The following is a 57,671-nucleotide window of genomic DNA, read 5'->3' on the forward strand; positions in this document are numbered from 1 at the left end:
GGCGTTCAAGGACCTCAAGGCGTTCAAGGACCTCAGGGCGACCAAGGACCTCAAGGTACTCAAGGACCTCAAGGTACTCAAGGACCTCAAGGTACTCAAGGACCTCAAGGTACCCAAGGACCTCAAGGCGACCAAGGGCCTCAAGGCGTTCAAGGACCTCAGGGCGACCAAGGGCCTCAGGGCGTTCAAGGACCTCAAGGCGTTCAAGGACCTCAGGGCGACCAAGGACCTCAAGGTACTCAAGGACCTCAAGGTACTCAAGGACCTCAAGGTACCCAAGGTCCTCAAGGTGACCAAGGACCTCAGGGTGACCAAGGGCCTCAGGGCGTTCAAGGACCTCAAGGCGTTCAAGGACCTCAGGGCGACCAAGGACCTCAAGGTACCCAAGGTCCTCAAGGTGACCAAGGACCTCAAGGCGACCAAGGGCCTCAAGGCGTTCAAGGACCTCAGGGCGACCAAGGGCCTCAGGGCGACCAAGGACCTCAAGGTACTCAAGGACCTCAAGGTGACCAAGGACCTCAAGGTACTCAAGGGCCTCAAGGCGATCAAGGGCCTCAAGGCGATCAAGGGCCTCAGGGTGACCAAGGACCTCAAGGTGACCAAGGACCTCAGGGCGACCAAGGACCTCAAGGTACTCAAGGACCTCAAGGTACCCAAGGACCTCAAGGTACCCAAGGACCTCAAGGTACCCAAGGACCTCAAGGTACCCAAGGACCTCAAGGCGTTCAAGGACCTCAGGGCGACCAAGGACCTCAAGGTACTCAAGGGCCTCAAGGCGATCAAGGGCCTCAGGGTGACCAAGGGCCTCAGGGTGACCAAGGACCTCAAGGCGTTCAAGGACCTCAGGGCGACCAAGGGCCTCAAGGCGTTCAAGGACCTCAGGGCGACCAAGGGCCTCAAGGTGACCAAGGACCTCAAGGCGACCAAGGGCCTCAAGGTACTCAAGGTCCTCAAGGTACTCAAGGACCTCAAGGTACTCAAGGACCTCAAGGTGACCAAGGACCTCAGGGTGACCAAGGACCTCAGGGCGACCAAGGACCTCAAGGTACCCAAGGACCTCAGGGTGACCAAGGACCTGCGGGGCCTTAAATCCAAGTCAGTGGTTTAAAGTGTTCACTGAATTGAATTATTTTGACACCTGCAATCATCCAAAAAGGGTACATGACCGTGGCGCTTCTTGCAAGCATGCCAGGCTATGTGCCCTTTTCTCTAGTTCTTGATAGGTTCAGGGCATAACAACAACCTTTTCCCTGCATGAAGCGATAATTTTGGCATATTGGATGCAGATGTCCAACGAATCCTGTTGTTCCATCGGCCACCAGCGAATGGCTCCCGATGGAGCCATGGAAGCGTACTTTTCCAGTTCCTCGGGTATTTGGCCGACAACAACAACTTCCATATCCTTGAACCCGCTGTCAAGCCCCCTCTGTATTGTGCTGTATAACTGGGTGTAGTCTGGCTCTTTCCATGAATAGGGGTGCGGGAAAATAACGGAGACCCTTGCAGCATCCTCCAAAAGGATATTTCCCGATTTTCTGGCGGGATCCTGGGGAGAGGTCTGCCAGATTCGGTTGTAAGGAAGCAGTTCCGGGAGATCCAGCTCCGTTAATCTCAATCCGATCCTTTGCCGGTAACTTCGGTTCAATTCCCTGACCAGTACCTGAATCTGCTTGTTTCGGGTGAACGTTGTATTGTTCCCGTTCTCATTACGGTATTGTATGTACAGTAAATCCGGGATGTAGAGGTACCGGGTGCACAGAAATGTACGCACAAGCAGATCATAGTCATCCGATACGAGAAGTTCGCTCCGATGGCCTCCCACCAGATGATAACAATCCCGTGTCCACGCACGTGGGTGATTGGGCAGACCGACCAAATGACGAATGGTATTGCCGTTAATGGTCGTGTGCTTTTGCACGTTTTGCCATCTGCCCATATCATGCAGCCATACCCGATTATAAATGCTGTACCCGTACCCGCAATCCCAACCATACCAATGGGCCTTATTGCTTCCTGCATACACCTCGGAACAATCACCGTAGGCGAAGCCGCATTCCGGGTGTTGTTGAAAAGCTCTTACAATTTTCTCAAGACAATCCGGCATCAATTCATCATCGTGATCCACCTCTACCAAAATTTCGCCTGTACACAATCCTGCAGCATATCTCTTGACCGAGCCGATATATCCGTTACTTGCATCCTGCCGATATCTCCGGACACGTTCATCCTCCAGTGGCAGCAGATAGCGGCTGTAATTGTCCTCCTGATCATTTGAATCATCTACAATGACCCATTCCCAATTGCTATAGGTCTGCTTCAACAATGATTGGTAAGGCCGCTGAATTTTATCACCGGATCGGTAGCTTGCCGTGAATACGGAAATCACCGGAGTATTGGAAGAAAATTGGGATGGAGGAACGATTTTATTCTCGGGAAGCGGATCGGTCGCTTTAAGCCAGCAAAATATCAACCGAATGGAGCTGACTTCATTAACCGAGCTGTAATGAAGCCAGCGTCTCTTCTCATGAGGTGGCAACGAGCAGAGACCCGGGAATTTTTCCCAACTCTCGCCAAGGGATACGTACACCCTGGGTTTCTGGAACAGCATCCCGGCGGGAGGCTGGTCTGCCTGATAGAGCTTCACTTTGATGTGGGCGGCTTCAAGTTCTGCCGTCAAGTTGCTGATTTCTTCTTTTGGTATCTTATCCGATACAAACAGATGCGCCATCAGCATCGGTATTTCATTTACCAACATGTTCATCCTCCTTTACAAATTCATTGCAAAAATGACAAAAACGCGCGCAATATGTACCAGACCTGCATCATTTATCTTCCACGTAATATACATGTATGTGTAGTGCCGGTGAATCATTCGCTGCTTGAGAAACCGTCACAACAGCCAAGGAAACCTGCCTTCCCATTCAGGACCTAACCAACCGCCAGAAAGGTGGAATCAATATGAATTCCCCGTTCGTAAGCATTCTCATCCCGGCTTACAATCGTCCAGACACCCTGCGGATTGCACTTGAAAGCGTACTGGAACAAACCTACTCCAACCTGGAGATCATCATATGCGATGACAGCACGAACCTTGAAGTCCAGAAGATGCTGATGTCTTATCTGCATGAAGATGTACGGATTAAATACTTCAAAAACGATAAAAACCTCTATTTGGGTAACTGGCACAAGTGTTTTAATCTGGCATCAGGCGAATATATTAACTATCTGATGGATGATGATGTGTTCCACAAGGAAAAAATCGAGAGAATGCTTTATTATTATCAAAATTTCGAGAATATTTCTCTTGTCACTTCCTACAGGAACATCATCAACGAACAGGGAGAGATTCTTCCACCCATTTATGCATCCTGCAAATTATATGAAGAGACCCGAATCCTGGATGGTTACGATCTGGCTAACCATATGCTGAGCCGCTGCCTGAACGTGATTGGTGAACCCACCACCGTCCTGTTCCGCAAAAAGGACCTGATTCACCCATTCGGAACATTTAATGGAAGGCAGTACAGCCTGCTGAACGACGTCGCCTCTTGGCTTAACCTGCTCTCCAAAGGCAAAGCAGTGTATATTGCCGATGGTCTAAGCAGTCTTCGCAAACATCAAAGTCAAAATAACCAGGAGCTGACTCGGACATCCATGACGGAATGGCTTGATATCGTGATCGCATCCCGTGATCAGGGATATCTGCATTCGGACGACTTATTCCGAAGCGCTCTTCATGCGTATCGACTGAGCATTCAGGGGCGTCCGCAAATCCATACGGATTTGGAACGAATCCAGGCCCTCCTGTCATCGTTAAATGGATAAGATTGTATTCCTGAAGCCCAGGAAAGGAGACGAAACATGTATGATATCCCTTTTTTAAGACCCAAGCTCGTAAAAAAAGAAGCTTTCCTTCCCTATGTTGACTCCATAGAAGCAACCCGTCTATATTCCAATTACGGTCCCCTGAACCAGCAGTTCGAGCAACGGGTCATCCAAGAGAGCTTTAACGGCAAAGGATCCGCGGTAACGGTGCATAACGCTACCGTTGGCCTGATACTGGCGATCGCTCAGAGCAAGCGCCCCGGAGGGAAGTATGCGCTGATGCCAAGTTTTACTTTTGCAGCTACGCCGCTGGCTGCGCAGTGGTGCGGACTGGAGCCCTACTTCCTTGATATTGAACCCGATACATGGGAGTTAAATCGTGATCAGCTGGAGCATGCCGTCAGGCATCTCGGAGACCAGATTGCCGTATGTGTACCCTATGCCACCTTTGGCAACGCCATAGACTTGTCTCCGTATCATGATTTAGTTCAGCATGGCATTCCGGTTGTTATCGATGCGGCTGCCAGCTTCGGCACGACGGAGACACAGACAGGAGAGCAGTTCGGCACCGGATTCCCGGGAGCCATCGTTTTCAGTTTTCATGCGACTAAATCCTTTGCTGTGGGTGAAGGTGGGCTCGTGTACAGTGCCGATCATGATCTGATCCAGCGGATTCGCCAGGCCGGCAATTTCGGTTTCTCCCGAAGCCGGGAATCTGTCTTTACGGGATTAAACAGCAAAATATCCGAATACACCGCTGCAATTGCCCTGGCCACACTGGATCACTTTGGGACAGTTCAGCACAACCGCAAGTCCATCCATGAGCTTTATCTTCACGAGTTTCATCGAGCAGGCTTGCTGGAACATGGATGGTCCCTACAAACGCTTCGGGGATCGGTTGTCCAACAGTTCATATCTGTTCTCAGTCCCGCCTCTCTGGAAAACCGGAAGGTGGTACATGGCCTTGATCAAAAATCCATTGAAGCCAGAACGTACTTTTCGCCAGCATGTCACCAGCAAAAGCAGTTCAAATCGTACCCCCATGCCAGTCTCCAAATGACCGAGTATATGGAAAAGCATATTGTCAGCCTGCCTTTATGGGAGGAAATGGACAGAGATCATATACGCAAAGTTGTTGGTGCCCTCACAACCTTAGAAAGGGTTCAAAGCTGATGCGGAAGCTAATTGTTTGGGGGGCAGGAGGACATGCACGGGAAATTGTTTGGTTATGTGAAGAATTAAACATTAAAGTCGTCGGGCTTCTGGACGAGCGTCCACATATGAAAGGACTAACCGTGGAGGGTCTCCCCATTCTCGGGACATTAGCTGATATCGAACTGCTGAGGGATGAAGTGGGGATTGTATGCGCAGGGGTTGGAGATCCGGCGTTGAAGCGGCGCTTTGCCCTTACAACCACAAGTTCAGGATTTCGATTTGCCCCTCCATTGATACACCCTAATGTCCGTTGGTCGCGAAGAAATGTGATTGGAGCAGGCAGCATGATCTTTGAAGGGGCCGTTATATCGGAACAGATCCGTATCGGACAGCATGTGATCTTGAATCGAAGCGTGAGTGTCAGCCATGATTCAGTTATCGGCGACTATGTTACGTTGGGTCCCGGGGTTTGCCTTGCAGGAAACGTGGTTATCGAAGCCGGAGCATATATTGGTATCGGAGCATCAGTGAGGGAAAAAATAAAGGTTGGAAGCTGGTCCGTCGTAGGTGGCGGTGCCTTTGTGAAGGACGATATTCCTGAATACTGCATGGCCGCAGGAGTTCCTGCTGTTGTGAAAAAAAATCTATGATCTGAAATCGGTAAACTTCAGCAGCGGACCACATCCGCCTTGAGATGCAACAACTGGAATTTGCTTCTCTCCGCAAAAAAACGCAAAGAAAGAAACAATAGGGTCAGATGTACCAAAAATGAGTATTTTCTTATCCAATAAGCGACTTCCAAACAGCATTATGTAGACCGAATGGTTCTATTCGTCTACATAATGTGCACGTGAGGGTTAATATCGAATGATGCAAAATGCTGAAATAAATAAACAAGCGTTGTACAGCAGAAAAAAATTCTGCAGTGCAACGCTTGTTTAGTGTAATCCTGGATTCAGATGATCGGCATCCTATTGCCTCACGTTCGAGTAGTCGACGAATGCTGCAGCCTTTCCCCTTTCACCCACACACCTTCGATCTCCAGCTCCCCATTCAGCAAAACGACGTCCGCCTGTTTTCCTTTAGCAAAGGAACCCGTTCGGTGATCAATGCCGAGCAGACGTGCCGGCGTCAGGCTGGCTGCCCGTGAAGCTGCATTCAGACTCAAACCCACTTCCTGTACCAGATAGCGGAAACCACGAATCATCGTAAGCGTGCTTCCTGCCAGTGCGCCTCCGTCCTTCAGACGTGCCACACCTTCCTTAACAATTACAGGCAGGTCGCCAATTTTGTATTCACCATCATCCAGCCCGGCAGCAGACATCGCGTCCGTGATCAGTACGATTTGATCGGTAGCTTGCTTCAATTGTGCGATGAGGGAGATCGCCGCTGGATGCACATGAATACCGTCTGCAATAACTTCTGCACTGATGCGTGGATCACTGAGCACCGCTCCGGCAGCTCCGGGATTCCGGTGATGCAGCGGTGTCATCGCATTGAACGTATGCACTGCATGGTGCAGCCCGGCTTCGACCGCAAGCTGTACTTCTTCATAGGTCGCATCCGTATGCCCTAATGCCGCTGTAATGCGCTGTTCACGAAGCCACGAAATGACTTCCAGCGCTCCCTCACGTTCCGGGGCCAGGGTGACTTGACGGATCAGCCCCGGATATTGTTTTTCCCAAGCGTCGAGCCAGGATACATTAGGCAATACAATATGTTCCGGATTCTGTGCGCCAGGCCATTTGGGACTGAAAAACGGGCCTTCCAGATGTACACCTTCCAACTGTGCAAATGGCATGTGTTCGGAACGGTAGCTGTCCACTTCAGACAATACCCGATCCAGACTCTCTTTGGGAGCTGTCATGGACGTTGCCAGCATTGCAGTAGTCCCCTGTGTGCTGTGGAATGAAGTGATTTTATCCAACACTTCCTTACTCGCGTCCATAAAATCTTCTCCATTACCACCATGTACGTGGATATCTATAAACCCAGGGACAATAACGCCATGCTTGGAAACAGGCACAGATAAGGCTTCACGACGAATATGTTCGGATAGTCCCTCGGGTGCGCCAGCATAAAGGATTTTCCCCTCCGTCCAGACAAGTACACCATCCTCCATTACACCATCGGGCAATACAATTCTGCCTCGAAGCAGAGAAACGTTTTTTTCACTCTCTTGCTCCTGGTTTTCCATAGGTTCTACGTTCATTTCACCAACCTCCCGGCAGCACGATCCAGCAATACCACCACATTGGGATGACATTGCAGTAACGAAGCTGGACATTGTGTTGTAATCGGCCCCATAAAGGCTTCACGAATAATTTCGGCTTTCTCCTCACCACGAGCGATCAGCAAGATTTGTTTGGCTTTTAGAATCGTACCTACCCCCATCGTGATGGCCTGAGTCGGAACTTCATCAATACTATAAAAAAAGCGGGCGTTTGCTTTTCTTGTCTCTTCTTTGAGATCCACCACATGTGTTCGTCCTGTGAGCTCGGTTCCTGGTTCATTGAAGCCAATGTGACCATTATGTCCAATACCCAACAGCTGCAAATCTACAGGCCCACGATCATCAATCCGTTGTTCATAGGAAACACATTCCTCACCCAAGTCCGAAGCTTGCCCATCCGGCACTTGAGTTCTGGCGAGATCGATATCAATATGGGAAAACAATTGTTCATTCATAAAGCTGCGGTAGCTTTCGCGATGTTCCACAGGAAGACCGACATATTCATCGAGATTGAAGGAAGATGCCTGCGCAAAGCTGACCAGACCTTTCTGATACAAAGCAATAAGCTGTTTATAGATACCCACAGGAGAACTTCCAGTCGCGAGTCCCAGTACAGCCCGGGGTTTTGTCTGTAGCAAACTGGCAATCACACCTGCACCCGTTGCGTTCAAATCTTCTTCATTTTCAAAAATACGTATATTCATCTTCTTAGGCACCTCCGTTATGTTGAACTCGATAAGACTGTACATTGTGATACGATTGTTCCAATTTGGGGATAAAACGGTCAAAGTCGGCACTAACCATGCCCGTGAACAGAATATCGACGACATGCAGCAGTGCTATCCGTGAAGCCATATCCCCCCGCCTCATGCCTTCTTCCAGTGAAGACGTAAAGAGCGGAATATCCGACACCGTCGCGAGTTTGTTATTGCCATAGGATGTCAGTGAAATGGTAGAAGCTCCCGCCTGTTTGGCACAATGCAAGGCATCGATCGTCTCTGGTGTTTCACCCGAATAAGATACCGCCATCGCCACATCTCCCTCACCCAGTGAAGAAGCCGACGTAATTTGCATATGTGAATCCGAGAAGGCAGTACAGCTTTTGCCGATCCGTACAAGTTTCTGGTAGAAATCCTGCGTAACAATGGAAGAGGTTGCGACACCGTAGAGATCAATTCGACGGGCATGACATAATAGCTGAACTGCATGCTCTAGCCTACCTAGATCCAGCAAACGGGTGGTATCCGCAATGGATGCGAGATGATTGGCTTCGATGGCTTCCACAATTTTGGATAAAGGATTGCCCGCCACGATATCCTGATATGCTGTTTCATTGGTGGAATGAGACAATTCTGCGGCCAGCTTCATTTTGAAATCGGGAAAACCTTTGAAATGGAATGATTTGCAAAAGCGGGTTACCGTAGCCGCACTTGTTCCGCTTTGCTGAGCAAGATGGTTAATGGTCCAACCAGGAATATCGGATGGGGACTGTAAAATCACCTCGGCAATTCGTCGTTCCTGAGACGGAAGTTCATTCAGCTCTTGCTGCAACGCATGTAGTATGGCTGCCATGAGTTCTCCTTTTATGAAAATTATTTTTATTAATTCATTATAAATAAAGAAAATTATTTTTATATTTTTATTTTAATCAATACGTTGTTGCAAATCAAGAGGATTTTAACCATGTATTCACGGTATGTATGATGAAATTTTTAAAAAGGTATCTTCTTGATTAAGGAATGGGATTCCGCTTATATTGGAGATAAACCTTGAAGTGAATGTGGACATTTCCATTTCTAAGGAAGGAGTACACTCGATGAATCGACGACAACGTCAAAAAATGATTCCTTCCACCTGGATTATTGCCATAAAACAGACCGAAGCTCGTAAATATTATGCATTGTATGCCATCGACTGGAAGCGCGGAGGACGACTAAGCTGGGAAGACTGGAATAGCCACACAGACTTGTTGCAATTTCACATTCCCATCAAACAAAAAGCTGGTGGCACGAAATCCTCCTCCCAACCTGCTGCCAAAATTGCGAAAAAAGCACTTTATCTGAACCTAAATGAAACACAGTACGGGGAACTAGAGCAGCTCTTCTATCAGCCTTTTTCGAAGAAACAATGGAGAGCTTTTATTAAGGAGCATCCCAATAACAATATGTAGGTGAACCCATATGCTATATACGATTACGATTCCCATCACGCTCTGCCCGTAGCAATCTGTACCCTTGGAATTTCTGCGGGCTGAGCCTTTTCCCAAGGGAGCGTGATGATCCATGAAATCTCAGCAAAGAAATCAAGCCTATTACAGGCATCACAGAAGGCGTGTTATTCAACGTAAAAAACAGGTTGCTATTCGGTACGGTTGGTCCTACAAATTCGAAGGGATTTTTGCCAAAGGAAAGATACATTGTTCCTGCTGGTGGTGCTGTGAAAAGACAAAGCGGCTAGGCTATCCAAAATCTGAGCGAACTAGAATAGCGGACTGCAATCAGCAGCTTCTGAATCCAGACTTCTGAGAATATCTATTCAAACCAAGCGATTCCTTCACTTTAGGGATTCGCTGTTTTCGCTTTCCAACATAAAACAAAAAAGTCTTTCCCCATTCTTCATCATGAAGAATAGAAAAAGACTTTCATGCTGCTTCAATCAACTGTGCAGTATCGCGTCAGATCTTCAGTTCTCCGAGCTTAATCAGCTCTACAACTGCTTGCGAACGACCCTTAACATTGAGTTTTTGCATCACATTCGAAATATGGTTACGCACCGTTTTCTCGCTGATGAATAACTGCCCTGCGATGTCACGCGTCGTTTTGTCCTGAACCAGTAATTCGAATACTTCGCGTTCACGGTGGGTCAACAGAAATTTGCTTTTATGATCGATACCCTTCAATGTTCACCCCTCCTTGCTCGGGTTGTGTTGGTGTAACAAGGTTAAGGGGATACAGTCAACTCATCTTATGTAAGGTCAAGGGCGTTGGTTCAGTTTTATCAAAAAAATGGGCAGTCGAATGTAAGTTATTATTTAAAAAACAAAAAACAAGCTGGTACACATGCCCCAGCTCGCTTCACATTATATCAAGTTTATTTTTGGATAATAAATTTGCATATTTTTGAAGTCAAACTCTTAATTGTTGCTTAGGTAATGACTCCGTAATCCCTTCCCATTTCATTGGATTCACCTCACTGCCATTATATCATAATCGATTTTTGTATTTATCGATTCACTCCAATAAATAAGTATGTAAACTATAAAAAAACAAGCGTGCCTTTGCTGCTGATGTAAACATCTGCGCAAAGGCAACTTGTTCTTTTGACTATGAGTTACCGATGATTCAAGCGATTAGTCATGCCATCGTTGTTGTTACGATTCATGATGCCATCATCAAGTACGCCGTCACGGTGATGAGTGTTCAACGCATTCGTTGGGAAAATACGTTCAACCATCGATTGGAACGTGTTAATCATACCGCTAACCGGCTTGCCGTTACGGATATCTGTGGCATAGCTCTCCACATGTTGAACAAAGTCCGGGTTAGCTGATACGTATACGTTCTCCACGTGAGGTGCAAATTGTTTGATTTTGGCCGAGATTTTGGATTTAATCTCTTCGGATGTGTTGTCATCCGTGCTGTCAATACGCGATGTTTTACTCTTCATCCCGTAGTGACCATCAGTCATTGTACGTGCATTGCCACTGTTATTCAGACCACGCATCATGCCATAAGATCCGGTACCCATAGTTCCATAGATGCTGCGGTCATTGCCCATGTGGCTGCGATCCGTAGCTGCATCCGTGTTCAATCCCGGAGCTATGCCACTGGTGCTGTATGGAGACATGGTTCCATTACCGCCATGTACACGCAACCCGCCCATATCCTGGTTATAGCTTTCTGTGCGCATAGTGCCGTTCGCCCGGTTACGCAAAGTGCTGTTTGCTTTGCTTTTGCTTTCCAATTTGCCAGTGTGACCATCTGTCAAACGGACTGCAACATATGCGTTACGATCGGTCAGCATGACACTTGCGGACTTCACTTCCTTCATTTCTGAAATGCGTTTAGCCAGCTCCTCATTTGATTTCAGGTTAGTGACGTTATGCGTCCGATAGCTTTTCGCACGAATACCATCCGTTCCATTGGACTCAACACCATAACGGTTAATGCCTTTCACTTCATGACGAACACTTTTGGTGTGCAGATTGTTATCTTTGGTACTGGTTCCACAACCCGTCAATCCGGCCATTACGAAGATTGCAGTAGACAAAGATAAGCTGATTGCTGTCGCCTTTTTGGCTGCTGGCATGTCTCATCCTCCAATTATGTTGGTTTTGGTCACAAGGATAGGATGCTCTTCTGTACGGACCGATATGCTGAAAGGATATGGAACATCAGCCTCTTTTATCTGGGACCAAACCAATTCTCTTCCACATATACAAATAAAAAAGGCGCTGCTTGCACAAAGTGCAGCACCGCCTTATATAACCGTGTATTTCCTGTTCAAGGTTGAGGCTTTCATTATTATGTTAAAGGAGCCAATCCACTTACTTGGATGAGGAAGGAAGCCGCATTAGCGTCATTCTCCATTCGAAGATGTTGCATCTGATTTTTTGATCGAATTCGGAATTTGCTCTGCTTCCTTCAGACTAGCTGCATCCATGGGATACGCCCACTGACCGTCCGGTGTGACTACCCAGATCCGATCCGGTTCCGATGGAATAGTAAGCCCACGATACACATCCGTAACAGCTTCTCCATTAACCGTCTGTTCAACGGATAGAGTAAAGCGTGGCACGGTGCCTTTCAGTTCAGAAGCTTTGCGCACATCGTCAGCTGTGGACAGGTTTTTAATTTTGCCAATCAGCGAAACGGCATCTGTAGCTTCAATCGCTTCACCATTAAGCTTCCACGTCTGCTCTGACGCACCTTCCTCGGAGGAAGATTTGAGCATCCAGGTGGCTGCTTCACCTTCCCATTCCAGCGTAGTGACGTTGGTTTCATCCAGATTAAACGGAGTCGTATCCAGCAGATCCTGCCGTGATCGTTCTATATTGCTGATGGATTCCGTCTGTACGGCTACGACAGGCCCGGAGTCTACCCGCACATAACGAGCCTCATCTGCTGGCAGCTGGCCACCAATGCTTAATTTGATCTCACGGTTATCCTTCAGTTGGATATCCAGCAACGTTGCATCTGCACCCAATCCATACTTATCGAGATCCTTCGGCTCTTCCTCTACAACCAGTTCCTGATCCGCACCACTTAAGGCTTCAAGCCAGCTGCTAACCGCATAACCATTCAGAGGATAAGCCTTGGGTTCCACCATACTCCATACGCCATTCTTTAGTTCCAATTGTGAAGACGAGGGTTTTGACGCACTTGATGTGTCTGTATTGTTATTATGAATCGTGATGGAGTGTATATCGGCAGAATTAATACCGAGCAACTTGACCTTCTCCGCTTCCTCTTCACGAAAATAATTTTGACTGGCCGCATAGACCCACCCGATAATCAAGACCAATAAGACTAGAATCGTTGGGACCCATTTTTTCATACGCGTCTGCGCCTCCACCATAAGAGTACACCTATCATAACAAAGATGAGCGGGAATGCGACAATCGCCACGAAGAAAATGGTTCTGGCTTGCTCCCCGTCCAGGTACGCCGTTTGATAACCGGATTGCACCCGTGGCCGGATGGTTACTCCATCTTCTTTTTCACTTAAATAATTGACGGTATTTAGTATAAAATCTCGGTTCCCACCGTTCACTATTTCCGAGTCCTGCATGAAAATGGATGAACCCAGAATCACTGCCTTCGGTTTGCCATCCGTTGTATCAGCCGCATATCCAAGCTCAACAGGACCTTGTACATCCTGATCCGGATCGTTGGTGGTTTCGTTTTGCAATAAACCTGCAATGTTCGTCTCGCCATAACTGTCATCCGATGAATGAATGAGCGGCGACAACGTGTATTTATCCTGCTCTTTGCTCGTCAAAGCAATGGACAGGGATAACATCGGGTACAGTTTGCTTTCTGATAGTTTATCCGTGATGGCATGTGAGCCATACTCCGGCACAACCCACAGTGGGCCCATTGTGCTAGCTTGCTGATTATCCACCATGACTGCATGCTCATCAACCACGCCATAATCCGTCATGAGTGCATCGATATTTTTCCAAGTCAATTTCATGTCTTCGTGAAAACCGAGGGATAACAGCAATTTTCCTCCGTTACTCAGATAAGTCCGAATAGCCTTCAGTTCAGTATCACTTATATCCCGCTGTGGTCCAATAATCGCGAGCACATCCGCTTCTTCTGGAACCTGACCTGCCTGATTCAGCTGAAGTTCTTCTGTCGAGATATTATTCTGTTCCAGAGATGAGCGCAGCGTAGTCAGTTGATCCAAGCCAAGCTCCTCATGTCCTGTCAGGAAGACCATCTTGTGCATCTCAGTGGAAGACAGGTTCATTAGGGCTTGTGTCAACTTTTCCTCACCAGTGAACTGGTACGATCCATCGCTTCCATCCCCGACAGCCGTGAACAGACTGGCGATATCAATGACTTTATGCTGATCGCCCTGTTCCAATACAATGGAGCTGCCTGTGATGCCATATTTGGAGGCCAGTGTAGGCTCCTGCGTCAGATTGTATTGCTTCATTGTCAGTTTACTGTTGCGTTTCGTATATTCCTGAACCATATCCGATACTTCGCGGTTCAAGACCGTATTGTTCGCATTTTCGACGGTTAACACCAGAATGTTGACGTCTTCTTTTACATTTTTAATCGCGGTAAGAGACTGGTCTGACAAGGTATATTGTTTATTCGAGGTCAGATCCAGTTGGAAGCCGCCAAGCGAATTCAGAAACAGGGTCAGCAAAATAAAGATGCCAATCACCGCTACCGACAGCACGGTACTGTTGGTATGACTCAACCATTTTTTCATCTTCTCACCTCCACCGCTTCCGTTCCACAATTTGAATGCTTAATAGCAGAAACACACCTGAGAGCGTCACGTAATACAATATATCTGGGCCATTAAGTACACCCTTCGTGAAGCTGTCAAACCGGTTCGTCAGCGCAAATGGGTCCAGCCATTGCTGTAACGCAGATCCGGAATTACCTGCAAATGAATCAAGCATCCACAATACGAGCAAAATAATAAAACCGGCTACCGCAGACACCATCTGGTGCTGAGATAGCGTGGAAGCAAACAGTCCAATCGCCATCATGCTTCCGCCCAGGAAAAAGAGACCCAGTGCAGACAACCATACGGATGTCAGATCCAGTTCACCAAAGAAGGACATAATAAACGGATAAACGAGACTGCACAGAATAAGTACAACAAGAATGGCGAGTGACGCCAAATATTTACCGAAAATGATCTCGGTTACCCGTGCAGGTGAAGTCAACAACAGTTCGTCTGTTCCCTGCCGGAATTCCTCTGCCACCAGTCGCATCGTCAGCAACGGCACCACAAACAGCAGCATGGATAACGTGTCTCCCAACACCAGGCGATAATCCACAATACTTGGCTGGTAATACACAAAGCTGGAATAGAACAGCAAACTTGTCATCAGTACATATACGGCAAAAGCGAAATACGACGTCGGTGACAGGAAATATGCCTGCAGTTCTTTATTGCAAACCGCCATCATTCGTCTCATTTGGAACCCTCCCCAGTGTGGGAATCAGATGAAACGCCCTCGGACCTAGTCGATTGCTTCAGATCTGAAGTGGTGTCCGATTTGACCTCTGTATCTGTCGCCTGATTGGCGAGTAAAGCTTTATCAGCTTCTGGCTCTTGCGTTGCCAGTTCCGTTTCGGATTCCGTTTCCGTTGTGGTAAGCTTCAGGAAAATCTGTTCCAGACTGAGATTTTCTTTCTTCATCTCCAGGATCGGCAGGCCTGCACCAGACAAAAGGTAGAACAGTTCTTCCCGGAAATCATCGGAAGATTCACCGGTAAGCAGCATTCTGACCGTATCAGCAGAACCAGTGGATGCCTGCCCATCTGCTGCTTGAATGAATTCGCTCCGTACCTTCTCCCATGGTGTCAGCACATTATGTAATTGCTGCTCTGTTGCCTTCACTTCAATGGACACCTTGAACTGATCCCCCATCGCTGAGCCAAAATGCTGCGGCGAACCGTCCAATACGAGCTGGCCCTGGTTAATAATCAACATGCGATTACAAAGCGCGCTCACTTCCGGCAAAATATGTGTACTGAGCAGCACTGTATGGTTTTCACCCAGTTCACGGATCAGATCCCGTATCTCAATAATCTGATTCGGATCGAGACCTGAAGTCGGCTCATCCAGCACGAGCAGATCCGGTTTGTGAATAATGGCTCCAGCCAGACCCAGACGCTGCTTGTACCCTTTGGACAGTCCGCGAACCAGTTGCTTTTCGCGACCTTGAAGACCCAGCCTGCTCACCATCTCACTGATCCGCAGTTTCACTTCACGTGTCGCGACATCCCTCAGATTAGCGACGAATTTCAGATACGACTGTACCGTCATATCCGGATAAAGCGGCGGTGTCTCTGGCAGATAACCTATCTTGGAACGGACGCTCCTGCCCTGATCGTGCACCGATATGCCATCGACTGCAATGGATCCTGCTGTTGGATGCAAATAGCCCGTAATCATTCGCATCGTTGTGGTTTTTCCAGCACCATTCGGTCCCAAAAATCCAACAATCTCACCGCGCTCCATTGTGAAATCCAGTTGATGCACGCCGCGCCGTCCATCAAATACTTTGCTTACCTGTTTCACTTCGAGCACATCATTCATCCTTTCCCGTTAAAATACCCGTGTGCCATCATCACTTTCTTCAGATGGTCAACACGGGAAGTTCCTTGTATCTTACGTGCTGTATCCTAAATGCAGCTTAAAGTCACTTAAAAGAGAGCTTAAAAATATGTGTCTAAAATGTGAACAACACTTCATTCACCCACACCCTGCACTCTGGGGCAACGTACCTTACAGTACAGGAGCATGAGCACCTGCACAAAAGTCAGAGGGTGAACCGTGTGAAAGTACTATTCACATTTTTTGTTCCAAGCGGCGGTGTAGATACTTTAAACCGATTGCGTACAGCCGTTCTGCAACGCCATGGCATCGAAGCGCATGTATTGTATCTGTACTCTGGCTCGGGAATGCAGAACAATACCAGCACACCGGTCTTCACCGCTTCCAGTGATGAGGAAATTTACAGTTTGATTCATCATCATCGTTATGATGCCATTATTGTTACCTCCGATATTGCCATGCCGGGCAGATTAAGAGCCCTCGGGTATAAAGGACGCATTATCTATGAAGCACAGGGACTTGGGACGCGTGAACAGGCTTTGGAAACCATTCAAATGGGAGTACCTTATCTGCAAGCCCACTGTAATGCTGCGGTCATTCCGCCAACGGATCATTTACTGGAGCTGTTCATCCATATGTGCCCTTGGCTTCACCGGTTTGTCATTCCCAATATGCTGGATACCAATACCTTTGCCCCAATTTCGGTGGATACCCCTCCCTATCCGGTCCTTGCATGGGTGGGTAGGCTCGAACACAACAAAAACTGGCGGGAATACTTGAAGATATCCAGTAAAATTATTAAAAAAATTCCGAAAGCAAGACTATGGTTGTTCCACGACCCGACCTTGGCCAATCCGGAGGACGAGGTCATGTTCCGACACATGCTTGCGGAGTACGGGCTTGAAGATCGGATAGGCATCTTCATCAACGTTCCCCACTCCCAAATGCCTACATTCTATTCCATGATTGCAGCTTCCGGGGGAATTATGCTGTCCACATCCCTGCTTGAAGGCTTTGGATACGCCGTTGCTGAAGCCATAAGCTGCGGCTGCCCGGTACTCAGTACCGATTCGGATGGTGTACGGTCCTTTATTACACATAACCAAACGGGAAAATTCTATCCGATTGGCAACGTCAATAAAGCTGTATCTGAAGCCGTAGACCTGATGCGCAACAAAAAGCTGCGGGAATATATCCGCATTCAGGGCAGACAGCATATGGCCGTCTCTTTCTCACCTGACCGATACGCCACTTCATTTCGGGAAATGATGACTGCCTTGAGCATTTTCTTTTAAACAAAACAAAAAGGCAGTTCAGAAAGATGCTCTGAACTGCCTTACATTAAATTCATGGGATCTGGCTTATAAAAATTAGTGTCCCATCATCATTGCAGGATCAGGCTGATCCCCTGTTTGAAGGGATTCTTCCTCCATCCGTTTTGGTTTGCGCAGGATTAGACTGAGCAGGCATCCAAACAAGGCAATGCACGCTGCCAGGAAGAAGGTGTCGTTAAAACCAGCCACTAATCCATTCACCACACCTGTAGCATCAGTCGCTCCAGCTGTATTGCTTGCAATATGGGAGGTCAGGAAGCCGGTCAGGCCAGCAACTGCAAAGGACACAACCACTTGTTGTGCAGCAGCAGTAAGCGGGGTAACCCGACCTACCAGCTTACGTGGAGCAGCATTCAGTACATGCGTATTGAGTGGCATCATGGAGAAACCCATACCCAATCCCATCATGACAAGACTAAGAATGATCAGACCAAGACCCGTTTCCGCCGTAATCGAAGACAGAATAAACAGTGCACCCGAGATGATACCCAGACCCACGAAAGCCAGTGGTCTTGCACCGATTTTATCAAATAATCGTCCACCAAGTGGCATACCCACACCCGAAGCCAGCGCCTGCGGGAGCAGAATAAGTCCTGTTTCCAGTGCAGTGTAGCCTTTGATTTGTTGCAGATAAAGCGGGATCAAAATCATCGCCCCGAACAAAGCGACTTGTGATACCCATGCCAGAATAATACCCCGTGTGAAATCAGATGATTTGAACACCCGAAGTTCCAACAACGGATTTTTGTGACGAAGCTCCACGATAACGAACAGGATCAGCGCCACGCCTCCGACAATCACACCTGTCAGTGTTGTTGCAGACGTCCAACTTGTTCCGCCTTCACTTACACCGTATGCGAGCATCGAGAATGCGATTGGTGCCAGAATCATACCGAGCAGATCAAGCGCAGGTGTGCGTCCACGATCCGTATCCGGCAGGAATTTGATACATAGAATAAAAGCGGCAATACCAATCGGCAGATTGATCAGGAAGATCCAGTGCCAGCTGAATGATTCAATGAACCAGCCCGATAATACCGGACCCAGCGCAGGGGCCAACAACATCGGAATCCCGAGCATACCCATGATAGAGCCTCTTCTTTCAGGAGGAGCCAGACGGAATACCATCGCCATACCAATCGGCGCAACCATGCCTCCGCCAAGTCCCTGGATGATACGGTAAATAATCAATTGTTCAGGAGATTGCGCAATTGAACATAATACTGAACCCAGAGTAAACATCGCAATCGTGAACAGAAATACTCTTTTGGCACCGAATCGGTCGGTCAACCATCCCGCCAGCGGAATGACGGCTGACAAAGCCAACGTATATCCTGTAACCGTCCATTGAATGGTCTTCAGATCGGTCTCAAAATATTGAACCAGATTCGGAATCGCCACGTTAACCACCGTGCTGTCCAAGATGACCATAATCATCCCGACGATAATAGCCAGTAGTGGCAGAATAATCGTTTTAATCGAGAACTCCGCCGGGTCCTGAGGCACTGCTGTTTGTTGTTTCACTCTCTCCACTCTCTTTTCCGGCCTGGAGGCATTATCTTTGATTCCGCCTCTCCATCGGCCTTATATTCACGACGTTTCAAACTTTTGTTTTAAACCGTCGTTTTAAACTCTTGTTTAAGCATAGGTTAATTCTAATGAAAATACCTTTGCTGTCAAGCTATTTTTTTTCATTGGATAACGGATCAGGTATGTATGCCAAAAAATGGACCAGGCTTTCTCCTGCTCCACCTATTTGGTTCCTCGAGCCTTATAGAGGTGAACTTTGCTAATCTGCCAACTTGATCATCTGATGCTCCGAAAGTATACCCAGGGTCTGCCCCTGGTCACTTCTGCAGTACATACGAATAACCAGATGACTTGGTGTAGAACTGTTGCTAATGATACGCAATTCGCATGGATCGGATGAGAGCGACAGATTGTGAATAATGTGATTTCCCGTATCCGCCCCAATCGAGCAAAGGTAGCGATACAGCTCCCCTCGGGTGTAACTGATTCCGCCTACAAATATATCCACATCACCATTCCCCACATATGACAATTCAATGTCCATATACCTCACAGGAATAGCGGTTTGCAGCAGGTTTTCGTGAATCTTCAACACATATACGGCCACGGTATATCCCTCCTGTAGAGCAGAGTTAAACCTTATTCTAGATATGTTATGCCTTCTCTCATCCATTGCTATTTGCAATCACCCATTTTAACCAATTCCACGGAAATGCCCACCCTTTCGTCTGGCTTTTTTCATAGACTAACAGGATAGAAGATCGGCCGGTGCAGGCCGTGACAAGGGGGTACCTATGAGAGTTCTGCTCGTGACCTATTGGGAGCTTACACAGATGGGTGGAATATGGACATATGTGAAACAGCTGGCTGACAGGCTGATGGCTCTTGGCGTAGAGGTGGATATTATGGGCACCAACGGAGCCAAAAATGAAGTATACATTCGCAATCTCAATCGTTCCTTCGCCAAGGATAAGGTATGGCCCATGCTTCAAGCCAAACTTAATCCAACAGATTTGCCTCAATTCACTGCCGATTCTCTCGTGGCTTATTATGAATTGAACAGGTATGCCTTTGAAATGGGAGCCGCCTATCTTGGCGTTGATCATTACGATGTCATCCATGCGCAGGACCCGGTAGCAGCGGTCGCGATGAGACGCATATTGAACCGCAACACCCCCATGGTAACAAGTTATCACGGAGCGCTTGCGCGCGAAGCCTTTTACGATGCTCAAAACTCTAACGCGAAGCTCACGCTTCCCGAATATTTGCAATCCAAACGTGGACGTTACTTCCTGTCATTGGAAGAGCGAAGCGCTGAACAATCCGAGCTTATTCTGGTCTCCAGCTATTGGATTAAGAGCACACTTACGGACCTCCGTGTTCCCGAGTCCAAATTTCGAATTATTCCTTATGCTGTAGATATTTCAGCCTACCGTGCCCAAGCAGCAGTCAAGTTCCGTCAACGCAAGCCAGCGGGCAAAAAAGTGATCGCCTTTACAGGCAGACTGGAGCACATCAAAGGGGTGCATATTCTGGTCAAAGCACTCTCCAGCCTAAAGAAGATCCGCTCGGATTGGGTCTGCTGGATTGCTGGAGAAGGCAATCTGATGGAGGATTTGCGCTCCCTAGCCAATGATCTTGGCGTGGTTGCGGACATCGTTTTCTGGGGTAAACTGGACAACATCCCTTCTTTCCTACGTCATGCTGACATTTATGTGCAGCCCAGCTTGCAAGATACGCAACCTTTCTCGGTTACAGAGGCTCAGCTCGCTGGATTACCTGTCATTGTAAGCGGTACGGCAGGCATGCCTGAGATGGTGCAGCCTGAACATACTGGTTGGGTCGTGCCACCACAGGATGCCGAAGCCCTCAGCGCACTGTTAAATGCCCTTCTGCAGGATGATGCCACCCGTGCAAAGGTAGGCGCAGCAGCCAAAGCTTGGGCTGAACAACATCGATCACTGGAAGAGATGGGATTGCGCACGCTGCATGTCTACCAGGAAGCCATTCAGTTAGGAGGTCAGAGAATATGACATTACTCGTCCCCAGTGATTTGTATAATCGTTGGTTCTCCACCCCTGTGTCGACAACGCATATCGAGGTGGATTACGCTGTAATGAACGAATTAATGAGGAAGCTTCCCAAAGGATACATTTTCCCTGATCCGGCAACCATGCACCTTCTCACTTCTGAGAAAAATTAGAGTCAAGTACCCTTACAAACAGGAACAAACAAGAGGATATTCGTTCTGCCGCACTCACTTAACGGCACCGAATACCCTCTTTTTCTTACGGTTCATTATCTAGCATTCGTGCTTCCACGTCTTTTAGCATCTACTTCCAATAACCGCCAACCTGCAGCAGATTGAGTAGAACGGGCCGATGCTTTGCTTGAACAAGTTCCATCTCGGCTTTCAATGCCTCAAAGTGTTTCATGGTTCCCATCGATTCATGAACTCGATAACACATCAGAGGCTCATTGTAATAGAACAGCTCATAGAGCGGAAACAGTCTCAGCCACATCTCATAGTCATGCGTGTAGCGAAAGTCGGTGTCAAACATGCCAAACTTTCGAAATGCATTCATCTCAAGCATCACGGTGCAACCGTTGATTGGACAACCTTCGGTCAGCACCTGAAGCATCTCCAGACGACTCCCTACTTCTGGTCTGACGGTGTCCATCCATTCGCTGTTCGCATCTACATAATGATAGGCCCCGTGACAGAAGGATGCCTTGACGTCAAGCATGAACTTCAATTGCTTCTCTACCCGGTCCAGCAACATCACATCATCGGAGCTGAGCCAGACAAAGTAATCACCTGTCGCCTGTTTGATTCCCTTGTTTAACGCGGTTGCCGTGCCACCATTCTTTTTTCGAATATAGCGAATGCGATCCATGAATGGTTGAAGCCGCTCCACATGCCTCGTAGAGCCGTCATCCACCACAATGACCTCAATATGCGGATACGTCTGGTGAATGGCGCTGTGAACAGCCTGCTCGATGTACGCGCAATTATAAAAAGGAATGACAATTGATACTTTCGGCTCCATTTGGTCCTCCCCTTTCGCCACGTGAATAATACCATTCTCCCTATTATATGATGATAGATCCGTTAGGTATCAGGCATCTGTTGCATAGCGACGCATAAATTACGCACATGAGCATTTTGCGTAAATCCAAAGAGTGGCTCTCAATCAGTAAGATATAGCTCGAAATGCTTCTATTAGTCTATATCTTGTCCCGGGAGCGAGTTAAATCGAAGGATGAAAAATGCTTATAACAAAGAGGGGGTTACTCGGCCAGCTTGCGGCCTCCATAACCCCCACCAAAGTTCATTATCCCTTCATGGCAGCAATCCGCTGTAACAAAGGCTCCCGATATCTGGACCATACCATGGAGGCCTCCCGGCCGATGGTATCTGCATGGCGTACCGTCCCCATTCCGCCATGCCGTCGATATGCCGTAAGTGATTCGTTCAGATATGGAAAACGATGTCCGTTCAGCAGAATACGCATCCATAGATCCAGATCATGCGTATAAGGCAATAGTTCATCGAACAGGCCCACCGCACTAAACAGATCCCTGCGGATCATCACGGTACAGCCGTTCACCGGATTGCCGTTTACGAAGAGACGCAGCCAATCCTGTTCGGCCATCGGTTCTGCTCCCCCGTTCAGCTTGGTGACCGCAGAGTGCTCATTAATGTAATTAAAGTTGGTATGTGAGATGAGCGCATTCTCCCGTTGCATAAATTCAACCTGATGACGAATCTTATCCGGATATAAGAGGTCATCTGAACTTAGCCAGGCGATATAGTCCCCGGACACATGACGGATGCCGTGATTCAGAGCCGAAGCGGTACCGCCGTTGCTTTTGCCAAGAACATAAATGTAAGGAAGATAAGGCTGAAGCAGCTCTTTATGCCGGGTTGACCCATCGTTGACGATAATGATCTCCACATCGGTATATGTCTGGTTCAGTGCACTCTGAATCGCTTGAGGTACATAGGGACAGTTGTAAAACGGAATGACAATGGACACTCTCGGATTCATGTAGTCGACCTCCCCTGCTGGGTACGAACATCGCTCAGAATGTCCTGAAGAGATTGGGTAAATGGAATCAGCGGCCGCCAGCCCAACTTGCGCAGTGCCGAGAACTCCTCCTGATCTCCAGCCCCGTCCGGACCGGAAGAAGCTCCGTCCCAGCGTACAGGCACCTCCGCTTCGGTCATAGTTAGCATCGTATCCGCAATCTCTCCGAGGCTGCGCTCCGTGCCTGATACAACCGGATAAACGTTACCCGTTGTGCCTTGAATAAGCAGGGTTGCATAAGCCCGGACCGCGTCCCGCACATCTAGAAAATCACGGGTATTATCCCGGCCGGATAGACGAAAGGCCTCCGTCTTACCTTCCTGTTCACAGGCAACAATATGACGTGCCAGCAGCGAACATATGCCCGTTGAAGGGCCTGCCCCGATCAGATTTCCCGGCTCGGCCAGCATAATCTGCTGTCCAAAGAGAAACGTCCACGATAGAGATACCATTTCCTCTAATGCTTTGCTGAGACTGTACGGGTGAGGAGGCTGCGGTGGCCGACCGGGTTCAGGAGTATACTTTAATCGGGAGCCCACAATAACGGTCCGTGCCGCCGGACAGCTTCTTAGCGCATCCAGCAAATACAGAACAGCCATCACATTGGTCTCTAACACCAGCAGCGGATTGGACCACGAATCGGGCACGGAATTTTTCCCTGCAAGATGCAGCACATAATCCGGTTTAACTTCTTCAATCAGATGACGGACTTGCTGCTTATCGTTAAGATCACAGACATGTACAGCCACGTCATCGCCAAACGAATGTATGCCTGCCCGCCTGACCACCGCTGCAACAGCCGCACCGACTGCTTTGAAATAAACAACCGCATGCCGTCCTGTGAAGCCAGAAGCACCCGTGATCAGTACCTTTTTGCCTGTTAGCTCTGCTCCATCCATAATGCCAGCTCCTTCAGCATCGTAGAATAATCCGGAAGGTCTGTCTTCACATCCTCACGTGTGGAAACTAACGTGCGGTCCTGCACAACGCTATCATCGGGTAAGATAACAACATCCTGTTTATCCCATGTCTGTTTGAACAGCACAAGCAGATCATGCTTGCTGACAGGCACCGGATGAGCCAGATGGATTAGACCACTGACCGGCGATGCCAGATAATGATCTACCCATTTGGCCAGTTCAAGGGTAGTCACCCCATTCCAGAAGACGCGTGTATATCCGCCAACCTCACCTGTGCAGGACATGAACCAATGCATCAGACCAATGCCGCCTTTGCGAATTTCAGGTCCTATAATGGACGTACGGATCGTCAGATGGCCCGCATCCTGGACTTCACCCAGTGCTTTCGTGATTGCATAGGCAGATGTTCCATCGGTAACATCATCTTCACGGTACGCCCCACGGTCCCCACTAAACACACAATCTGTACTGATGTGAATCAGACGTGCACCGATCGTATCAGCGCTCCGCCGCAAACGATGCGGCAGAAACCCGTTAATATGATAAGCGGTAATTTTATCTTCATCCGCAAAGCTGTTCAAAACACCCACCGCGTTAACGATGACATCCGGATGCACCGCCTCCACCAGACGGTCGACCATAAAGCAGTCATTTACATCCAACAGAAGACCGTTAGGATCTGAGACATCCCGGCTCGTGTAGAACACGCTATGCACGCCTTGACGGCGGAAATAGTCGACCAAGACATGGCCGGCCATTCCGTTCCCCCCAAGTATCAGCAGTTTCATGACAGAAATCCTCCGCGTTGCAAAATTTCACGAATCTCTTCTTTGCTCATCAGTTGATGCTCGGAACTGAAGCTGCTGAAGGATACTGGAGGACAGTTTGTATAGTGCTCTTTCAATCCTGGAATACCCAGTGTAGGCAAAATCACCAGATATTGCTGATCGTATACCACTGTAGTCATGCTCTCGAATTCACTCATCAGAATCTCGTGAATCTTCTCACCGGGCCGAGTACCACGCTCCACAATGGATACATTCTCCACACCTGAATCCTCAATCAGTACTTCTGCCAGATCCACGATTTTGCACGTTGGCATCGTCATGACAAAAATCTCACCACCGACACTTTCCACCGAAGCTTTGAACAGCAATGTGATTGCATCTTTCAGAGTAAGAAAGAATCGGGTCATTTTCATATCCGTGATGGATACTTGACCTTTGGATCGAATCTGATTCTTGAATAAGTGTACGACACTGCCGTTCGTTCCAAGTACATTCCCACCACGTACGGTGACAAACCGAGTATTGCTATGCAGCAGATTGGCATATACGATCAACTTCTCGCCGATTGCCTTCGTCATGCCATAGAAATTGGATGGATTGGCGGCCTTGTCGGTTGAGATATATATGACCTTTTCCACCTGATTTTCAATGGCAGCTTCGATGACATTCTGTGTGCCGATCACATTGGTTTTGAGTGCTTCATAAGGTTGGTCTTCACACACTGGCACATGCTTGAGCGCTGCGAGATGAAATACATAATCCACATGCTGACAGGCGACCGTTAAGGCTTCCTTGTCTCGAATATCACCAATGCGAAAATGAAGACGCGGGTCTTCGAATTCACGACTCATCGCCACTTGGCTGGACTCATTCCGGGAGTAAACGATAATCTCCTTGGGCTGCTGGGGCAGCAGTTGAGCCACAAGTTCATAACCCCATGATCCCGTACCACCAGTCACGAGTATACGCTTATTTTCAAACATGCATTTTCCCTCCAAGCAGAAATTTGACCACTTTACTGGATACATCGGTTGCTTTGTAGCCTTGTGGACAATCCCAGTCGTTTGACATTTCGGTCATTACTTTCACACAGCCCGCAATACGCTCCGCATCCAGACCTGAGACCACGTTGCTGCCGCAATCCACCGTCTCCGGTCGTTCTGTCGTGCGACGCATGGTTACCGTAGGCACACCCATGATGCAGCACTCTTCCTGTACGGTACCACTGTCCGTAAGTGCACAGCGTGCATGTCGTTCCAGCATCACGAAGTCGAAAAAACCGAATGGTTCGTGAAATTCCACCAGCGGATGCATCTCCAGTTGCAGATGCTCGGCGATTCGAATAGCCGTTCGAGGGTGAATGCTGCATATGACTCGCATGGCATGTTCTTCAGCGACCTGGTTCAAGCCTTTCATGATCTCCAGCAAATGAGGGGGGTGATCAACATTCTCCGCCCGATGGGCTGTAACCAAAAAATATTGCCCGGACTTCAGCTTCAATTTCTTCAGTATTTTGCTGGAACTTACCTGTGCGTCGTAGTGACGCATCACTTCATAGATCGGGTTGCCTGTCAGCACAATTCGGCGACTAGGCACCCCTTCACTAATCAGATGTTTTTTACTCTGCTCGGTATACGGCATATTAATAGTGGAAATGGCGTCGATAACCCTGCGATTTTTCTCTTCGGGCACATCCAGGTCAAAGCATCGATTGCCTGCTTCCATATGAATGACGGGTATGCCCATCCGTTCAGCCAGAACAGCACATAATGCACTGTTCGTATCACCGAGCAGCAGTACTTTATCCGGTTTCTCCTGATGTAATAAATCCTCCATTTGCGTAAACATCGAGGATAACTGTCGACCCAACGAGGCCGCTTCATCCTGAAGGACGTAGTCAGGCGCCCGCAAGCCCATTTCCTTGAAAAAAAGACCGCTGAGACTTTCCGTGAAGTTCTGTCCCGTGTGTACCAGAATATGTTTGGACGCGTACTGGTCCAGCTTGGAAATGATCAGGCTGAGCCGTATAATTTCTGGTCGCGTACCCAGCACCGTCATGATCTTCATCGTAATCCCTGCCTTCATCGTCTATTGGATAATCTCCGTCGAACCCTGCTTCGTTTGACTTTGCCAGGTACACGTTTGCGAACAGTCGATTGCACCACGCGCACACGTTGTTTCTTCTTTTTGCTTGCCTTCAGCTTCTTCCCACCTGTTCCTCGTTTCATTCGGTCACGGACCCTGCTGCGTGGGGTTAAATGCGGGTAACGACTTCGTCCCGTTCTGTGGATTGAGCGAGGTTCTGATTCTTCATGAATAGGCTGACCGATGGCAAGTGGAGGCAAGGGCGAGAGTGGCAACGCCTGAATCACAGTCAATGGGAACAATCGTGCCCGAACCGAAGCCGGTTCCAGAATCAGCACGGTTCGCAAACGGCCCTCACCCCATGCGTACACTGGACCATTCGGAGGCTGAATGTACGGAAACCATCCGGGAAAACACATCAACCACTGTGTCACCATCGTATGCAGCTTTGCCCTGTAGGTTTCAATACCGTACAGCTTTTCCGCTTCTGTCCGATTACGCCAACCGGTGTCGGAGGCCAGTTCAGGATCATTTAGCAGGGTTGTTGCCAGGGTGACAAGCGCTTGAGTTTCACCAGGCGGAGCTAGAAAAGCACCACTGCCTACCGATTCCAGCAATTCCTTCAAGCCGCCCTGAGCAAAAGCGATAACCGGTTTGGCGAAATAAAGCCCCTCCAGTGCTGTCATGCCGAATCCTTCTTTGACCATGCTCGGAATGACCAGCATATCCATAGCCGTATAGGCCAGTGATACGTTCTCTTCAAACGGTGTAAAGGTAAATCTGCGATAATAACCGGATTTTTTCACCCGTGATACACATTCGTCATAGTACTTTTTGTCCGCTGATGTACCAATGATCCAGAAACGGCAGCGCGGATGGGTTTCACACAATTGTAGAGCCATATCCACAAAAGGTTTCAGACCTTTGGCATCGTATATGAAGGAAGAGATGTAACCTATACAGATCTGCGATGACTTGAAACCAATCTCTTTGCGTTTGCGTTCTCTTAAGTGAACCCATCGCTCCGGGTCCGGCAAGGCCGGGTCCCAGGTTGGGGAGATCTCAGTCAATTTGGCACTCATGCCGGCTTGTTTGAATGGAGCTACTGCACTTTCGGATATGCCTATGATCCAATCCGAGTAACGCCCAATCATCTGTACGGCTTCGTTTGTATGTTCATTCATCTGAATAATTTCGGTAATCTTCCAGATCACCGGAATCTGCAGAGACTTCGCTGCTACGGCAGGCATCACATTGACACAGGTATTCGTTAACACCAGATCAGGTGCAGTCTCCCGGATAAGGGAGACCACGTCCTGATAGGCTGGTTTATGGCGAAGCTGCTCTGCATCGGTTGCAATCCCCCGGTAAGGTGTGTACACACCGTGAAGCATCGGCAGGAAGCATACTTTGACCTGAATATCGAATCTCCGTGCAAGTCCGGCAAGCTTTCCTTCCTGAGGAACCACGAGTACACAATCGAAGATGGAACCCATCTCTCTCATAAAATGAAGTAACAGCTTCTCCGCCCCCGTAATACTGCGGGTGTTGCACACATGGGAAAACAACATGAGTCTGGGCTTAGTCGCCATGGCTGCACGGACCCTGAATACGAATATGCAGGGTTCTGTGCACACCTCCTTCCGGACAGGATTAAGGGAATATTATGCTTAACAGTTCGTTGATTCTTTTGCCATACGTGTGATCCTTCAATGTCCGTTCCAACCCTCGAAGTGCAATCTCACGGCGCTCTTTTTCATGATTTAGATAGTATTCAACTTTATCAAGCAGCTCCTGAGGGGAAGAGTAGGTCTCGATTTCCACACCCGGTTTATAGAAACGTGCCAGATCATCCCGCGCATCGGTCAATTGAAGGGTCGTGGAAGCCGCAATTTCAAATGTTCTTGGATTTGGGGAGGCCGGTGGAATTTTAACATGGTTGTTATTGACGGAATCGTCTTCGTGGGAGCGGTGAAGGTTGATGACAATTTTGGTACCGTTATAGACATCGTTCGTTTCCTGTGGAGTCATCCAGCGACCCAGTTCGATCTTCTCACCGTAAGCAGCATAGTCAGGCAGGCGATCCCACCAGATGCCATTAAATACGGTATTGTGTGACATCAGCTGTGCCATGATCGGATTGAAGAAATACACCCTGTTCCAGTAGGCCGAGCCGATAAAGCTGACTTCCCGGTGGAGCGGAGAAGGTGTCGTGATCGGGAAGTAATGGTTGGTGAATGCAGCAAAGGGCAGGTAGTGAACAGAAGGACAGCCGTTTTGTCGATACAACTCGACACAGTTCAGTTCCAATGTGAACACATGGTCGAAATGCTGAACTGTCTCAAGCGTCATATCCGTATAGTACGGATCATCCGTGAGCCAAATTGCCGTCTGAATGCCTGCTTGGCGAATCGCATCGAGATGTTCCAGCGGAATATCCATGCCATCCAGCACAAGCACCAGGTCAGGGCGGGTTTGCAATGCAATTTCAGAAACAGGTTGACGCGGATCCGAAAGGGTAACCTGGGCAACCATACCCTGTAATGTTGCCATGATGGCTTCGTCCAGTGGGGAATATGGGAATCCCTTACCCGAAGATACATACAGCACGTGAAGCTGCCGGAAAGGCAATGGCTCCTGTGCACAATTGACGATATAGTTGGCACGTCCGCGCATATATCCTTCTTCCTTGCCCGCATCATATCCGGCATGTTGCCCGTTTTTGCGTGCTTGGTCAGCCAGACTGAGCACTGGTGCATGAGACTTTCTCGTTTTACCGTGTTTGAGAGACATACCGCCACTCCTTTTATTTTTGGGATAGGGTTCTCTAAAAGAGATTTACACGTGCTCCAGCAGCTGAGCAATACGACGGGTGAATGTATGCTGGTTCAGCGTGGTAAGCAGTCCACGCCAAGCTAGGGCTCGCCGTTCCTCTTCATGGTGCAGATAATATTTAATTTTGCGCTGAAGTTCATCCGCCGTTGTAAAGGTCTCTATGTCATATCCAGGTCGGTAGTAGCGTGGCAGATCATTGCGTGCATCCGTTATCTGCATCGTGCCGCAAGCACTGATCTCATACGTCCGCGGATTAATGGAATGACCTTCGAGATGATGCGTATTGCGATTGTCCTCTCCATTTTCGCAAGTTCGGTGAATGTTAATGACGATTTTGGCGCCGTTGTAATAATCCACTGTCGTTCCGGGATCAATCCAGCCTTCATGGATGAAGCGACCAAGAACATCGGAACGTGTCAGTCGGTTCCACTGACTGCCGGCAATAAACACCTTTTTGTCTGCCAGAAAAGGAGCCAGCTCGTCGAACAGCGCAATGCGGTTCCAGAACCCGGTGCCGATAAAACAAATATCGTACTGATGCTGCGGTGCCGTGCGCCTTGGTTGAAACATTCCCGGGTTCACTGCCAGCGGCATATAGATCACCCGACCCGCTCCATGTGCAGTATAGAACGGCACGGCCGCTTCCTCATGCGTGAACACGACATCATAATGCTGACAGATGGTTGTCGTATCTTCGGTAAAATACGGATCATCCACAAACCATACCGCCGTGCGAATACCCAGTGCCCTTATGCCATTCACCTGTTCCAGATGATCGGGAGGAAATACGTGCAGTCCATTCATAACCAATACCAGGTCTGGCCTGTGCTGGCTGGCATCCTGCAGCATGGTTGCCGGCGATCCGACAACACACTCACGTACAGATTGCTGCAATGCCAAAGTGACGCCTTCATCGATGGCATCGAATCCCTGCGGAATGTACAGCACTTTCATATCCCGCACGGTCGGCTCAAACATCTCCACTCGCTCCATCATGGCTTGACAGCCGCCAAATCTGCGGCCTTCTGCATATCCACCGCGGTAAGCCGTCTCCGCTTCTGTAGGCGGTCGGTGTCGTCGTTTTGCCACATCCTTCACCCTGTCTTCCTTCAGGAGATCCGATTCCAGATTCTCCTCGAGATTGGTGTTCCCTCTAAAGGATATGCCCCGGGGTCAGATGCATCATGGACGGGTGTCCTGCAAGGCGCAAAATTGGCGTCTGCCCTCCACATCCGCCTGCACGGGCATGTCCGCTTTTGCGGTAAAGCAAATAACCCGGAGGGATCTGTCCCCCCGGGCAATCGTCACACACTGGACATGCATCTATAACCATCAGAAAAATGCACACCTACTCTGTTATTGCGCTTTGTAAGCCAACTGATGTCCGTCCTCGAATCCCTTGGCGAAACCCGCGTTGAATCCCTCGTTGTACGTCTCGTTGTAGCCCTGGCTGTATGCACTGTCCGGGTTCGGATCGGTAGGGGTAGCCGGGACGAACGGTTGTGCGGGCTTCACACTCCGGTGCCGTCGTACCGCACGTTTCTTTTTTTTAAGCCACGCACTGCGTCCTTTGAGGGTACGTTTGTGGAGTACCCGTTTGCCTTTGACCGCACGCAGTTTACGTACTTTACGTAGACGGGTCCCGCGAGCAAGCAGAGCTCTTTTGGTTCTCAGACGTATTTTTTTCTTCTTTAACATGTCAACATTCCTCCTGTATGTTCCGGACCATGCGTATCGCATATCCAGGGTCTTTGAGCCATGGTAAACCAGGCTCCCCATGCTGGATTCGGGCCAATTGAATCCCCGTAACCATCCGGGACATCTCCTCTTGATAACGGCTCAGCAAACGAATGTTCTCGGCCAGACTGCGGGCGGATACTTCCGAGTGAGCAGACACGCTGGCCACACTGTCCAGAATGCGGGCGAGCGCCTGCTGACTGTGTGCAATGGACTCAATGAGGGACAGTTTCGCTTCCTGCTCACGCCGCAACAAACTCATTTTCCGAGATCCCCCATATCCATACCGCCAAACATGCCGCTGTCCATACCGCCCTCTTCACCATCGTCCTGTACCATAATGGCTTTCAAGTTGTTGCACAGTCCGGTTTCCATCCGGGTCAATCCTTCCAGTATTTCCACCAGCTGATCATGCATTTTGAGTGGCTCCGCTACCTGATCGCTATGCGTCAGAAAAGCTTCACCATTCAGATGATTCAGCGCCCAGTTCCTTACCTTCTCGGCTTCAATCGCCTTAGCCTCCAGAATGAGGGCAATATTCCACTGCATTTTGGCGGCTGCATCCAGCATCAGGATGAGGCTTTGTTCTCTGCTCATGTCCATTCACCCGCCTTCCGGGCTTATTCTTCCTCTTGACCCGCCATCTCCCGCATCACCTGGGTCAGCGTTTCGGCTACGGCTTCTTCCAGATCTGCCAGGCCTCCCAAATAGGAGATGATGCTTTTGTTGATCTGTCCCGAGCTATCCAGCAGACCGTCAACGCCATCCAGCTCCGGTTCGATATCCGGCAAATGATTGATGATTTCAGACATGCGCACAGCGACTTGACGTTTGGCATCCAGTACACGTGCAATTTGCTGGTGAGAATGTGCAATATGTGTGAGTATTTCATCGATTTTGCTCTGCATGGTCCTCCTCCTTACCGTCACGGCCTGCTTCACCCATAGAAAAACCCGGCCTATCAGCATTTGCCTGCTACAGCATATGCCGGGCCGGGATCGTCAGTTACTCCAGCTTGCGCCTATATCGTCAGATGACATAACTCCAATCGGATGAGTATCGGCTGAGGAATTGGCGAGTTCGTTCCTGTTTGGGACGCACAAATACTTCCTCCGGTGTTCCTTCTTCCACTACGGAACCCCCATCCATGAATACAACGCGATTCGCCACCTCGCGGGCAAAACCCATTTCATGGGTGACAACAATCATGGTGATGCCTTCCTGGGCAATCGATCGAATGACGGATAGCACCTCACCTACAAGTTCAGGATCAAGCGCCGAGGTAGGTTCATCGAACAGAATTACCTCTGGATTCAGTGCCAGCGCCCGAGCAATGCCTACCCGCTGCTGTTGTCCACCTGACAGCATGCTGGGATACTCATTAATTTTGGCGGACAGACCCACTTGTTCAAGCACACGCAAGGCTCGTTCACGAGCATCTGCTTTGGACATTTTCTGGGCGATGATTAACCCTTCCGTTACGTTATCCAGCACCGTTTTATGTTTGAACAGGTTATAATGCTGGAACACCATCGCCGTTTTTCGCCGTAACTGCACAATGTCATGTTTGCGGGCATGCTTGCAGTCCACGGTTAATCCGCTGATCTGAACCTTGCCCTCATCGGCACGTTCAAGAAAATTCACACAACGCAGCAATGTCGTTTTGCCGGACCCGCTCGGTCCGAGAATGGCAACAACGTCCCCCTGCTCCACAGTCAGATCAATACCTTTCAACACTTCCTGCTGACCAAAAGATTTGTGTATATTCGTCAGTGATATCATGACACCCCTCCTTTGCTGTACACGGCAACTCTGCGTTCCAGCAAAGCTGTAATCCGTTCGACAATCACCGTCAGACCCCAATAGATCAATGCGGCAGCAATGAAAGCCTCCAGAAATTTCAGACTGACTGAAGCCACCACATCCGCTTTACCGAGAATATCCATCTGAGACACGGTAAACGCGAGTGTTGATCCATGCAGGAAACCAACAAACATGCTGCACAGATTCGGCAGAACCGCACCCACCGCCTGCGGTAAAATAATGCGTCTCATTGCCTGGGAGGTACTCATGCCCACGGCATGTGCAGCTTCCATCTGCCCGGTATCCACTGCAAGAATACCGGAACGGATAATCTCGGACATATAAGATCCGGCAGTCAACGAGAAGGCAATGAGCACGAACACCAGAATCGGGATGGAAGACGACTGAAAGGCCCAGCCGTACCGGGCTGCAAGCTTGTCGATGATCAGCGGAATCCCGTAATAGATTAGAAACAAGTGCATCAGCATCGGTGTCCCCCGAAAAAATGAGACATAGAAATCAGCGATTCGGTAGACCCAGGCAACCTTATAGATGCGAACCAAAGCAGTAACCAGACCAATGCCAAAGCCTGCGATCAACGGTACAATCGTAATGACGAGTGTCAGTGGCAATGCCTTTAGAATCTGAAAAAAAGATGTGTAGATAAAGTTGAAATCAATAGACATTCGCTCACCCCGCTATTCGTTTCAGGCGTTCGGCTCTTACCGCTGGCCCACGGACTTCTTTCTTACGTTCGTGACGCTGGAGTCTGCGTTCTGCGAGAGCAAACCCTTTTTCAAGTACAAGCACGATAACATAGTAGACAATCGACAGACTGATATACACTTCAAGTGCATGCGATGTAGCCGAGATCAGCGTTTGCCCTCTGCCCACCATGTCCATGACCCCAATTGAAAAAGCCAGTGATGTATCCTTTAACGAGCCAATCAACGTATTCGCCATATTTGGAAATGCAACGATGAGTGCCTGCGGAACCACAATACGCCGAAACGACTGAAACGTGGTCAAGCCCGCAGCATAAGCTGCTTCCGTCTGGCCCTTGTCCACACTGCGTACAGCTCCGCGAAAGATTTCGGCAAAGGACGCCGCATCACTCAACGCATAAGTCACAATGACGAATACCAGCGGATCGGTCCTGGACAGATCAACCCCTATAGGCTTGAGCAATTCAGGTAATCCGTAATAAACCAGAAACAGCTTGATGAGAATCGGTGTGCCCCGCATGAAGGAGACGTACAGGGTCGCGAGCTGGCTCAGCACCGGAATCCGGTATAACCTCGGAACCGCCAGAAGCACACCGCCCACCAGACCGAGCACAATGGAACCGCCCAATACAATCAGTGTAATATGCAAATATCGCAGCAGTTCAGGCACGAAATCCAGAACCAATGACAGATCGAATGATTTACCCATAACCGTCGCTCACCTTTCTCAACGAACTATTCCTCAACCGTGTAATCGGCTCCCAGCCACTCTGTGCTCAATTTGCTCAATGTTCCATCTTCCTTGATTGATTTGAGCGCTTCATCAATTTTGGTTTTGAGCTCTTCCTCATCCTTGTTCAGAATGAAATACACTTTGGAGTTGGACAGAGCCTCTCCGACAGTCTTTAACTGTGCATCCACCACTTTGTTCTGATAATCGATCGCAAACTGCGTGCTGATGGTTGCAGCCACCCGGCCTGTTTTGATCTGGGTATTCGTATCTTCTCCTGCTCCGGAATACACAATATCAATGGCTTTACCATTCGCTGCATTCCATTTCTCAGCCAGTACAGCCGCATTACTCGTAGCGCCAACAATCAGTTTTTTACCTTTCAGATCCTCGATGGATTTTACATCCTGGTTTTTCTCGCTTACAACGATTTTATTAGGAAAAATGTTATATGCCTCGTCATTAAAGAGGAACTTGGCCTGTCTCTCTTCATTCACTTCCATCTGGTGAGCGATCAGGTCTATTTTCTTCGTTTCAAGACTGAGCAGCAGGTTTTTGAATTCCATCGTACTGAACTCGAATTCATATTCAGGTAATCGTTTATCAATCTCGCGGATCAGTTCTACATCGTATCCTGTCAGCTTGCCATTCTCATCAATAAAGCAAACATTCGGGAATTGAGTGCCTGTACCCACAATGATCTTCTTCACTTTATCTTGACCGGACGCAGATGCAGTATCCGATTCATTCGCTGCATTGCCTGAGCTGCAACCCGCCAGTACCGCCAACATCGTAATGAACAGCAATGCTGTCCGGAATTTCTGAATCCCCCATTGATTAACCATTCCCGATCTCCTCCACAGGCTGTCATTTCAGCCAATATGATGTGTACTCCCATTCCTCACCTTTGATTTAACTAACCATTCACACTTGTATAGTCGGAATTAGGTTGAACAAAGAATAGCACCGTATGTCATGCCCAGGCAATATATATGTTAATAGGACATCCTGATAACGTTATAGAACTTCTCTATGCTTCACCAGTTATATGATCCAAAAGTAAACCAAAAGAAGCGATCCTCCAACTGAGTGGGGATCGCTTCTTTAATTCCAGATCACTTTTAATTCAAATACGCATCTATCTGCGACTAGCCCATTTAATTTTCCGAGCTACTTCTATACGCTGCAGTTGCAACAGTCCGATTCGTTCTTCAAACTTTTTGCGTTCATCCGTTGAATGGGCCGCATGAATCTGGTGGCGGAGACCTGTCAGTTTACTGTTGATATAATCAAATCTCATCCATAATTCTTCTTCAGGTGTGTGCTGCTCCGCTTCCGGCTGAAATATTTTGAGCTGGTGGATAAGGGACTGCTGCCATTCCTGATCCTCGATTTGGATGGCAAAATGCAAAAGATCCAGATAGTCGTCGATTTGCAACGATATACCGCAATCAGATTTCGTATTCATTAGTCGTCTCTCCTTATTTCAGTTCTTGGCTGGAATCAGTTAGTTCTATTTTACAGGATAGAGCATGCTTTAGGCGAGTCCTGAAACGAGTAAAATTGGAAAAAATTTTGTCATTTTTACATATAGAAGCTTTCGATGGACTTATAGACAGATCTGATTCGAGAATTATATTCCAACCATGAAATTCATGATAAAATAACACCAAAATATTAAACCAACTTAACAGGTTGGAATAGTTAATTTTCTAGTGAAGGGATTGATCGACCATGACCGAACAATACCGATTGGCTACGCTTGAAGATGCCGAACAATTGCAGGCTGTTACCGTGGATGCCTATGAGACGATTCGAGCCCTGAACATTCCTTTTCCAGCCGGACATGCTACACTGGAAGTCATCCAGAATAATATTGTACAGCATGAATGCTATATTCTTGAAAAAGGGGGAGAAATCATTGCCACGGTTACCCTTGACCGAGCAGAAGATGTACAGCGGCAAGCCATCAGCCCCTATCCTTTCATCCGCTGGTTCGCGGTAAGCCCAGCCCATAAAAGCCAGGGTTACGGCTCCAAACTGCTGGATTGGGTAGAGCAACATATCATTCTGCAAAAGCTTGATGCTCCTGCGGTATTTCTAGCAACGGCGACCCGCCATCCGTGGCTTGCTCCCATGTATGAACGGCGGGGATATGAACCTTTTCATCACAAAACGGTACAGACACCTGAACGGCAGGAAGAGATTGTATTTATGGTCAAAACGCTGGACCCTTCCCGGTATAAGACGCCTTCTGTACAAACAGGCTGAACAAATAACGGTTTGGATGAACGCAAACATACATGATATACGATATACGCGGCCTGCGTAAATGAAAACCCGCTCCGAGGAAAGATTCCTTAGGCGGGTTTTTGAATTCTAATCCTTATCGCTTTCACTTTAAACGGCCCAAATCATGCCTTCCCGTCACGCGGCTGTCTGGTTAAGAGCAGCATGATAAAAGAAATGAGGATAACGGAGCCGGTCCACATCCAAGCCATCGTCTGATTGCCCGAATCCACAGCAACATAGATCGCAGTGGGTACGGTTTGCGTTTTGCCCGGAATATTACCTGCGATCATGAGCGTAGCCCCGAATTCCCCCAATGCACGAGCGAAACCCAGAATGAAAGCCGTCATCAACGCTCTCCCCGCAAGTGGAAGCGAGATATAGCGAAATACCTGCCATTCATTCGCTCCTATGGAGCGGCCTGCATCTTCCAGGTCCCGATCAATTCCGCTAAACCCGGATTTCATCGTCTGATATACCAATGGGAACGCAACCACCACAGAGGCAATCACGGCAGCCCACCAGGAGAAAATTACAGGTGCAGAGAAGATGGCTTCAATCCACCGTCCCAGCAGGCTTTTACGACCCAGTAACACGAGCAATATAAATCCGACCACGGTCGGCGGAAGCACGAGCGGAAGCATAAATGCCGTTTCCAGAAAAATTTTTCCGCGGAATGAGGTACGCGACATCTTCCAGGCCACAGCAATGCCACACACGGCTGCGATCACACTGGACAACAGCGCAACCTGAAGGGAAAGACGAACCGGTGGCCAGAATACGGCCCAGTCTATTGCGCTCACATTCATTCCGGAATGGAGAACCCGTACTTGGCAAATACATCAAGCACTTCAGGCGTTTGCAAATACGTGTAGAATTGTTCTGCTTCTGTCCGGTGCTTCGTACCTTCAATAATCCCTACTGGATAATTCGCAGGTGTATAGCTGTTCTTGTCTACTTCAAATGCAATTTTCACCTGATCAGAAGTGAGTGCATCCGTTTTGTACACAAAACCCGCATCCGCATTACCTGTTTCTACATATTGCAGAACCTGTCTGACATCCTTGCCCTGTACAAGCTTGCCTTCCAGCTGATCCCATAGTTTGGCATTGGTCAGTGCTTCCTTGGCATAGGTTCCTGCAGGCACACTTTCGGGTATACCAATCGCTACGGTCTTGATGGACTCGGCCGTCAGATCCTTCTCGCTTGTTACGGTATCTGAACTATCCGCTGGAATAATGGCTACCAATGAATTTTGCAGCAAATTCTTCTGATCATCGGATGCAATCAATTTCTCGTCCACGAGCGCATTCATATTTTTGGTCGCAGCCGATACAAAAACATCTGCTGGCGCGCCTTGTTCAATCTGCTGTTGCAATGCACCGGATGCACCAAAGTTGAAATTAAGCTCCACATTGGGATTAGCGGCTTCAAAATTCGTTTCAATTTCCTTCATGGCATCTGTGAGACTGGCTGCCGCTGAGATCGTTAGCTCCACCTTTTCCTGAGGATCTGTTGCCCCAGACGTTGAACTCTCACCTGATGTCGCTGGTGTTAAACCCGTTTGTTCCATTGCTGTGGATGAATCTGTACTCTCCGTACTTGCACCGCAACCGGCCAATACGAGAGCCAGTCCAAGGGATATACTCCCCAACACATATCCAATACTCTTTTTCATCTACTTCTCCCCCGATGTTATGTTTAGTTATAACTAGATATAATTAATTATATTTCATTATACATAAGATCATTGAAATAGGAAGGTAGTCTTTGATGCATCCGTTGAAGGGCAAGCCATCGATAGCTGAATTACGGTGGACGAGTTTATCCCTTCTGGCTGTTAATGGTATAGTACAAGAGACCCCAGCGTTTATCTGCGACGATGAGCGTTGATGAACGAAACGTTATATGATCTGCACCTTGAAGGAGGATCTTCACTGATGACGGAGGAGCAATCCTATACCACCGAAGAAATATCCAAGCTGCTCAAAATATCTAAACTGACGGTTTACGATTTGATCAAAAAGGGAGACCTCGTCGCTTATCGCGTCGGCAAACAAATGCGAGTTGACGCCACCGATCTGGAGGCTTATAAAAAACGCTCCAAGCAGCTTCAATCGCCAGCCCACCGAGCCGCTGCGGATTCAGTTCCCCCCTCTGAATTATCGAATACCGAGACGGGAACCGATCCGACCAATCATGCCGTTCATCCCGCTGTAAGTGCTTCTCCTCTATCCAGAGGGACATTCGCAGCTTCAACCTCCATGACGGGCAACACTTCGTCAGCCCATTCGGCTCGCCATCTGGTCATTACAGGACAGGATGTCAGCCTCGATATTCTCATGCGATATATGGAGAAGCAAACACGGGATATTCGTCCGCTGCGTTCTTTCATGGGCAGTCTCGATGGCTTGATCTCCATGTACCGCGGGGAGTCCGATCTGGTCAGTACCCATCTGCTTGATGGAGATACAGGAGAATATAATCTGCCCTACATTCGCAAAATCCTGATTGGCTGGTCGTATGTGGTGGTGAATCTGCTGACACGACCTGCCGGGCTGTACGTACAACGCGGTAACCCACGCGGCTTGCAGAACTGGACAGATCTGAAGCAGCCTGAGCTGCGATTGGCTAACCGGGAGAAAGGTTCGGGTGCACGTGTATTGCTGGATGAACAATTGCGTCTGCATGGTATCCCTGCTTCCCATCTGATTGGGTATAACGTAGAAGAAACCAGTCATATGGGGGTAGCTGCCAAGGTCAGTTCCGGTGAAGCCGATGTAGGAATCGGCAGTGAGAAGGCTGCACGACTTGTCGGTCAGGTTGATTTTATTCCGCTTGTTCAGGAACGTTATGATCTGGTGATGCTGAAGAAACAAGCGAACGAAGCGTGGATCGAATCGGTACTGCGCATTCTGCAATCACCGGAATTCAGGCAGGAACTGCAATCATTTGAAGGATATGATGTATCCCGAACGGGTGAAATTTTGTACGAAGTCTAGCGCAATGGCACCTGGATTGCTCATAGGATCGCAAAAAAACAGAAGAAACGCCGCTGAAGCTCTGACGGTAGTCTTCTGTTTTTTCTTCATTTTGTAAACGGATATAAAATGAATCCCTTAGCCATCACGCTATCGTTATCTCGACTTGTCATATACGATACGAGCTACGGCATCATGTTGATGGATGGATTCTTCATTCTTGCAGTCTACCTTAAATTTATTTACCCAGTGCTTCTCATACAGATCTGCCGCCACCAGCCTGACGATGTCTTCCACAAACCGCGGGTTCTCATATGCACGTTCCGTGACCCGTTTCTCATCAGGTCTTTTGAGTATGGGGTAAAGACAGCTGCTTGCATTGGATTCGGCCACATTCAGCAGTTCTTCCTTCCAATAGCCCGGCAACGCTTCTCCCGGGTTGCCTTGCACCTGGATACGCAATAACCCCCGCTGGTTGTGCGCGCTATATTCGCTGATCTCCTTTGAGCATGGACACAACGTCGTGATCTGTATATGTAAACCCGTTCTCAGAACAGGGGATTTTCCAGCTTCCCAGATGACATGAACCGTTGCCAAAGAATGATTTAGTCCAGACAAACCCGTTACGGGGGCGGTTCGTTCGTAGAACCAGGGATAGGTCACTTTCAGCTCTGCCTTCGGTTGATTCATCTGTTCAGCCATCTGTTGCGTCAGCGCAATCAGATCCGGAATCCGGTCACTCAGCCCTTCAACGCGACTATGCTGAAGCTGCTCCATCAAGCGGCTCATGTTAATGCCTTTGGATTCGCGATCCAGCGAAGTCGTCAGCCGAAATGTTCCGATACTGGACAATTTGACGGGATCTTTGGCCGAAATGACATCCAAAGGATACTTCACCTGATCAATACCGACTTGTTGCAGCTCAAACAGGAAATCATTTTTGCTATTCTGCATATCCTGCATCTCTTCTTTTCGCACAGGCTTATCGCCCTGTATCGGATCAACAGAGCCGAATAACCGCAAGCGCTCGGATTTGTCCGGCATGATAAAAGCATCGCTCGCTAATCGGCTAATCCTGTTATTCTGCTGTACCTTTTGCATTACTGACCCTCCCTCCATCGCATATTTCCGTTAAAAACCGCGTGTTCAGCGCCAGAACAGACCCGCATCGTCCCGCTCAACCTGCTCAAGCAGATCTTCAAAATCAGGACAAGGCTCAATAACGTCTACCACATTCCAGCTGCTGTGTTCGTCCTTGGCATATACCTTCCACTGATTCTCTTCCCAGTAAAATCGGGCAATATGCAGTTTGTCCCACTGATATCGTTCTTCAGCGGGCCTTTCCTCGGTCAAAATCAGTTCATTGTCATTCATCTCATACGTTAATTTCACCATGGTGCGCAGTGGTGCCGGGACCTTCTCATGGATATAACCGTTCATCACCGATTGAATTCTCCGAATGGTAAACGAGTCCAGCATGGAGATCACACCCTTTCATCAACATCGTTATGCAATCCAGTTCCACACCCATGCCAATATAAATGCGCTGCCCAGTGACGTTATCAGCTGTCTGCCTGTCAGTTGCACGGCAAAGGCTGCTCCCAACTCCTTGCGTATTGTCCACATCGTCACCAGACATGCCGTTAACGTGGAAGCCAGGTACACCAGAATAAATAGCTGCCCGCCGCTCAAGTCTTCAACAAAAGAACCCTGAGACTGATTCAGCACCAACAACCCGTCTTTTCGCAAAATGGAAAACAAAATGCCGCCCGCCGCATCGCCCGGCAGATGAAAGATTGCAAGTGCCGGCGTCAGCACGCCAGTCAGAACAGACAGCACCCCCGTCTGCTCCAGCAGCGTGGCCACCACACAAATACCGATGAAAATAGGCATCGCCTGCACGAGAAACTGTTTCATGACATACCGAACTCGCCAGCTTACGGAGCGCCATGATGGCTTTTGCAGAAATGTACGGTTGGCATGTAACGGGAGCGTGTCATCCAGCCGATTTCGATTCCACAGACGGGTATGAAGTGCGCCCACAAGTATCAGTACAAGCATATATGGAAAAAACAGCCACGGCTTGCCGCCGGAACTGAATATGGATAGAGAAGCCCCAATCTGGTAGCTGCACGCAGAACCGAAGGAGATCATTGAGACACAGGACTTTCGTGTACAGGAGCTGCAAGTACGGCTCTGGAACACAGCCACGACATTACAGCCAAAACCGCTGAGAACCGGAATCAGATCCTTACCGTTCAAGCCGATTTTACGCATCCACCCATCCAGCGAGTCGGTAATCCGGTCTTTCAGTCCGCTCTCCTCCGTCACCGCCACACTGACCCCAATCAGGAATACAACCGGAAATGCCCAGATAAACGAATACAATCCCAGACTAATCATGCCGTAATCTCCGAGTATTATCGCCTGCAGCGGGCTCCATAATCCCGCAGTAATGCGATGGAGTGGTTCAAGAATCCAGGCATCTGCGAGCGGTTGCATCCAGCCGGAGAATAGATAAGCCACATACACCGGAGCTGCAAATAAAAATACCAGTGCAGCCAAAGCCACAAAACGCCCCCAAACCGTATGCTCAAACATCGTTGTCTGCGGTTCGATCACAGGGGATTCAGGTGGTGATGCGAACTCCGGATGCCTCTTCATGGGTCTGGCGGCGACAATCGCCCGATATATCAGATCTTGGGCGTTTCCGTCGATTTCCCTTGTATTGAGCGGCAGAACGGAAATGCCCAGACCTTTACGGTAATAGTCAACCTGAGCCGATAATCCGGGACCGCATTTGTCGGCAAACGTAAGAATCAGTACAGCATTTTTGCCTGTGACATCCAGCATGCCCAGCAGTAAAGGCAGTTCCTGCACCACATCTGTGCCGCGGATGACCAAGATCACTGTATCACCGGCTGCGAGCTGTTTTAACGTCAGCATGGTCGTGACACTATCATCCTTCATCCGGATTCCAGGTGTATCAAGCAGTTCAAGCTGGTGCTCAAGCAACTCCGCCCTGCGGACGGTCACCGTGGAGCCCCGAACATTGGATTCCTCGCCTGTATCTCTGCCCGTAAGTCCCCGAAACAGAGCCGATTTGCCAGCCGATTCGAAGCCAACCAGCACCACTTTACGAAGTTCTTCGGGTTGTTCCACAACCGAATTCAGCATGTGCAGTCTTCACCGCAGCAGGACAGATCATCCAGAAACATGCCTTCTTTGCGATAGGTTTCCAGCGGGGTCAGATCCAACCCAAGTCTCTCACCCATGGCCTGGGCCACAACCGCAAAGCGCTGTCTGAATTTATAAATGAAGCAAAATTGGAGATGAGCATGCATGACCTGTGGTCCGGTAATGAACAGTCCGGGGACAATCGTCGATTCATCCGCCGCTCCCAATTGCAGCTGACCTTCCTTGCTGCGCTCGACGAGATTCTCAATCAGGTGCAGACTGCTGCGGAACCCGGTCGCCAGAACAGGAGCCTGACCCGTCTTAAGCAAGTGGGACTCGCCGGAATCGTTCTCGCAATAGAGGACATAACCGCCCGGTTCATCCGGTTCAATCCACTTGACCTCATAACCTTGCATCATGTGTATTCGCTTATCCATCATCGCCACGCGCAGGCGATCCTTCGTATAGGGGCTTAGTTCCACACTTGGATCACTGCTGCCCTTGGCGAGTCCTCGTCCGTTTCGGTCGATTACCGTTACGTTTTTCCCGAGTTTACTCAGGTGAATGGCTGCATCCACACCGCTCTCATAGCCACCAATGATGACACATTCTTCTCCATGAACCGCCGTCCAGCTGGAAAATAAACTGCTGTGCACACCATATTCGGCACCAGGAAATGGATCCAGTCTCGGATACTGAAACTCACCCGCTGCCCAGATGACATAGCGTGTGCGCAGTTGTCCATTGGATGTCACAACCCGGAAGCCATTCTCCTCCGGGGTAACCTCCGAAACGTCTACTCCCGTTTGCACAGGCAATTTCTTAAACTGGCTCACCACCTGCAAATACTGCGCATACTCCAACCCTGTCGGATGTTCTGTTCCCAGTGTGTACGCCGGAGATGTATTCAAAGCCACGGCGTTCAAATCCATCATGCCATAGGCATTACTAGTGAACGAAGGGGTGATCAGACGCATTTCCTCCGGCCACGCCAGAAAAGTTGCCCCCACCTCGCTCCGTTCCAGCACGGTAAAACGAGGCATCCCCATATCTTGTAGAACAGAGGCCATGCCGATCCCGGCTGGTCCCCCTCCCACAATCACACAATCATAATCAAATGGATCATGCATGTCTCTTACCAGCTTGACTTCGTGACGCCCGGAATTTGCCCTTGATGAGCCAGCTCACGGAACACAATTCGCGATACCTTGAACTTGCGCAAATATCCTCTTGGGCGGCCTGTCAGTTCACAGCGATTTTTCAATCGGGTCGGAGAAGCATTGCGCGGCAGCTTCTGCAGCGCTTCATAATCCCCTTTTTCTTTCAGTTCCCGGCGCAGCTCCGCATATTTGGCTACGATTGCCTGACGTTGTTTTTCACGTACCACTTTTGATTTTTTGGCCATGGATTATAGCTCCTTTTATGCATTTATTTTTTACACGACTTCAACAGGCCATGGCAGAGGATTGTCGAAATGCCCCCAGTCGGCCTGCATTTCTTCATCACTGAGCAGACATTGGTCAAGTTCGTCTTCAATGATGGCGCGCTCCATTTCAATCCCGATCATGACCAGCTCGGTCTGACGGTCTCCCCATTGTGCATCCCACTTCTCCAGCACATCGGGCTCCGTACGCAAAATTTCTTCCTTGTCCGCTTCCGGCAACGCCGCAACCCAATGTCCGGCAGGGCCAAACTGGATCGACGATCCCGCCTGGCTCAGACTTGCAGCCACATCTCCTTCAGCCGCAAGCCAGACCAGCCCTTTGGCACGTACCACTTCTTCCGGCCAGTAGCTCATGAATTCAGCCAGACGAGAAGGATGGAATGGTTTTCGGCGCCGATACACGAAGGAACCAATGCCGTATTCCTCGGTCTCCGGTGTATGTGATTCCTTCTCCAGCTCCTGAATCCATCCGGCGGACATGCTTGCTTTCTCGAAGTCGAAGAGACCTGTATTCAAAATTTCAGACGGGTTGACCTGTCCGTTCATGGTCCGAATGATTTTGGCGTTGGGCTGAAGCTTGCGGATGACACCTTCAAGTTTGTTCAGCTCCACGTCATCGACCAGATCACATTTGTTCAGCAGCAGGACATCACAGGTCTCGATTTGATCAATCAGCAAATCCACAACATCGCGGGTATCTTCCTCACCTGTCGCTTGGTTCCGATCCAGCAGGCTCTGCCCTGAGGCAAAATCATGCCAGAATCGATGAGCATCAACGACGGTTACCAGACAATCCAGCTTCGCCAGATGGGTCAGATCTATACCCGTCTCTTCGTCGGCATATGTAAAGGTCTGCGCTACCGGCACAGGTTCACTGATGCCTGTCGATTCAATCAGGATATAATCAAACCTGCCTTCGTTCACCAGCTTCTCAATCTCCTGCATCAGATCATCCCGCAAGGTGCAGCAGATGCAGCCATTGGACAGCTCCACCAGCTTTTCTTCGGTACGCGACAATGTCGCCTCACCCTTCACCAGAGCGGCATCGATGTTCACCTCACTCATGTCATTGACGATGACCGCGACCTTGAGCCCTTGTCGATTGTGCAGTACGTGATTAAGAACGGTTGTTTTACCTGAACCGAGGTAACCGCTAAGAACAGTTACCGGAACCTGCTTTTGTGTCATGTGTATCTACTCCTTATAGTTGTGGTCCATATGCCTCTGACTTTAATAGTAATTATTACGATTAACAACAATGACTATAATCCTGTTGAACGATGTTGTCAAATCATTTTTAATGAAAAATCGGAAAATCCCAGCAAAAAAAAGGCCTATGGCCTGGTTCCTGAAGCTTCGAATCACAATGATACGTCTCCAGAAAAGTCAGTCCATACGCCTTTAACTTTTTTCTTATAGATGCCATACAATCAGGCCGTCACCACAGATTTAGTCCTATTACCTGCTTCCATCCTTTGCCTGAAAGCTACAACGAGAATCATGGCTGCAACGGATAGCAGCGTGCAGATCGTAAACATGGTGGAATACGAGCTTATTTGTACAATTAGTCCCATCGCAAGCCCTCCAAGAGAGAAGCCCAGATCATACGAGGACATGAAAATACCCATCAGTACATATCGGGAATCGGCAGGCAGCACAAATGACAAATAGGTGGTCAATGTTGGGTATAGCAATGCCAAGGCAAAACCGCTGAACACCGCGGACAGGTACACCAGTGGACCGATCGTCTCCAGCAGAGCGAGCAACTGGGTTCCCAGTGCCGCACACAACATCAACCCCGCCATCAACCAGGTATTCCAGCTGCCGTCGGACGGAATTTTTTTGCGCAGAATGAACCTGCACAGAATGACAATCAGCCCCTGGATCGTTAAAAACACCCCCGCACTCGCCTTCCCGGTCGATACCATATACAGCGGAAGAAAGGTCGCCGTGGCTCCAAATACACATGATGCAAACAGCATAACTACGCTGCTGATCAACAGCGGTGTGCTGCGCCAGATGCCGCCGAATGACCGCACCATATCCCCCAGCGTATACGATTTATTTTGTACCGTGCTTCGGGGCAAGTCCACGTTATAGCCGATCAGGAGCGGAAGGGCCGCCAAACCGATCATTAGCAAAGTAAACCAGATGTCGCTGGCATTTTCCCAGATTTGGATGGCAAGTATGGGAATGACCAGAGACGGGACCATCGTAAAAAGGGTATACATGGATAATCCCTGAGCCCGGTCCTTATCCTCCAGCTTTTCAACAATGCCAGCCTGCATCGTCATGGAAAAAAAGGCCGTGGCTACACCTTGCAGCGCCCGCAGCCACAAATACGTTTCCACACCAAACACAACAAACAACAGCAATGTTGCGGCATGCAAAATCAACAGCCATTTCATTACAAGGAGCGGACCGTAACGCCCCAGAAGCTGCGCCGCAAAAGGCCTTAGAAGCATACACGTAAACATGTATGCCCCCATCATCAGACCAATCTCGGCCTGGTTCAATCCTGCTGCTTCACTCCGCAAAGGGAGAATAATCGTCAAAGCCGAATTCGCGGCAAAAAATAAAAAGGCTAACAGATAAAACCGGATAAATGAAAAAGATACCGGGTTTAATCTGCCGTTCCCCGTTACAGAAGACCTCAAACCGTTACCCCCACTTTCTTCTGGCAGTTAACCCACAGACATATCTGTGACTGGTTTTCTTCGTTCATAGGCAAAAACAATCATCACCGCCCCTAGGATAGCACAAATCATGTACATAAACGAATAGGAGGATAGATCAGCGATTGGTCCCATCAACACCCCGCCCAGAGATACACCCAAATCTGCTGTCGCAATAAATAAACCGATTAACACATTCCGATTCAACTGTGGCAATACAAAGGATAAATAGGTGGTTAACGTCGGATACAGAATGGACTGAGCGATACCCATCAAGATGGCCCCCACATACAGAAGGGTGGCTCCTCCAGTGATTGCCCAGCTTACACATAGTGCGGCTATTGCCAACAGGAACATCGTTCCCATGATAAAAGGTGCGTGCCACCTGCCATCGGAGGGGATTTTTTTACGTAACATAATCCGGGCGAGCACAACAGTTCCTGCCTGAAGCATCAGATAGATACCCGCATTGCCGCTTGGCAATTGACTGGTGTACAGCGGAATAAAGGTCGTGATGGCACCGAACACAACGGAAGCACTCAGCATCAATACACTGCATCTAAACAAGAATGGATTTTGCAGCAACTGACGAAAGGATTGAAACATGCTTACGCTCTGCTCCGATCGATTTCCAGCAGCATGCTGCTCCCTGCTCTTGTCCATTTTGGCGGTATATCCAAAGACACCTGTACAGATGGCAATACCGATGAGTACAACCGTAAAATAATCCATGCCGCCTGTCTGCCAAATCCCTAGCGCCAAGACAGGTCCCACAATGCCGGGAATATAACTGAACAACGAATAATAGGAAATGCCCTGGGAACGGTCTTTCTCCGGCAGGGCATCAATAATGCCAATCTGCAGCGCCATGGAAAAGAAAGCGGTTGATACCCCCTGTAAAATACGAGCGACCAGATAGCCTCCAAGCCCTGTAAACGTGTATAAAATCAGGGCGAATCCATTGATAATCAGAATAAAACGAAGTACTTTGATCGGTCCACGCTTTTGAATGATATGGCCTGCCCATGGCCTGAAAAACATAGTCGTGAACATATAGGCACCCATAATCAGCCCAATGGTTGTACTGCTCGCCCCCAAGGATTCACCCTGTAAAGGAATAATGACATTAAGAATTGCATTTGCACTAAAATACAGAAGAACCAGGATGTACAAACGCAGAAACGGCCATGACATCGCCCCACTCATCCTCGATCCTCCCCCTGAAACGTTATTAAATAGGTTAATAATCTCCTGGCATAAACGGATTGAACATCCTTCAATTGCTCAATAGGTACCATTTCCTCAATCTGACCGTCCCTGAAAATAATAACCCTGTCGCAAATATAGGCTGCCGCCTGAATATCATGCGTAATGAACACGTAGCTCATCTGATAGAATTGCTTTAATTCTTTTAACAATCGCAGCACCTGAATCTGCACAGACACGTCCAGAGAACTGATGGCTTCATCGAATACAATGCATCGGGGTTCAGTAGATATAGCTCTCGCAATACATACTCTCTGAGCCTCTCCACCGGATAATTCATGCGGATATTTGAACCTGTAGGAAGAGTCCAATCCCACTTGATGCAACAACGTATCCACCTTGCTTTGCATATCCGCTTCCACTTTTTTTTGAGCCTTTAGGGGCTCCATAATGGCTTCCTCCACCGTGAGAAATGGATTAATGGAGGACGTATAATTTTGAAATACGGCACTGATGCTGCCCATCCTCACGCGGCGATCATTCACGTTTTTCCCCTCCAATAAAATACGCCCGCGATCAGGCTTTTCAATGCCCAGAATCAGTCGTCCCAACGTGGACTTGCCGCTCCCACTTTCACCGATGATGCCGAGACATTCGCCTTGCTGGCATTCAAATACAACTTTTTTCAAAACCTGCTGCCTTTGTTTGGAGAATAATCCGCCTTGTTTATAGGACTTTTCTATCCCATCCACCTTGAGCATCTGTATCCCCTCCCTGCATCAATTTCATGAAATGATGGCTCAGCTCCAACCGGGTGGAAACCAAATATTGAGTATAGGCATGCTCCGGCTTCGTAAAAACAGACCGAATGTCCCCACTTTCGACAATGGCTCCATCTTTCATGACCATCACTTCATCCGCAATCTTCTGAACCACACCGAGGTCATGAGATATAAACAGCATGGAACAACCCATTCGTTCGCGTAGTCGAATCAACTGTTCAACCACTTCATATTGAGAGATCGTATCCAGCGCCGTTGTGGGTTCATCCGCAATGATCAGATCCGGCTCCAACACGAGTGCCAATGCAATCATGATTCGCTGCAACATGCCACCTGATAACTGATGTGGATATTGATTCAGGATTTCCTGCGGATTCTTCAACATGACGCTTTCCATAGCGCTAATGATCTTCCGTTCGCTCTCTTTGTTATTCCAGTCGAAATGCGTCTGGAGCGTCTCTCGAATATGGACACCGATTACACAAGAAGGATCAAATGCACTCATGCCATTTTGCAGAATCATGCACAGGTTTTTGCCTCTTCTTCGTCTCATCTCTTGTTCAGAAAGCTGGTTCAAGTCCTCGCCTTTGAAGAGAATCGTTCCGGATTGGCGAATCCAGGGTTTATTCAAACGCATAATGGACCTGCATGTGACGGACTTGCCACTTCCGCTTTCCCCGACAATGGCCAGACAGCTTCCTTGTTTGACCTGAAATGAACTGTTATGAATAATGACCTTGTCCGTATTGGCATCCCAGATCTTCAAATGTTTAACCTCTACTATATTCATAAACGGTCTTTCCCACCTCTTTTACACGAAGCTTACCTTGGAAAGTCATTAATTTGGGGTCCAAAGCGACCTGAAGCGCATCTGATAAAAAATTAAAGGCCGACACCACAATGACAATGGCTAGTCCAGGTGCCAGCATCAGCTCCGGTCTGGAGAACATGACTTCCCTTGTCTCATTCAACATCATCCCCCATTCCGCATGAGGGGCCTGAATTCCCAAACCCAGAAAAGAGAGTCCTGAGATTTGAAGCATCATCGAACACATGGAACCACTGGCAATCACCGCAATATCGGCAAATGTAACCGGAACAATATGCTTGGTTATAATTCTAAAACTGCCAATGCCAGAGGCCTTGGCGAAATTCACATACTCCATCTCAGAGAACTGCATCACGGATGTTCGAATGACGCGGGCAAACCACGCCCATTTCATGACCACAAACGCAATCAGAATATGTTCAAGTCCCGTACCCAAAATGCCGACCACCGCCAGTGTCATGACGTATCCCGGGAAAGACAGCATCACATCGCAAACTCTCATAATCCAGGCATCTGTCTTACCCTTGAAGTAACCCGCAATAAATCCGACGATTGCTCCGACCAGAACAGATATCATCAAGGCTACCAATACCCATAGCACACTGGGACGAATACCATAAATGAGTCTCGATAACACACATCTGCCCAAATGATCATTTCCTAACCAATAGCCCCAGGAGGAGGAAGCATACCGAAGCTTCATATTCACTTCCTCCGGGTCATGGGGTGCACACCAAGGGGCAAATAGGCCCGCAGCAATAATAATTACAATGACAGCAAGCGATGTCATCGCAAGCTTGTCTTTGCTCAAATTTCTTAATAATTGCATCAGAGATCCTTTCTTAACCGGGGATTCATCGCCGCATTGATCACGTCAGAAATCGTATTAAACAGCACAAAGGTTACGGCCAAAATAAGAACATACGCCTGAATAATCGGAAAATCCCGATTGAGGATGGAACGCACGCTCAACCTCCCAAGTCCCGGCCAGGCAAACACATTTTCAATCACGACGGTACTGCCCAGCACAATGGGAATCGCCATGCAAAATATGGATACCGCCACTTGCAGCGAATTACGCAAAATATGCAGGGTCACCTTCCGCTCACTTAAGCCGCTTGCCCTTCCATAGAGCACGTAATCCTCATTCATGTTGCTTAACATTGAACTCCGGACCGTTCTAAAATAAATGCCTGTATAACTCACCGTAATCACAATCACCGGCAGAATATAGCTCTTCAACGAATCCATTCCGCTCGTAGGCAACAAGTCCAGCTTGACGGACAAATACCAAATCAGGATGGCTGCGAGCCAGTAGGATGGCATAGCGGTCAGGATAAACGAGAGGCCTCTGACTGATTTATCGACGACTTTCCCTTCTCTCATGGCACAGATCACACCCAACAGGATGGAGAATCCAATAATGAACACCGATGATACCAGCGTTAATTTTAATGTGTTCAGTAAGGCAGGACCAACCAAGGACCACACCGGTTCACCGGATACATACGAGCTGCCAAAATCAAACTGCATACAGGCAATCAACCAATTCACATACTGAATGACGAACGGTTTATCGAACCCCAATGCTTCATTCGTTTGGGCGATTAATTCATCCGTGATCTGAGGAACCTCCTGTGCCTGTAATACAACTACGGCAGGGTCCAGGGGCGAAAGGTTAATGAGTACAAACGTTATCAATGAAATGACGAACAGCAAGGGTATGGCGAGCAATATCCGTTTGACTATATAACTTCCCATATCCATCCCCGCTCTATTTAAATTTCATTTGCTCAAATGGTAATTCATATTGAGTCTGTTTGAATGAGATTCCGTCCAGATTTTTGGGAGCCACGACAGTAACACGCCCATTGGTAATCGGAATAAACACCGCTTCATCATGGACAATTTTCATAATGTCGGCGTACAAGGATTGGCGGGATGCCTCGTCTGTGGACACCATGACTTCATCAATTTTCTTATATAGTTCATTCGCCTGGGCAAGACCGCTTGTTGTATGTTTATAGGCAGAATCCGAAGTAAACGCAGAGATTGTGCTCTGTGGATCGTACGCCAGTCCCCAGGTTTGATTGAACAGCAGATCATATTCCCCGGTTGCCCTTCTGTTCGCGATGGAAGTGGATTCCTCACCGACAATCTCCAGCTGAATACCCAATCCTTTTAAGGCATGCTGGATCAATTCCGCCTGTGTTTTTTGCGAAGATGAATTGCTGTCATAATACAATGTCAGAGCTAATTGCTGACCATTCTTCGTTCTTACTGCCTTACCGTTTGGTAATGTCCAACCTGCCTTTTCCAAAAGCTCCTTTGCAGTCTCGGGATTATACTCCCGCTTCTTCAATTCAACATGGGCATAGTTAACGTTTGACGAGAATAAGGTGTCCGCTACGGTCTGTGTTCCGTTAAAAATATCATTGCTGATCGTTTCCCGATCAATGGCAACCCATATCGCTTCACGGACAGCCGTTTCGTGGACAGGGTTATCCACTTTGCTGCTATTGGCGACGATCAGATTTGTATTCATTGCTTCACTTCGGACCACTTGGAAATCACCCGAGTCAGCCAATTGATTCATGGCTTCAACATCAATGCTGTCCGCACCCCGATCATCGGTGAACACAAAGTTGATTTCGCCCTTCTGTAATGCCAGTAATGTCGTTTCCCCTGCCGGCAGAACCTTGGACGTGATTTTTTGGATCTCAGGTGCGCCGCCCCAGTAATCTTCATTGGCTTCGAACGTTGCATTCTCATCGATTTTATGTCCTGTCAGCTTGTAGGGCCCTGTGCCGTGATAACCGCTTACCCCGTCCTTTGTGCCTCCGTTCGAAAAATCCTTGGGGGATATAAACACATACGGTCTGGTCATGGACAGCTCCACCAGAGCAGGATAATAGGGATCGGAAAGTACCAGTTCAAATGTGTATTCATCCAAGACTTTTGTACTTACAATTTTGGTGGACAGCTTAATCCAGGCATGTTTTTCAGCATTCGCCTGAACCGCATCGATATTTTGTTTGACTGCCTCGGCGTTAAACGGTTCACTATCATGGAATTTCACATCCTGTCGCAAATGGAACGTATACGTTTTCCCGTCTTCGGCAATATCCCAGGATTCTGCCAGCAATGGTTTGATTCCATCGACCGTGTTTTCGACCAAAGATTCGTAAACCATCCCTTGTGCGGGCATGGAACCTGTGTACAAATGAGGATTCATATCATTAATATCCTTGGCGGATGAATAGATGAGTTCAGACTTGACCCCGCTATTCGCTGACTTCGTTGTTGTCCCCTCCGCTTGCCCACATCCTGCAAGCACGGTAATCACAGACAATAACAGCAATATTAATCCAAAAGCACTACCCTTTTTCACAACATTTCCTCCTGATAATGAAAGATAAATACAAGTTCAACTTTTATAGTTGAGATGTAACTAGCCCCTGGTGTTCGCCAGCCCTGTGCAGATCATCCGAATGTCTTCATTGAAGGTTTGAACGACAAAAGCATCGGATAGATCCTGATCCGGGTGAGCGCGAGCAACTTCTTGAATCTTCGCCTCATAGGTGGCAATAAACGTATCAATGGTTGGGCAGCTTACCTGCAAATGTCTCGCAATGCCCTGAATGATTTTGATACGGTAATAATCCTCCTTGGGCATTCTGGGAATGTCCAAAAATCCATCCTGATTGACAAACATCTTCCTGAAGGGAACAGCCGAAAAGTCAAAATATTTACCCTCCGGGTTGGGCTCCGAAAAGGGATCAATCAATAGCGAGGTGTATCGTATGTATAATAAATACTCTTGATGAATGTCCTGCAACTGATTAAAATTCTCGATATCCTGGCGTGACAAACTCTCCAATCGTACCGGATAATTATCATCCGTCATGAATTGCAGCAGATTGACACCCTGGATACGGAGCCTATCCGTAATCGTCATTATCTCGTTCCACTGTGTCCGCATGTCCCGAATCAAATATTGGGTTACAGGACCTTCCGGGTAGATTTTATATACATATTTTCGTGTGTCTGACGCTCCGAAGATGGCATCCAATGAAAACTCATTCATGAACAACGGCGGGTGCACATATAAAGAAATATTTCTCGTTTCCGCCTCAATTGGAGAAGACATAACTTCCAGTGCAATGCCCAATTGCTCGTACATCTTGCACAGTCTGTCCACAGGTTCCGAAGGAGTAGACGTGGAACCGATATAGACCTTTTTCTTGACTCCTGTTGTAATGACATGATTGGAGGGTTGGTCATTCATCCATCGGGTATCCCCCAGATAGGTAGAGAAACTGATCACTTCCGTATCCGCATGCAGCTGCCTCACATAATGGCTTACCAGCATGTTGGAGCCAAAGGTTGGAGAGACCAAAATGATGAATTTCACTTGTTTGATGAAGTTATCCTTCATTTGTTTCAATACATCGATATAAGCATCCGTTGTCACAGCGAAAATGAGCGTATCCCATTCGCCTTCAATAGTTTCATATCCCTTAAACACCCGATCGATGAAGCATTCACCTGCCAACGGTCGATGCTTTTCATTTTGAATGCTTGCTCCAATGAATCCGTCACTTTGTCGAACTGCTTCAAAAAACGATTCTGAGCGCACCGATTCTCTGCCCACGATGCCTACGGTGCTGCTGAATTGCTTTTTGAGCGATACTGCCAGCTGAATGGATGCAGGGCCTGTTCCGAGCAACAGCACTCGTTGAAATCCGCTCATATGGACCTCTCTTTCCCAAGCTCAAGCGAGCTATGCTTTTTGGTATAACGCAATATCGAACACATCATCCGGACGCAGGATATTGTCGACCAGTTTCCACTTGCTGCTGTCGGTCTCTCTCATCGGATAGTTAAACAACGACTTTAACTGGTTACCGTACCTCATCGCCACCACCACATGTTCATTCGTCAATACATGCAATTGATCGAGCAGATCATATTTATTGGTAACCGTAGAACTGAAAATGATATGTGTTGCTTTTCTCGTAAAAGCAAGGTCCTGCACCAATGTTTGCTCCAAATGAATGTTCAGGCCCGCACCCAGCTTCTCCACAACCTTCTGCCCGAGTGTAATGGCTTCTGCGTCAATATCGATGCCAACCACCTCTGCCCCTGTTCGCTTGGCGATAAACAAAGGCGTCATCGGAAATGACCCGGAGCCTACCAGCAGCACTTTGGAATCCGAGGTGACATGAAAGCTGCCAAACTCTTTTTCAATACATTCTTCTATGTTTCTGAAATAATCCGCAATTTCCACATCTCCGTCTTGCAGCTTCAATGCCCGATATTTCTCCATGATCGCCACACACCGTGCAGATTTGTCTCGCAGATCAAGCACAAGTTGATGCATGCTGCCTGACTCCTGCTGATCGAGCTGTTCCCAGATTCGTTCATTTTGCTTGTCCGTTATAAACGCGGAATAGTCATCAATTAAAGCCTCCAGCGCTGAGCTGTGCTGAACCGTATGATCATATCTGCCTGCCAACTCATCGAATTTCCCGGAAAATTCACTCAAGCATGTTTGAAAATCAATCAATGTCTGCATTCCTTTTCCTCCTACAACTCGTCATGGTCATGCATCTATAAATGCTTTGCCCTGGGCCACGATTCCAACCGATCCTTCGATCGTAATTCGTTCAACCTCTGCTCCATTCCATTGCGCCATCACTTTAATCGCACCACCGGGCTGCTTGATATGCCGAACGATCTCCCTTTGCCTGCTCCATGCCAGATAGGCTCCCACGGAGGCTGTACCCGAACCGCACCCCCTTTCCCAGATCAGACTATCCAGTTGTGGGACATATATGAGCGGTGCCAGCTCATCCGAATGGGATATGTATAATAAAATCCCAATCAGCTTATCCCCCAAGGTTAAGCCTAATAATCGTGCCAGCGCTTGTGCTCTCTTTCTGATCGCTTCATCGAACGCTTCCACTTCAATGACGATATGGATGAACTCCCGATACCGCACAATTACAATATCCATATCGATTCCTTCATACTTGACGGTTCGTCGTTCAATCTGCTCAGGAAGCGGCATCGTTACTTGGCAAAAATATTCATTCTGCTGCTGCTTCACCTGACACCTGATTAATTGATCCGTCCCGGAAACCTCCAAGACGATTTCTGTAAAATCAGTGGATTCCAACTCGTTCTCGGACGCGATATACGCAGCCAAGGCCATGCAGGCATTTCCGCAGAACTCTCCACCGGCCATTTCCAGATGGGCAGCCGCCTCCTGTTTTACCGCTCCACCAATGAACCCCACTTGTTCGGCGTAGACGTTGTCATAGGACATAATTTGGGCGGCGATGTGTGGATATGTCTCAGCTGGATGATCCGTTCTCACCAGAACCGTCATATTTTGAGTGGGATTAAACTTGATAAAATCAATTTCCTGTTTCATCGCAGCCGCTACTCCTATTCTTGTGATGGAATTCAGTTGAGTTTATTTTGCTACAATCCGTTAATAGTAATGATTACGATTATCAGTCGAGAAAAATATAGCACACCCTACTTGCGAGCGTCAACAAATATTTCCATATCAAAAATAGAGCGTTACGACTATCATTTTATGTTCAAACGGGAACAGAGCTGACGCATTTGCGTCAACCCTATTTCGCACAACGTTTTCAATTTAGAGATACATCAGCGACGACTAAAAGGCATTACGGATGCCAGCAATGCTTTTGCATATTCATTGGTTGCATCCGAGAGACAATTCCGTTCAAGCTCCTCCACGATTGTTCCCCGATAGAGAAAAAGTACCCGATCACACAGATTCGCCACGGCCTGAAGATCATGTGCAACAAAGAGATAGGTCATGTTCATTTCATGCTGAAGAGAACGAAGCAGTTCCAGAATCTGAGCCTGAACGGAAACATCCAGTGAACTGAGCGCTTCATCCAGAACTAAAAATCTAGGCTTGGTTGAGATCGCACGTGCAATGCATACCCGTTGTAATTGCCCCCCACTCAGTTCGTGAGCATACTTGTGCATGACCGCATGAGGAAGCCCCACCTTGGCGAGCAGGTCATTAACCCATTCATCCAGATCAGCGATATCCCCCAGTGCAACCAACGGTTCGGCTATAATATCCCGCACGATAAATTTGGCATTGACCGAAGACGTATAATCCTGAAATACAACACTCATTTTGCCTTTATGATTCTTCATCCATTGCGAAACGAGCATTCCCTCAATCCGGACCTCACCTTGTGTTGTTTTCTCGAGGCCAAGAATCAGGCGGCTCAGCGTGCTTTTCCCACTTCCACTCTCACCAATCAGACCCAGGCATTCACCTTCACGGATGTCGAAATGAATGTCTTTCAGAATGTCCGTTCTCTCTTTCCGAAAAAAACCACCCGATTTGGGGTAGCTTTTGGAAAGATGTTTCACTTCCACCAACATTACTGCACACCTGCTTCCATGGAAGCCTGAAAAGGCTCGGACAGCTTGATTCGGGTCTCAATCAAATACTGTGTAAATTCATGCTGCGGATTCGAAAATACGTCATTCGCCTTCCCCTGTTCGATGCATTCCCCATCCTGCATAACGATGAGATCGTCTGCCAAATATTGCACAACACCCAAATCATGAGATATGAAAATAATGGACATGCCCATCGTTTCGCGAAGTTGCTTGAATTGCT

Annotated in this window: 61 protein-coding genes (1 of these 61 running past the window's edge); 10 read left to right on the forward strand and 51 right to left on the reverse strand. The window is 48.3% G+C overall.

The window, feature by feature from the left end; genetic code table 11:
- On the forward strand, positions 1-1,108 hold a 1,108-nt coding region (locus ACFVQB_RS25155; protein WP_379445970.1), incomplete at its 5' end, for a hypothetical protein.
- Between the two features lie 117 nt (positions 1,109-1,225).
- On the opposite strand, the gene ACFVQB_RS25160 is transcribed toward ACFVQB_RS25155, so the two are convergent.
- Complete coding sequence (locus tag ACFVQB_RS25160; RefSeq protein ID WP_379445974.1) at positions 1,226-2,755, reverse strand: glycosyltransferase; 1,530 nt, start codon at positions 2,753-2,755, stop codon at positions 1,226-1,228.
- A gap of 203 nt (positions 2,756-2,958) precedes the next feature.
- Between ACFVQB_RS25160 and ACFVQB_RS25165 the strand changes: the two genes are divergently transcribed.
- From ACFVQB_RS25165 to ACFVQB_RS25175, 3 genes are read left to right on the forward strand one after another with little or no spacing between them, the layout of a single operon-like run.
- Positions 2,959-3,825: a glycosyltransferase family 2 protein gene (locus ACFVQB_RS25165; protein WP_379445981.1), complete on the forward strand. Its 867-nt coding sequence runs from the start codon at positions 2,959-2,961 to the stop codon at positions 3,823-3,825.
- Between the two features lie 36 nt (positions 3,826-3,861).
- Entirely contained in the window at positions 3,862-4,998 is a 1,137-nt protein-coding gene (locus tag ACFVQB_RS25170; RefSeq protein ID WP_379445985.1) for a DegT/DnrJ/EryC1/StrS family aminotransferase, read from the forward strand.
- Entirely contained in the window at positions 4,998-5,630 is a 633-nt protein-coding gene (locus ACFVQB_RS25175; protein WP_379445988.1) for an acetyltransferase, read from the forward strand. The genes ACFVQB_RS25170 and ACFVQB_RS25175 overlap by 1 nt, the downstream gene beginning before the upstream one ends.
- Before the next feature lie 329 nt (positions 5,631-5,959).
- Here ACFVQB_RS25175 and nagA read toward each other — a convergent pair whose 3' ends face one another.
- Genes nagA through ACFVQB_RS25190 form a run of 3 tightly spaced genes read right to left on the reverse strand, consistent with a single transcriptional unit; the run spans position 5,960 to position 8,785 of the window.
- A complete protein-coding gene (nagA, locus tag ACFVQB_RS25180; protein ID WP_379445994.1) occupies positions 5,960-7,192 on the reverse strand; it encodes an N-acetylglucosamine-6-phosphate deacetylase in 1,233 nt (410 codons plus the stop codon).
- On the reverse strand, positions 7,189-7,917 hold the full coding sequence (nagB, locus tag ACFVQB_RS25185) for a glucosamine-6-phosphate deaminase (protein ID WP_379446010.1): 729 nt from the start codon (positions 7,915-7,917) through the stop codon (positions 7,189-7,191). Before nagB ends, nagA begins: the two co-directional genes overlap by 4 nt.
- Before the next feature lie 4 nt (positions 7,918-7,921).
- Positions 7,922-8,785, reverse strand: coding sequence for a MurR/RpiR family transcriptional regulator (locus tag ACFVQB_RS25190; protein WP_379446014.1), 864 nt, complete (start codon positions 8,783-8,785; stop codon positions 7,922-7,924).
- 244 nt (positions 8,786-9,029) lie between these two features.
- Between ACFVQB_RS25190 and ACFVQB_RS25195 the strand changes: the two genes are divergently transcribed.
- A complete protein-coding gene (locus ACFVQB_RS25195) occupies positions 9,030-9,383 on the forward strand; it encodes a hypothetical protein (protein WP_379446026.1) in 354 nt (117 codons plus the stop codon).
- A 504-nt stretch (positions 9,384-9,887) separates the two neighbouring features.
- Here the strand turns inward: ACFVQB_RS25195 and ACFVQB_RS25200 are convergent.
- From ACFVQB_RS25200 to ACFVQB_RS25225, 6 genes are all read right to left on the reverse strand, one after another.
- The gene (locus ACFVQB_RS25200; protein ID WP_017692532.1) at positions 9,888-10,112 is read right to left on the reverse strand and encodes a helix-turn-helix domain-containing protein; all 225 of its coding nucleotides are present in this window, start codon (positions 10,110-10,112) and stop codon (positions 9,888-9,890) included.
- 431 nt (positions 10,113-10,543) lie between these two features.
- Positions 10,544-11,521: a YhcN/YlaJ family sporulation lipoprotein gene (locus tag ACFVQB_RS25205; RefSeq protein ID WP_379446030.1), complete on the reverse strand. Its 978-nt coding sequence runs from the start codon at positions 11,519-11,521 to the stop codon at positions 10,544-10,546.
- A gap of 270 nt (positions 11,522-11,791) precedes the next feature.
- Complete coding sequence (locus ACFVQB_RS25210) at positions 11,792-12,769, reverse strand: DUF4340 domain-containing protein (RefSeq protein ID WP_379446034.1); 978 nt, start codon at positions 12,767-12,769, stop codon at positions 11,792-11,794.
- A complete protein-coding gene (locus ACFVQB_RS25215) occupies positions 12,766-14,160 on the reverse strand; it encodes a GldG family protein (protein WP_379446038.1) in 1,395 nt (464 codons plus the stop codon). The genes ACFVQB_RS25210 and ACFVQB_RS25215 overlap by 4 nt, the downstream gene beginning before the upstream one ends.
- A gap of 4 nt (positions 14,161-14,164) precedes the next feature.
- Positions 14,165-14,881 carry an ABC transporter permease subunit gene (locus ACFVQB_RS25220; protein WP_379446044.1) on the reverse strand — a complete coding sequence of 239 codons (717 nt, stop codon included), beginning with the start codon at positions 14,879-14,881 and terminating at the stop codon, positions 14,165-14,167.
- On the reverse strand, positions 14,878-15,999 hold the full coding sequence (locus ACFVQB_RS25225; RefSeq protein WP_379446049.1) for an ABC transporter ATP-binding protein: 1,122 nt from the start codon (positions 15,997-15,999) through the stop codon (positions 14,878-14,880). Before ACFVQB_RS25225 ends, ACFVQB_RS25220 begins: the two co-directional genes overlap by 4 nt.
- A gap of 248 nt (positions 16,000-16,247) precedes the next feature.
- Here ACFVQB_RS25225 and ACFVQB_RS25230 point away from each other — a divergent pair, with 248 nt between their 5' ends.
- Positions 16,248-17,321: a glycosyltransferase family 4 protein gene (locus tag ACFVQB_RS25230; RefSeq protein ID WP_379446058.1), complete on the forward strand. Its 1,074-nt coding sequence runs from the start codon at positions 16,248-16,250 to the stop codon at positions 17,319-17,321.
- A 75-nt stretch (positions 17,322-17,396) separates the two neighbouring features.
- Here ACFVQB_RS25230 and ACFVQB_RS25235 read toward each other — a convergent pair whose 3' ends face one another.
- Positions 17,397-18,884, reverse strand: coding sequence for a DHA2 family efflux MFS transporter permease subunit (locus tag ACFVQB_RS25235; RefSeq protein ID WP_376040611.1), 1,488 nt, complete (start codon positions 18,882-18,884; stop codon positions 17,397-17,399).
- 265 nt (positions 18,885-19,149) lie between these two features.
- A complete protein-coding gene (locus ACFVQB_RS25240; protein ID WP_379446070.1) occupies positions 19,150-19,497 on the reverse strand; it encodes a hypothetical protein in 348 nt (115 codons plus the stop codon).
- A 187-nt stretch (positions 19,498-19,684) separates the two neighbouring features.
- Between ACFVQB_RS25240 and ACFVQB_RS25245 the strand changes: the two genes are divergently transcribed.
- Both ACFVQB_RS25245 and ACFVQB_RS25250 read left to right on the forward strand, forming a co-directional pair.
- A complete protein-coding gene (locus tag ACFVQB_RS25245) occupies positions 19,685-20,923 on the forward strand; it encodes a glycosyltransferase family 4 protein (protein WP_379446080.1) in 1,239 nt (412 codons plus the stop codon).
- Positions 20,920-21,093, forward strand: coding sequence for a hypothetical protein (locus ACFVQB_RS25250; RefSeq protein ID WP_379446089.1), 174 nt, complete (start codon positions 20,920-20,922; stop codon positions 21,091-21,093). The genes ACFVQB_RS25245 and ACFVQB_RS25250 overlap by 4 nt, the downstream gene beginning before the upstream one ends.
- Positions 21,094-21,223: 130 nt before the next feature.
- On the opposite strand, the gene ACFVQB_RS25255 is transcribed toward ACFVQB_RS25250, so the two are convergent.
- The 19 genes from ACFVQB_RS25255 to ACFVQB_RS25345 all read right to left on the reverse strand — a co-directional run bounded on the left by ACFVQB_RS25255 (position 21,224) and on the right by ACFVQB_RS25345 (position 36,072).
- Positions 21,224-21,940: a glycosyltransferase gene (locus ACFVQB_RS25255; RefSeq protein WP_379446094.1), complete on the reverse strand. Its 717-nt coding sequence runs from the start codon at positions 21,938-21,940 to the stop codon at positions 21,224-21,226.
- A 285-nt stretch (positions 21,941-22,225) separates the two neighbouring features.
- On the reverse strand, positions 22,226-22,942 hold the full coding sequence (locus ACFVQB_RS25260) for a glycosyltransferase (RefSeq protein ID WP_379446098.1): 717 nt from the start codon (positions 22,940-22,942) through the stop codon (positions 22,226-22,228).
- Positions 22,939-23,880, reverse strand: a complete 942-nt coding sequence (locus ACFVQB_RS25265; protein WP_379446103.1) for an NAD-dependent epimerase/dehydratase family protein — start codon at positions 23,878-23,880, stop codon at positions 22,939-22,941. Before ACFVQB_RS25265 ends, ACFVQB_RS25260 begins: the two co-directional genes overlap by 4 nt.
- The gene (locus ACFVQB_RS25270; RefSeq protein ID WP_379446108.1) at positions 23,862-24,689 is read right to left on the reverse strand and encodes a dTDP-4-dehydrorhamnose reductase family protein; all 828 of its coding nucleotides are present in this window, start codon (positions 24,687-24,689) and stop codon (positions 23,862-23,864) included. Before ACFVQB_RS25270 ends, ACFVQB_RS25265 begins: the two co-directional genes overlap by 19 nt.
- Positions 24,686-25,672 (reverse strand): polysaccharide biosynthesis protein, encoded by a 987-nt coding sequence (locus ACFVQB_RS25275; RefSeq protein ID WP_379446115.1) that lies wholly within the window; start codon positions 25,670-25,672, stop codon positions 24,686-24,688. Before ACFVQB_RS25275 ends, ACFVQB_RS25270 begins: the two co-directional genes overlap by 4 nt.
- Entirely contained in the window at positions 25,665-26,756 is a 1,092-nt protein-coding gene (gene wecB / locus ACFVQB_RS25280) for a non-hydrolyzing UDP-N-acetylglucosamine 2-epimerase (protein WP_379446120.1), read from the reverse strand. Before wecB ends, ACFVQB_RS25275 begins: the two co-directional genes overlap by 8 nt.
- 14 nt (positions 26,757-26,770) lie before the next feature.
- Positions 26,771-28,366 (reverse strand): glycosyltransferase family 4 protein, encoded by a 1,596-nt coding sequence (locus ACFVQB_RS25285; RefSeq protein WP_379446131.1) that lies wholly within the window; start codon positions 28,364-28,366, stop codon positions 26,771-26,773.
- Positions 28,367-28,427: 61 nt separating this feature from the next.
- On the reverse strand, positions 28,428-29,567 hold the full coding sequence (locus ACFVQB_RS25290; protein ID WP_379446148.1) for a CgeB family protein: 1,140 nt from the start codon (positions 29,565-29,567) through the stop codon (positions 28,428-28,430).
- Between the two features lie 45 nt (positions 29,568-29,612).
- A complete protein-coding gene (locus tag ACFVQB_RS25295) occupies positions 29,613-30,707 on the reverse strand; it encodes a CgeB family protein (protein WP_379446154.1) in 1,095 nt (364 codons plus the stop codon).
- A gap of 55 nt (positions 30,708-30,762) precedes the next feature.
- Complete coding sequence (locus tag ACFVQB_RS25300) at positions 30,763-30,942, reverse strand: hypothetical protein (protein WP_379446157.1); 180 nt, start codon at positions 30,940-30,942, stop codon at positions 30,763-30,765.
- A gap of 23 nt (positions 30,943-30,965) precedes the next feature.
- Entirely contained in the window at positions 30,966-31,307 is a 342-nt protein-coding gene (locus tag ACFVQB_RS25305) for a hypothetical protein (protein ID WP_379446160.1), read from the reverse strand.
- Position 31,308: 1 nt separating this feature from the next.
- Positions 31,309-31,608: a hypothetical protein gene (locus tag ACFVQB_RS25310; protein ID WP_379446163.1), complete on the reverse strand. Its 300-nt coding sequence runs from the start codon at positions 31,606-31,608 to the stop codon at positions 31,309-31,311.
- On the reverse strand, positions 31,605-31,943 hold the full coding sequence (locus ACFVQB_RS25315) for an alpha-helical endospore appendage domain-containing protein (RefSeq protein WP_379446183.1): 339 nt from the start codon (positions 31,941-31,943) through the stop codon (positions 31,605-31,607). The genes ACFVQB_RS25310 and ACFVQB_RS25315 overlap by 4 nt, the downstream gene beginning before the upstream one ends.
- 23 nt (positions 31,944-31,966) lie before the next feature.
- On the reverse strand, positions 31,967-32,254 hold the full coding sequence (locus ACFVQB_RS25320; protein ID WP_379446188.1) for a nucleoside-diphosphate sugar epimerase: 288 nt from the start codon (positions 32,252-32,254) through the stop codon (positions 31,967-31,969).
- A 121-nt stretch (positions 32,255-32,375) separates the two neighbouring features.
- Positions 32,376-33,128 (reverse strand): amino acid ABC transporter ATP-binding protein, encoded by a 753-nt coding sequence (locus tag ACFVQB_RS25325; protein ID WP_064635771.1) that lies wholly within the window; start codon positions 33,126-33,128, stop codon positions 32,376-32,378.
- On the reverse strand, positions 33,125-33,835 hold the full coding sequence (locus ACFVQB_RS25330) for an amino acid ABC transporter permease (protein ID WP_379446213.1): 711 nt from the start codon (positions 33,833-33,835) through the stop codon (positions 33,125-33,127). The genes ACFVQB_RS25325 and ACFVQB_RS25330 overlap by 4 nt, the downstream gene beginning before the upstream one ends.
- A 4-nt stretch (positions 33,836-33,839) precedes the next feature.
- Complete coding sequence (locus ACFVQB_RS25335; protein ID WP_379446222.1) at positions 33,840-34,583, reverse strand: amino acid ABC transporter permease; 744 nt, start codon at positions 34,581-34,583, stop codon at positions 33,840-33,842.
- A gap of 26 nt (positions 34,584-34,609) precedes the next feature.
- Complete coding sequence (locus ACFVQB_RS25340; RefSeq protein ID WP_379446229.1) at positions 34,610-35,449, reverse strand: transporter substrate-binding domain-containing protein; 840 nt, start codon at positions 35,447-35,449, stop codon at positions 34,610-34,612.
- Between the two features lie 293 nt (positions 35,450-35,742).
- A complete protein-coding gene (locus ACFVQB_RS25345) occupies positions 35,743-36,072 on the reverse strand; it encodes a hypothetical protein (protein ID WP_379446237.1) in 330 nt (109 codons plus the stop codon).
- Between the two features lie 266 nt (positions 36,073-36,338).
- Here ACFVQB_RS25345 and ACFVQB_RS25350 point away from each other — a divergent pair, with 266 nt between their 5' ends.
- On the forward strand, positions 36,339-36,875 hold the full coding sequence (locus ACFVQB_RS25350) for a GNAT family N-acetyltransferase (RefSeq protein WP_379446246.1): 537 nt from the start codon (positions 36,339-36,341) through the stop codon (positions 36,873-36,875).
- Between the two features lie 143 nt (positions 36,876-37,018).
- On the opposite strand, the gene modB is transcribed toward ACFVQB_RS25350, so the two are convergent.
- Complete coding sequence (modB, locus tag ACFVQB_RS25355) at positions 37,019-37,702, reverse strand: molybdate ABC transporter permease subunit (protein ID WP_379446279.1); 684 nt, start codon at positions 37,700-37,702, stop codon at positions 37,019-37,021.
- Positions 37,699-38,571, reverse strand: a complete 873-nt coding sequence (gene modA / locus ACFVQB_RS25360) for a molybdate ABC transporter substrate-binding protein (protein WP_379446296.1) — start codon at positions 38,569-38,571, stop codon at positions 37,699-37,701. Before modA ends, modB begins: the two co-directional genes overlap by 4 nt.
- A gap of 262 nt (positions 38,572-38,833) precedes the next feature.
- On the opposite strand from modA, the gene ACFVQB_RS25365 reads away from it, so the two are divergent.
- Positions 38,834-39,895 carry a substrate-binding domain-containing protein gene (locus ACFVQB_RS25365; RefSeq protein ID WP_379446299.1) on the forward strand — a complete coding sequence of 354 codons (1,062 nt, stop codon included), beginning with the start codon at positions 38,834-38,836 and terminating at the stop codon, positions 39,893-39,895.
- Between the two features lie 135 nt (positions 39,896-40,030).
- On the opposite strand, the gene folE2 is transcribed toward ACFVQB_RS25365, so the two are convergent.
- The 18 genes from folE2 to ACFVQB_RS25455 all read right to left on the reverse strand — a co-directional run.
- The gene (folE2, locus tag ACFVQB_RS25370) at positions 40,031-40,975 is read right to left on the reverse strand and encodes a GTP cyclohydrolase FolE2 (protein WP_379446302.1); all 945 of its coding nucleotides are present in this window, start codon (positions 40,973-40,975) and stop codon (positions 40,031-40,033) included.
- Between the two features lie 45 nt (positions 40,976-41,020).
- Complete coding sequence (locus tag ACFVQB_RS25375) at positions 41,021-41,353, reverse strand: DUF3024 domain-containing protein (RefSeq protein ID WP_379446310.1); 333 nt, start codon at positions 41,351-41,353, stop codon at positions 41,021-41,023.
- Positions 41,354-41,380: 27 nt separating this feature from the next.
- A complete protein-coding gene (locus ACFVQB_RS25380) occupies positions 41,381-43,051 on the reverse strand; it encodes a nucleoside recognition domain-containing protein (protein WP_379446315.1) in 1,671 nt (556 codons plus the stop codon).
- Entirely contained in the window at positions 43,045-44,181 is a 1,137-nt protein-coding gene (locus ACFVQB_RS25385) for an NAD(P)/FAD-dependent oxidoreductase (protein WP_379446320.1), read from the reverse strand. Before ACFVQB_RS25385 ends, ACFVQB_RS25380 begins: the two co-directional genes overlap by 7 nt.
- 5 nt (positions 44,182-44,186) lie before the next feature.
- The gene (gene rpsN / locus ACFVQB_RS25390; RefSeq protein ID WP_090904459.1) at positions 44,187-44,456 is read right to left on the reverse strand and encodes a 30S ribosomal protein S14; all 270 of its coding nucleotides are present in this window, start codon (positions 44,454-44,456) and stop codon (positions 44,187-44,189) included.
- A gap of 30 nt (positions 44,457-44,486) precedes the next feature.
- Complete coding sequence (locus tag ACFVQB_RS25395) at positions 44,487-45,683, reverse strand: GTP-binding protein (RefSeq protein WP_379446334.1); 1,197 nt, start codon at positions 45,681-45,683, stop codon at positions 44,487-44,489.
- Positions 45,684-45,925: 242 nt separating this feature from the next.
- Positions 45,926-47,152, reverse strand: coding sequence for a staphylopine family metallophore export MFS transporter CntE (cntE, locus tag ACFVQB_RS25400; RefSeq protein ID WP_379446349.1), 1,227 nt, complete (start codon positions 47,150-47,152; stop codon positions 45,926-45,928).
- Positions 47,153-47,179: 27 nt separating this feature from the next.
- On the reverse strand, positions 47,180-48,376 hold the full coding sequence (gene cntE, locus ACFVQB_RS25405; protein ID WP_379446357.1) for a staphylopine family metallophore export MFS transporter CntE: 1,197 nt from the start codon (positions 48,374-48,376) through the stop codon (positions 47,180-47,182).
- Entirely contained in the window at positions 48,373-49,137 is a 765-nt protein-coding gene (locus ACFVQB_RS25410) for an ABC transporter ATP-binding protein (protein WP_379446361.1), read from the reverse strand. Before ACFVQB_RS25410 ends, cntE (ACFVQB_RS25405) begins: the two co-directional genes overlap by 4 nt.
- Complete coding sequence (gene cntD, locus ACFVQB_RS25415; protein ID WP_379446367.1) at positions 49,103-49,948, reverse strand: staphylopine uptake ABC transporter ATP-binding protein CntD; 846 nt, start codon at positions 49,946-49,948, stop codon at positions 49,103-49,105. The genes ACFVQB_RS25410 and cntD overlap by 35 nt, the downstream gene beginning before the upstream one ends.
- A complete protein-coding gene (cntC, locus tag ACFVQB_RS25420) occupies positions 49,929-50,816 on the reverse strand; it encodes a staphylopine uptake ABC transporter permease subunit CntC (protein ID WP_379446372.1) in 888 nt (295 codons plus the stop codon). The genes cntD and cntC overlap by 20 nt, the downstream gene beginning before the upstream one ends.
- Entirely contained in the window at positions 50,816-51,748 is a 933-nt protein-coding gene (gene opp1B / locus ACFVQB_RS25425) for a nickel/cobalt ABC transporter permease (protein WP_379446376.1), read from the reverse strand. The genes cntC and opp1B overlap by 1 nt, the downstream gene beginning before the upstream one ends.
- 13 nt (positions 51,749-51,761) lie before the next feature.
- Positions 51,762-53,378: a staphylopine-dependent metal ABC transporter substrate-binding lipoprotein gene (gene cntA, locus ACFVQB_RS25430; protein WP_379446380.1), complete on the reverse strand. Its 1,617-nt coding sequence runs from the start codon at positions 53,376-53,378 to the stop codon at positions 51,762-51,764.
- Between the two features lie 60 nt (positions 53,379-53,438).
- On the reverse strand, positions 53,439-54,740 hold the full coding sequence (locus ACFVQB_RS25435; RefSeq protein ID WP_379446393.1) for an opine metallophore biosynthesis dehydrogenase: 1,302 nt from the start codon (positions 54,738-54,740) through the stop codon (positions 53,439-53,441).
- Positions 54,741-54,770: 30 nt separating this feature from the next.
- Positions 54,771-55,565 (reverse strand): methyltransferase domain-containing protein, encoded by a 795-nt coding sequence (locus tag ACFVQB_RS25440; RefSeq protein ID WP_379446399.1) that lies wholly within the window; start codon positions 55,563-55,565, stop codon positions 54,771-54,773.
- A 27-nt stretch (positions 55,566-55,592) separates the two neighbouring features.
- Positions 55,593-56,426 (reverse strand): histidine racemase CntK family protein, encoded by an 834-nt coding sequence (locus ACFVQB_RS25445; protein WP_379446403.1) that lies wholly within the window; start codon positions 56,424-56,426, stop codon positions 55,593-55,595.
- 242 nt (positions 56,427-56,668) lie between these two features.
- Positions 56,669-57,430 (reverse strand): ABC transporter ATP-binding protein, encoded by a 762-nt coding sequence (locus ACFVQB_RS25450; RefSeq protein ID WP_379446414.1) that lies wholly within the window; start codon positions 57,428-57,430, stop codon positions 56,669-56,671.
- Positions 57,430-57,671, reverse strand: the 3' portion of a protein-coding gene (locus ACFVQB_RS25455) for an ABC transporter ATP-binding protein (RefSeq protein WP_379446425.1). 571 nt of this gene lie beyond the right edge of the window; 242 of the gene's 813 nt are visible here — the last part of the coding sequence; its start codon lies off the right edge, out of view; it ends in the stop codon at positions 57,430-57,432. The genes ACFVQB_RS25450 and ACFVQB_RS25455 overlap by 1 nt, the downstream gene beginning before the upstream one ends.

This window comes from Paenibacillus sp. NPDC057886 (assembly GCF_042796655.1).
GTDB lineage: Bacteria > Bacillota > Bacilli > Paenibacillales > Paenibacillaceae > Paenibacillus.

Excerpts from the sequence above, each read along its gene's own strand:
- ACFVQB_RS25320 (WP_379446188.1), bottom strand. The coding sequence starts at position 32,254 with ATGCAGAGCAAAATCGATGAAATACTCACACATATTGCACATTCTCAC.
- ACFVQB_RS25215 (WP_379446038.1), bottom strand. The coding sequence starts at position 14,160 with ATGAAAAAATGGTTGAGTCATACCAACAGTACCGTGCTGTCGGTAGCG.
- ACFVQB_RS25435 (WP_379446393.1), bottom strand. The coding sequence starts at position 54,740 with ATGAGCGGATTTCAACGAGTGCTGTTGCTCGGAACAGGCCCTGCATCC.
- rpsN (WP_090904459.1), bottom strand. The coding sequence starts at position 44,456 with ATGGCCAAAAAATCAAAAGTGGTACGTGAAAAACAACGTCAGGCAATC.
- ACFVQB_RS25165 (WP_379445981.1), top strand. The coding sequence starts at position 2,959 with ATGAATTCCCCGTTCGTAAGCATTCTCATCCCGGCTTACAATCGTCCA.
- ACFVQB_RS25385 (WP_379446320.1), bottom strand. The coding sequence starts at position 44,181 with ATGCATGATCCATTTGATTATGATTGTGTGATTGTGGGAGGGGGACCA.
- ACFVQB_RS25175 (WP_379445988.1), top strand. The coding sequence starts at position 4,998 with ATGCGGAAGCTAATTGTTTGGGGGGCAGGAGGACATGCACGGGAAATT.
- ACFVQB_RS25190 (WP_379446014.1), bottom strand. The coding sequence starts at position 8,785 with ATGGCAGCCATACTACATGCGTTGCAGCAAGAGCTGAATGAACTTCCG.
- ACFVQB_RS25445 (WP_379446403.1), bottom strand. The coding sequence starts at position 56,426 with ATGAAACAGGAAATTGATTTTATCAAGTTTAATCCCACTCAAAATATG.
- ACFVQB_RS25285 (WP_379446131.1), bottom strand. The coding sequence starts at position 28,366 with ATGGCGACTAAGCCCAGACTCATGTTGTTTTCCCATGTGTGCAACACC.
- ACFVQB_RS25305 (WP_379446160.1), bottom strand. The coding sequence starts at position 31,307 with ATGTTAAAGAAGAAAAAAATACGTCTGAGAACCAAAAGAGCTCTGCTT.
- ACFVQB_RS25395 (WP_379446334.1), bottom strand. The coding sequence starts at position 45,683 with ATGACACAAAAGCAGGTTCCGGTAACTGTTCTTAGCGGTTACCTCGGT.
- cntD (WP_379446367.1), bottom strand. The coding sequence starts at position 49,948 with ATGAATATAGTAGAGGTTAAACATTTGAAGATCTGGGATGCCAATACG.
- ACFVQB_RS25325 (WP_064635771.1), bottom strand. The coding sequence starts at position 33,128 with ATGATATCACTGACGAATATACACAAATCTTTTGGTCAGCAGGAAGTG.
- ACFVQB_RS25365 (WP_379446299.1), top strand. The coding sequence starts at position 38,834 with ATGACGGAGGAGCAATCCTATACCACCGAAGAAATATCCAAGCTGCTC.
- ACFVQB_RS25380 (WP_379446315.1), bottom strand. The coding sequence starts at position 43,051 with ATGCTGAATTCGGTTGTGGAACAACCCGAAGAACTTCGTAAAGTGGTG.
- ACFVQB_RS25205 (WP_379446030.1), bottom strand. The coding sequence starts at position 11,521 with ATGCCAGCAGCCAAAAAGGCGACAGCAATCAGCTTATCTTTGTCTACT.
- ACFVQB_RS25270 (WP_379446108.1), bottom strand. The coding sequence starts at position 24,689 with ATGAAACTGCTGATACTTGGGGGGAACGGAATGGCCGGCCATGTCTTG.
- wecB (WP_379446120.1), bottom strand. The coding sequence starts at position 26,756 with ATGAAGATCATGACGGTGCTGGGTACGCGACCAGAAATTATACGGCTC.
- folE2 (WP_379446302.1), bottom strand. The coding sequence starts at position 40,975 with ATGCAAAAGGTACAGCAGAATAACAGGATTAGCCGATTAGCGAGCGAT.
- ACFVQB_RS25330 (WP_379446213.1), bottom strand. The coding sequence starts at position 33,835 with ATGTCTATTGATTTCAACTTTATCTACACATCTTTTTTTCAGATTCTA.
- ACFVQB_RS25220 (WP_379446044.1), bottom strand. The coding sequence starts at position 14,881 with ATGAGACGAATGATGGCGGTTTGCAATAAAGAACTGCAGGCATATTTC.
- ACFVQB_RS25265 (WP_379446103.1), bottom strand. The coding sequence starts at position 23,880 with ATGGATGGAGCAGAGCTAACAGGCAAAAAGGTACTGATCACGGGTGCT.
- ACFVQB_RS25195 (WP_379446026.1), top strand. The coding sequence starts at position 9,030 with ATGAATCGACGACAACGTCAAAAAATGATTCCTTCCACCTGGATTATT.
- nagA (WP_379445994.1), bottom strand. The coding sequence starts at position 7,192 with ATGAACGTAGAACCTATGGAAAACCAGGAGCAAGAGAGTGAAAAAAAC.
- ACFVQB_RS25250 (WP_379446089.1), top strand. The coding sequence starts at position 20,920 with ATGACATTACTCGTCCCCAGTGATTTGTATAATCGTTGGTTCTCCACC.
- ACFVQB_RS25255 (WP_379446094.1), bottom strand. The coding sequence starts at position 21,940 with ATGGAGCCGAAAGTATCAATTGTCATTCCTTTTTATAATTGCGCGTAC.
- ACFVQB_RS25345 (WP_379446237.1), bottom strand. The coding sequence starts at position 36,072 with ATGAATACGAAATCTGATTGCGGTATATCGTTGCAAATCGACGACTAT.
- ACFVQB_RS25440 (WP_379446399.1), bottom strand. The coding sequence starts at position 55,565 with ATGCAGACATTGATTGATTTTCAAACATGCTTGAGTGAATTTTCCGGG.
- ACFVQB_RS25340 (WP_379446229.1), bottom strand. The coding sequence starts at position 35,449 with ATGGTTAATCAATGGGGGATTCAGAAATTCCGGACAGCATTGCTGTTC.
- ACFVQB_RS25290 (WP_379446148.1), bottom strand. The coding sequence starts at position 29,567 with ATGTCTCTCAAACACGGTAAAACGAGAAAGTCTCATGCACCAGTGCTC.
- cntE (WP_379446357.1), bottom strand. The coding sequence starts at position 48,376 with ATGAGTGGGGCGATGTCATGGCCGTTTCTGCGTTTGTACATCCTGGTT.
- ACFVQB_RS25210 (WP_379446034.1), bottom strand. The coding sequence starts at position 12,769 with ATGAAAAAATGGGTCCCAACGATTCTAGTCTTATTGGTCTTGATTATC.
- modA (WP_379446296.1), bottom strand. The coding sequence starts at position 38,571 with ATGAAAAAGAGTATTGGATATGTGTTGGGGAGTATATCCCTTGGACTG.
- ACFVQB_RS25170 (WP_379445985.1), top strand. The coding sequence starts at position 3,862 with ATGTATGATATCCCTTTTTTAAGACCCAAGCTCGTAAAAAAAGAAGCT.
- ACFVQB_RS25275 (WP_379446115.1), bottom strand. The coding sequence starts at position 25,672 with ATGTTTGAAAATAAGCGTATACTCGTGACTGGTGGTACGGGATCATGG.
- ACFVQB_RS25245 (WP_379446080.1), top strand. The coding sequence starts at position 19,685 with ATGAGAGTTCTGCTCGTGACCTATTGGGAGCTTACACAGATGGGTGGA.
- ACFVQB_RS25260 (WP_379446098.1), bottom strand. The coding sequence starts at position 22,942 with ATGAATCCGAGAGTGTCCATTGTCATTCCGTTTTACAACTGTCCCTAT.
- ACFVQB_RS25335 (WP_379446222.1), bottom strand. The coding sequence starts at position 34,583 with ATGGGTAAATCATTCGATCTGTCATTGGTTCTGGATTTCGTGCCTGAA.
- ACFVQB_RS25315 (WP_379446183.1), bottom strand. The coding sequence starts at position 31,943 with ATGAGCAGAGAACAAAGCCTCATCCTGATGCTGGATGCAGCCGCCAAA.
- ACFVQB_RS25310 (WP_379446163.1), bottom strand. The coding sequence starts at position 31,608 with ATGAGTTTGTTGCGGCGTGAGCAGGAAGCGAAACTGTCCCTCATTGAG.
- ACFVQB_RS25300 (WP_379446157.1), bottom strand. The coding sequence starts at position 30,942 with ATGGTTATAGATGCATGTCCAGTGTGTGACGATTGCCCGGGGGGACAG.
- ACFVQB_RS25450 (WP_379446414.1), bottom strand. The coding sequence starts at position 57,430 with ATGTTGGTGGAAGTGAAACATCTTTCCAAAAGCTACCCCAAATCGGGT.
- modB (WP_379446279.1), bottom strand. The coding sequence starts at position 37,702 with ATGAATGTGAGCGCAATAGACTGGGCCGTATTCTGGCCACCGGTTCGT.
- ACFVQB_RS25410 (WP_379446361.1), bottom strand. The coding sequence starts at position 49,137 with ATGCTCAAGGTGGATGGGATAGAAAAGTCCTATAAACAAGGCGGATTA.
- nagB (WP_379446010.1), bottom strand. The coding sequence starts at position 7,917 with ATGAATATACGTATTTTTGAAAATGAAGAAGATTTGAACGCAACGGGT.
- opp1B (WP_379446376.1), bottom strand. The coding sequence starts at position 51,748 with ATGGGAAGTTATATAGTCAAACGGATATTGCTCGCCATACCCTTGCTG.
- ACFVQB_RS25375 (WP_379446310.1), bottom strand. The coding sequence starts at position 41,353 with ATGCTGGACTCGTTTACCATTCGGAGAATTCAATCGGTGATGAACGGT.
- cntC (WP_379446372.1), bottom strand. The coding sequence starts at position 50,816 with ATGCAATTATTAAGAAATTTGAGCAAAGACAAGCTTGCGATGACATCG.
- ACFVQB_RS25350 (WP_379446246.1), top strand. The coding sequence starts at position 36,339 with ATGACCGAACAATACCGATTGGCTACGCTTGAAGATGCCGAACAATTG.
- ACFVQB_RS25160 (WP_379445974.1), bottom strand. The coding sequence starts at position 2,755 with ATGTTGGTAAATGAAATACCGATGCTGATGGCGCATCTGTTTGTATCG.